Genomic DNA, 43,923 nt, shown 5'->3' with positions numbered 1-43,923 from the left:
CTCCGATTACGTACTTGAACTGCGAAACGAAGTTGAGCACGTCAATCGTGTAGAAACCAGCGTCGAGAGTTATCAACCTTACCTTGAACCCCATCGCGACGACTTGCTCCACGAGGGCCTTCACGATCTCATCCTTGGTCATCCCCTTGACTTGTGTGATGAAAGCTAGTAGGAGCACTTTCCCGTCAAACTTAGTCGTCGCAGTTGCGTAGTTCCAAGAGCTCCCCTCCTCCGAACTCCCGAGCCCCTCCACCGTTTTCCCGTACCACGTCTTGGTGGTCCAGTCTATTGAGAGGTCTATCTCCCTTACTCCCTTCAGCGTCTCCAAGGATATTTTCCTCACTTGTTCCAACAGCTTTTCCACCACTTCCACCCCTTGCTCCTCCACGTAATTCCTCACGGTCTGTGGGGACACGCCATACGTCCTCGACTTACTTTCCACCGAATCGTTCCACAGACAGGCTGAGATGAGGGTTCTCGCCACCTCTTCCCCTCTCTTTCCCTTGAAGTTCAGCATGGAAAGTAATTTATATCCTATTTGTTGTAAGTTGTTTTGGTGAGGGAGATGGTGTGTTATCATCTCGCTTACTCACGTGGTAATACCACATCTCCCTCACCTTAAACCTTTCTTCAACTGAATTCTTAATACTCTTATAAATCCTGTTATCTGCCATGAATCGATATTATTCTGTCAGAATTATTTTTCATAATACGATTTTGGGTCTACCGCACGGAGGGGACTTCCGCCCCCTTAACCCCCAGAAAGTTAAAGTTGTCCACGAGAGTATATCTTATGAATCCATCGCTCTCTAGAGTTGAGGTACTCTACATATCCTCAGGACTACTCTTCCTCACTATCCTAGGTGTATACCTGGCCCTGAGGGGTTACACTGTTGGGACACTTCTAGTTCTCATCTCAGCGGTCTGGGCAATATCCATTTACTTCTTTATGGTGAAAGTATGGAGAGATGAGGAGGAGTGAGCTACACATTCCTCGATGAACGCCATCACGTAGGCCATCTCCTCAGCTCTGGACTCAGGGGTTGAAGCGTTGTGGCCGGATCTCAGGTTCACCAAGAGCATGACGTCATTACCCAAGGACCTAGACTTGGCGGTGTACTTCAGGGCGTGCATGGGATGAACTCTGTCGTCGTTCAGTCCAGTGTAAACGAAGGTCGGAGGCAATCCTTCCTTTAGGTTATGGTAAGGGCTGTAGGAGAGCAGAAAGTCCCTATCATCCCCCTCTGGGTTGCCGTACTCGAACGTCCAATACATCCCGGCAAGAAACTTGTGAAACTTCAACATGTCGAGGACTGGGTAACCTATGATACCGCAGTCCACAAGGTCAGGATACATGTTCATGGTTGCACCCACGAGGAGACCTCCATTACTGCCTCCCATCGCTACGGTCCTACCCCCCAGGGACTTCACGAGGCTAAGGAACGTGGAGAAGTCCCTAAAGACGTTCAACTTGTTCCTGAGCATCCCCTGCCTGTGCCACTCCTCCCCGTTCTCTGAGCCTCCCCTCAGGTTAGTCACCAGGACTGAGTAACCCCTCTTGACCAACTCTTGGAAGATGGCGGAGGAGAAGGGAAGGACGGGTACGGAGAAGCCCCCGTATCCATACACGATGACCCCTTTGGGCTTCCCCCTGGTGAGGAGGAACCCGTGGAGTAGTACGTCTCCCTTAACGTATACGTCCTTTACCTCCATCTCCTCACGCCTTCCCACCCTCAACGGGTAGGGTTTACCGTCCCTTATCCTGAGCAGGGAGTGGGAGGTGGTGAAGGAAGTCTCCAAAGCATACACGTCCTCTCCCATAAGGTCGAAGGAGTACACGTGCTCCCCTCTGTACTCCCAAAGGGGTTCCCCTGAGGGGGTGAAAGCCGATAGAGAGCTCCTGTAATCCTTGATTACGTTAAGTACCACAAATTTCTCGTTTACCTTCATGTCCTCCACTGGGTGGTTCGAGGAGAACAACCTCTTACCATCCATCATCACATCGTTTCCCTTCAGGTAGTAGACTCTACCTCGCACTATGTGGACTGAAGATATCTTCCCTGAGTCTTCTTCCCTCAACTCAGGCCACTCGCCAACGTAGAGCGTAGCTTCACTCCACCCTCTCCCTTTGAGCAGAGCAGTAGTCTTTTCCTCTGCAGTTACACTCAACCACTCGCCCCTTCCTGGATAAAAGGGAAACATCTCATCGCCACAGAAAATCCTCTCCACTGGGGGCTCCACCCCGTCTGGGGACTTCTCCCTCCTGTACTCCTTGACATAACAGAGTTTGCCCTCTTGGTAGAAGAACTGGTTCACCAGTCCCTCTATCTTACCCACGACTTCTCCGTTGGGGTCGATCAAGAGGGAGTAACCCTCATCTGAACCTCTTATCCCCACGCCGATCCTCACCAATTGGCTGTTCCAGACCCTTTCCAGGGAATGGATGACGTGATCCCTGGACTCCATCTTAATCCTCCTTCCAGAGATCTCCAGGCTGGTCTCATCCCCGTAATATAGGATGGCCTGAGTGTTACCTAGAACAAGTAGTTGAATGGGTCTCTCCTCCCTCAACTTCTCCACGAGAGACGGGAAGACCTCCTTGGCCTTCTGTCCCAATCTTTTCTCCACTTGAGCGTTAGAGGACTCGATGAACCTCTTGGTCCTATCGTCCTCCAGATCCTCCAGGTACTCAAAGGGGTCCATGGCTATCTTACTGAACTCCCAGTTAAAACGTTCTTCACTGCAGTTGACTCCCGTCTTACTAGCGTTGTCAGGACTAATTAACAACCTCCGTTAGCGGTTAAGGGGTTTTCCCTTAGGCGCCTTCCTGCAATCAATGGAACATCTGATGACTACTCTGTCTTAACCTAGCCTTTTGAGCCTCAAATTTCAGTTCAAAATATGAACATAAAACAGTTTTTAATAACCTGGTGACTATCCTTCAATCATGATCTCCAATCCTTTCGAGAACACCTACTTTCTCTACTTGGTCTTCCTGGCCCTCATCTTAACCCTGAGCTCTTACAGGAGCCTTCACGGGAGGAAGTACAGACCGTTTAGGGTTTTCTTCAGACCGGCGATTTATCTCTTGCTGGGATTAGGTCTGTTGTCTCAGGACTTCACGGACCCCCTGTTTATCACCTCTCTCCTTGGCCTCCTTGCTGGAGCCCTAATGGGAGTCAAGCTGGGATCAGGAGTATCGTTTTACTATTCTGGAGGAGATCTCTACTACAAGAGATCTGTATGGGTTTACCTGCTTTGGTTGGCCTCCTTCTTACTGAGGGCATACCTCGAGGTGGGTTCCCCTACGTCATTCACTGTGCTCACGCTCCTCGACGCACTTCTGATGTTCTCAAGTGGCCTCCTTTTGGGCGAGTCGTATCACTTGGTCACCAAGGCCAGAGTAATCAGGAGGGACGGAGTTCTGTGACCGTCTCCACTCTCTCCTCCCTCGCTTCCTTTCCCCTCACAGCTGAGAGTATTAATGCGATGAAGAGTATCGCAAAGGAGACCAATAGGGCTGACCTTATTCCTTCAAGGAAACTCGTTGCAACCCCTCCCAACAGATCAGTGGTTCCCAAGAATACCTCAAATGCAACGTACCTAGGTACGCTGAGAGACGCTACAGTTATGGTTATCACGTAACTGGTGAGCGTCCCCAGGTTGGCCAGGGTCCTCAGGAGTCCGCTTGCACCACCGTAGAATCCCCTCCTGGCGTTCGCCATGACTGCACTGTTGTTGGCAGGATAAAACAGGGCGGACCCCAGTCCCCCCACTACTGAGGCCAGAATAACGGTCGTGAGTGGGGTGTTCACGGACAGGCCTATATAGATGACGACCGCACTCATCATCATGGCCACACCTATGGTTGCAGGTATCCTGGCTCCCATCCTGTCAGAGAGTCTCCCCGCAAATGGGGCCAGGGAGCTGGCTATCACGTATCCTGGAACCAAGAGTAATGAAGCGTTGAGTGGAGAGAGTCCCCTTATCCCCTGGAGATACATGATAACTATGAAAACCACAGATAGGTAACCAGTACTCTGAAAGAAAGATGCCAAAACTGAGAACGCGAGCACCCTGTTCTTGAAGGCCTTCAAATCTATGATGGGGTTCTCAGTCCTCCTCTCGAGAGCCAACATGACCACTATGAACGCTACCCCCATGGAAATTAGTGACCCATTCAGCAGGTTTATCCCCCTACCGGCTACATCTGACGCTCCGTAAGTCAAGGTTGAGAGACCCAAAAGGAGGAGCGTCATACCAACTACGTCGAGCTTCTGGCTACCCCTAGTCATGACGTCCTTGACGTATTTCAAGCCCAGAAATATGGCCACGGCCCCTATGGGTACGTTTATATAAAAGATGAACCTCCACCCAGCCAGAGTCGTGAGTATGCCTCCCACAACTATTCCTAGCGTAGCCCCAACGTTCCATCCTATTGCAGTGTAGCCATACGCTTTTCCCCTCTCCCTCGGTGGGAACACGTCTGCTATTATGGCCCCTGAGTTTGCCTGCAACATGGACGCTCCAAAGGCTTGAATCCCCCTGAAGAGGATGAGGTACGTAATTGATGGGGAGAGCCCACAAAGGGCTGATCCTAAGGTGAACACAAGAAAGCCCAAGTTATAGGTTCTCGACCTTCCGAACATGTCACCCAATCTCCCCAACTGGGTCGTCATGACTGCGGTCACAAGAAGGTAGATCAGTATTGTCCATATGGCTGAGGAGAGGTTAGCCCTCAGGTCTGTGGTGATGGTTGGCAGAGCCAACAAGACCACGGTGGAGTCCACAGCGGCCATGAGGGTTCCAAGGACCATCACAAAGAGGATTACCGACCTTCTCATACTATTCCTTGATCCTACCTCAGTTAAAATGATTTGTTATCATAATGTTAAACGCCTAACTAACTAGATAGCTCAGATTTCGCCTTGGACGTGAGGTTGAGGGAAAGTCCCATAAATACTCTCACTGGATCCCCTTCGCGGTCTCAGGGAGTTTTGACACGGCGACCCCCACGAGGATAGAGGACGCAAGGAGTGCCACGGCCAAGTCCCTCTGGAGACCCAAGGGGAGGAGGAGCACGATCGCTACACCGAAACCTCCTCCTATGAGCCTTCCGAGAAAGAACACCAAGTTAGTTGCCGTAGCCCTCACCTCCCCAGGGAAGATCTCACCCATCCATACTCCAAAGTAGGCGAAGAAGGCAGAGCCAAACATCAGGGCTATTACGGAGAATTCCACGATGGAGGGAACCTCCAGGAACATCAGGGAGGAGAATATCAAGGATATGACAAGGAACACATATGTAGTTCTTTTCCTCCCTAACCTGTCGGACAACCTGCCCGCTATGGTGAACCCCACGAGGCCAACTAGGAGAGCGACGACGATGGTCTGGAACGCAGGTAGTTCAAGAGAGGTGAGCAGAGTGAAGCTAAGGGAAACCAAGGGGACTACGAAGAGAAAGGAACCAACAGCGAATATTGAGCCGAAGATGAGGGTTTTGAGAGTAGACCCTCCAAATGCCCTCATGCTTAGTTCTCCAGATCCTCTGAACCTGGACTCAGGGATGAAGACCCAAAGGGGGAGAGACAGTAAGACCACAAGGGAGACCGTTAGGAAGTAGGTGAATGGGTTCCTCAGAAGGTAGGACATTAATAGGCCTAAGAGCCCACCGAGAAAGTAGAGGCCCTGCATCAAACTCCCCACCAAGCCCCTCATCCTACTCGGTGAAAGTTCAGCAGCATAGGCGTAACTCAGGCCGTTCTCTCCGTTGACGCCAAAGCCTATTGTGAACCACAGAAGGTAAAGTTCAGGCAAATTCCGGACCTCAAGGTTAAGGAATAGCGGAATCAAAAAGAGGAGGATCGAGATCAGGAGCGAAAATCTCCTACTCCACACGTCAGCTAAGATTGAGAGCACAACTCCACCAATGACACCACCGACCCAGCTCAGGGGTACAGCAAAATAGGCCCCACTTCCCAACTGTCTAGCTAACTCTGGGAGGATGAAACTTATGGAATACACAGCTAACGCGGCTAGGAGAAAGACCGCCAGGAGCGAGAAAATAGCCCTTAGCATCCGACTCAATCAAAATTATCGAATAAAACTTTGACTCCTTTACCTCCCATATCAGGTAGGGTTCGCCCTGATAGCTCCCGTTTCGAATTATTGAATTTCTTTCCAAATAAAAAGAAGTAAATTCAATTTTATAGCTCTAAACCTATCCTTTATCTAACTAACCTTTTAATACACGAAAGAAGATTATTTGTATGTTCTCTTCTGATCCAACAGCTCTCCTTAGAAAGGAGAGCTTAGACAAGGACGAGATGATCAGAGCCCTAAGGGGGGCTCTGATGGCCGAATTGGACGCAATAAATTATTACCTTCAGCAGGGTAAGTTGTTCTCTGACGAGAAGTTAAAGAAAGTCCACGATGATATCGCCAGAGAAGAGATAACACATTTCGGCGAGTTCCTAAGATTGCTCTACCTTTTGAACAAGGAGGAATTTAATTACATAGTGAAGGGATGGAACGAGGCCTCTAAGCTCATAGGCGACCAGGAGACTTTTCCCATTCCACTGGAAGTTAAAGAACGGAGTGAACCCAAGAGTGAAGGGGGTAACCCAGGGAGAAATGGAGAAGTGAGTGACCAGGTAATGAGATATCTCAATGAAGGCCTTTCATCAAGGAGAATTAGGGAGATCGGAAACGTAGTCAATTACCCGAAGAACTCTGTCACCGTATATGACCTCATTGAAGAAAAAGAAGGAATAACGCAAGGGGAGAACTCAACATTATATCCTCTCCCGAGGTTAACGGAGACGGTTAAGGTGAGGTTTGACGCTGATCCCGTGAGTGCATCAAACGCATTAGTTAGTGCAGGAGCACGTTACGCTAGGAAAGAGGACTCTTTGCTCTTGACGGAACACCCTTTGTCCCCCACTAAAAGGTCCACTAAACAGAGGGTGACTGACTGGACAGTGCCAGGCAACATAGCCTTAGATATCGTTAAGGCGATTGAGACTCTCTACTCCTCTGGTTACTCAAAGGGAATTTATGCAGTTGTTCCTCCGGGAACCTATTCGATGCTTCACAGGGTTGTGGACAAGACGGGTACCTTGGAGATAGAGTTAATCAAATCTACAGTCAACCTGGTGATATCTGAGCAGGTAAAAGACCATATCCTAGTCACCGCCAAGCCAGGATTCTTCATCTTGGAGTCTACTCCAGTCACGGTGGACTACTTAGGAAGGGAGGGTACAAACGAGGTTTACATGATTTGGGGAAGATTGGCACCTTATGTCCTAGACAGTCGAGCTGTAGTACTGATTGGCCCAGGGGACTAACGGTGGACTGGCCTTGACCTTAGAGTTCGTGTTCAAGGACGTAGTCAGGATATATGACACTGACGCCCAAGGAATAGCACATTATGCGTCCTATTATAGGTTCTTCACCAATACCATTGAGAGATTCATGAAGGATAAGGTCGGAATACCCTACCCTAACGTTAACGATGAGCTGTGGTTCGTAATAGTTGAGACACACGCTGAGTATAAGAGACCCCTGAGAGTAGGAGACGTGATCACCGTAACCATATCTCCTCAGAGGTTGTCAGAGAAGGTCATTAGGTTTCAATTTCAGATATTGAAAGAGGGGGAAGTGACCACTACAGGATACGTAGATCAAGTGGCGATAAATCCCAAGATATGGAAAGCAGTGAATATACCTGAGGAGATCCTAAAGAGGATTCTGAACCTTTGAACGCCAGCGTGGAGAAGAGCCGTTGCCAAAAGTTTCGGATAAACTGTAAAGTTTATATTACATCATATGTATTGTAATTTAGATAAGACCGGCACCGGATGTGGTGCGGTATACCGAAGAGGTGGCCGGCGATCACACTGGATGTGCAGGTTTCCCCATCAGGTGACTATGATGGGTGGGGTTATCCCGCTAATGGGGCGGAGGAGGATGATCGGAGCAATGCTTCGCGACTCCGGTGGAGCCCAAGAGGCTGAGGGTTGATATCAATATGAAATCCTATGAGGCCCAAACCCCTTCCCTTGATTCCCTATTAAGGTGTACTATCTTCATGCAGCGATTATTGGAGTTCCCTTAAACTTAAGTATCGCCCTATACTCAAGGTGAAATCTAACGATTGCCGTTTTATAATCAAGTGTTCCATATACTCCAGTGAAGAAGGAGAACTTCACCTTCATACAAGGCCTTCTCATAATCTTGCCTATCACCTTTGTAATTAGGGCCTCAAGTAACGTATTGTCAACTTCCCTACCATTGTTGGCCAAATACCAAATGTTATTTCCCGAATCACTGGTCGGATTACTATCTGGATTGCTGTCCTTTTCTACCTTCTTAGGAAGTGGCCTACTGAACACCAGGCTCACTTCAAAGGAAAGGAGACGTGCATTCATGGTGTCCAACCTACTCTATCTGGTCTGTTTCCCGCTACTCTACATTTCCTCTCCGAGCTCCATCTGGTTTCTATCAGTTCTCTCCGGTGCATCCTTAGGAATGATAATGCCTAACCTCATCACTTCCGCGGGCCTTCTGGAGGATAGGAAGGCCAGGGAAAGGTTGCTCTCACTCTATGCCCTAGCCCTGAGCTTAAGCTTGGTGTTCGGACCCCTATTGGAGTCCTGGCTTCTCGACTTCGTGTCCCTACGAGAGGTGTTTCTATGGTTCTCCATCTTTCCATGTGTAGGCCTCATTGTCTCTCCATTCGTCAAGTTTCCAGAGGATGAGGGAGTGAGAGGTGGATTGAACAAAGAGATATTGAGAAATCCAGGTTTCATAGCATCGTTGTTAAACATAGCCACATATGACGTGGTCTTTGCGTTCCTCCTGGCCTTTGGAGGAATCTTCGCGAGGGAAACTTTCCACGTCAGTGTGGCCGATATAGAGGCTCTCTTTTCTCTCTTCTTCTTCTCTTCGTTACTAGCCAGGGCCCTCATGTCTGTAAGACCAGTAACTAGACTCTGGCCCACTGTCCTAACCTCAGTAGTACTCACCTGTTTAGGTCTCTCTCTAATGCTATTTTCCAATAATCTCCTTGAGTACGCATTGGGACTCCTCATACTTGGAGTTCCCCACGGCACCACGTTACCCATCTCCACTATAGCCATAGTTAGGGGTGTACCGGTAAAGTATCGCAATAGTGCCAACAGCCTCTTCTACGCTTTTGTGATGTTAAACGGAACAGCTACCCCTATCGTGGCAGGCTACCTTGCCGGAATAGTAGGGCTAAGAGCTGAAATAGGACTGATGATACCCTTGACAATATTGCTGGGCGTTCTTGTGCAACGATACGTGAAGTATGTCAACGAACCAAAGTGACTCCGTTCTTGCTCTAGGGATAAGGAGAAGTGATAAGGATGAGTCCAATACCTTGTAGTAGTTATTAGATTTCCCTTGATAACAGGACGTCAATTAAGGAAAGGTCAGAAAACAACTAACCTTGTTTCACGTTTTGAACGTGTGTCGTCAGTACATTGGTCATAGAAGAGGATGAATTGACTCGTCATACAATACGTGCCCAGAGGTCTGTGCTCATATGAGGATTTTAAGTGAGCTACCACGCCCTTGTATACACGGTTCTCAGTTCAGCACACCAGCTGACATTAATGATTACACGCAATCTCGAGGATCCAGAATCTCAACCCATAACACTAGGGAGGAAAAGAAATCAAGATCTCTGGAGGAGAATCGGGAAGACTCTGTTCCTTAGGTACTCCAACACGTTCCTCTCATGTTCAGACATGACTTCCCTGGCCCTACTTGAGTCCCTAGCTTTCACCGCGTTGAATATCTCCTTATGCTCCCTCAGCTCGTCCAGCCTTCTATCAAAGCTGGTGAACAAAGTGACCCTCACTATCCTCAACTTGAGCCTCACCTCCCTGAGGTAGGATTGAAGGAAGGGGTTTCCGCTCGCCCTAGCTAGGATGTCGTGGAAATATCCGTTGAGCTCTGCTAATTTGGCAGGATCTGGGTTCTCCTTAAACGTCTCTCCCTCAACGTCTCTCAGTACCCTCTCCATCTCTTGGATGTCCTGCTCAGTGGCTCTCTCCGCGGCTAATCCGCTGGCCGTTATCTCAAGTGGAATCCTGACCTCATATAGGAACTCGACCTCCTTGGCCGTGACATAAATAACGGTGTATGACCTATTCACTTTCTTTATTACGCCCTCAGACTCCAAAACCCTTAGAGCCTCCCTGACGGGAGTCCTACTCATGTTGAGTTCTTTGCACAACTTGTCCTCGGTTAGTAACTGACCCTGTCTGTACTCTCCGGCCACTATCTTCTTTAAGATCTCGTCATATGCCATCTTGCTAAGATTGCTTGCCATGGATACAATATGGGATTCAGTTTTATTAAATTATCCGTTTTCTTTGAATTTTCCTTCCAAATCGCTAAATTTTAATATTCTGAGTGATGGGGTTAGAGGGTAATTCTTAATCATTTCCTCCTTGATCGTCATACCTATTCCCTTCCCGTCAGGAACTGTTGCCTTCCCACCCCTGACCAAGGGTGCGTCATGGAAGAGATCTGCTGGATATTCTCCCAGCGTATACTCAACTACCTGTACCTCAGGCCTGGCAGAAGCTATATGGAGAGTATGTACGGAGGCCAAGGGGGAGGAGTCTGGTCTATCGTGAGGTGCAACCCTCACGTTATACGATGAAGCTAGATCGATCACCTTCATCATTTTGCTTACTCCTCCTATCTTGGCCACATCTGGTTGGAGATACGATACTCCGGCTTCCAGAAGGTTCCTGAAGCCGTGGAGTGTGTATTCGTTTTCCCCAGCAGCTACGGGCACAGGGGAAATCCGACAGAGTTTCTCAAGGGAATAGTAGTCGTTGGGAGGCCATATAGGCTCCTCCACCCACTCTATCTCGTACCTATTGACCTTTTCAACGAAGACCCTGGCCTCCTTGAGGTCGAAGGGAGCGTTGAGGTCCAAGGCTAGCTTAACCTCGTTTCCAATCCTCTCCCTTATCTCCTTCACTGCCTCCAATACGTTACCTGGTGGTTGATGAAGTTTGACCACACTGAATCCTTTCTCCAACGCCTTCTTGGTGGCCTCAATTACGTCCTGAACTCTGGAGTACCTTGGCAAACTGGCGTAGACCGGGATTTGGTCCCTGATCTTGCCTCCCAAAAGATTTGCCACGGATGTCCCAAGTTCCTTTGCCCTCAAGTCCCAGAGGGCCATCTCAACAGAACTTATGGCACCGGTCACTACCCCACAAGTTCCTGCAGTGAACATGAGTTTCTCTAATATATTCTCAACATCCCAGGGAGACTCTAAGTTAAACTTGGAGATGACGGGGGAGATCAGCTCCTCTATCACAGAGGAGTACGCCCCTATTATCCCACTTCCCGCCACCAGGGTCTCTCCCCACCCAACTACGTCACCCTTGGAAACCTTAACATAGAGGTGAACTGCCCAGGAATCTGTCCACTCGGATTCCGGATAGATCAAAAAAGGTATGGAAAGCTTGAAAACCTCTACCTTCACAGAGTCCTCACCCTGAGATATCAGGCACTTATGTACAGCTTTATGGGCGAGAACTCGTCGTGTTGGAGTACCTCAGCCGCCGTGAGCCTGCCATTCAGTACCCTCAACATGTAATTGAATACCCTTTCCCCAGCTTCCTCCAAGGAGATCTTCAAGTCCAAGAGATCTGAGACGTCTACGTCAATGTGCTCACTCATGAACTTTGCGGTCTTAGGATTCCCAGTTATCTTAATGACCGGGATGATGGGATGGCCCACTATGTTTCCTTGCCCAGTAGTGAACAGGTGTACCACTGAACCCTTTGCGGCGAACAGGGTTACTGCCTCTGCAGCAGCGGAGGAGGTATTTACGAAACATAGGGTACCTCCCTTCTCCCTCCTGAGGGGATCTAGGTAATCTAAGACGCAGTTAACCTTCCTGTGTCCAAGCTTCTGGATGTTTCCAAGAGCCTTCTCCTCAATGGTTGAGAGACCTCCCTTGATGTTACCCTGAGTGGGCTGAGACCCAAGTAGGTCCACCCCTTCACGCTCTATAACGTCAACGTACTCCTTGTATATCTTTAGGAACTTCTCCCTAAGCTCCGGGGTGACCATCTTCTCCGCAACTATGTCCTCCGCCCCTGTTAGCTCTGAGGTCTCACCGAACATCGCCACAGCTCCCAAGTCCACCATCTTATCCACCACTACACCAACAGAGGGGTTTGAGGCCAGACCAGACGTGGTATCAGATTCCCCACACTTCACGCTCATGACTATGGAAGATATATCAACTTCGGTTCTCTGCTTCTCACTTGCCTCTTGAACCATCTCCTTGGCCTTCCTGGACGCCCTCTCTATTGTCTTGAGGTCTCCATAACCCTCTATGGGGAAGACCTCTACAGGCTTTCCTGTCCTAGCTATGCCGTCGGCAACCTTATTGGCCCAATTGTCCTCTATGCCTATTACTACTACCCCGGCTACGTTCGGGTTTGCTCCCGTACCCGAGAGAATGTGAAACAGAAGGTCCAAATCCCTTCCGAATTGTAGTCTACCGTATGGGTGGGGTATCGCGGTTGTTCCCCTAACCAGCTTTGCAACTCCCACAGCTGCTGAGTTTGATAGATCGTCTATGGGCAAGACCAGAACGTGGTTCCTTACCCCCACAGACCCATTCTCTCTTACGTAACCCTTTATTGTCATCATCTCCTTCCCCACCTCAATGACCTTAGGTTGTGGACATGTACGTGCTGGCCTTTCATCACGTCTTTGGTAGCAATTCCTATGACCCTACCGTACTTCAGTACCTTCTCCCCAGCCTTTATGTCCCTCAAGGCTATTTTATGCCCTAGGGGAATATCGTCTAGGCTCTTCAGCATTACGTGGGAAGCAGGTTTCTCTAGATAGGCACATAACACTTCCTCCCCTTTTTGGACGTCTGTAGTTACCACACAGACGTCATCTGACTCTGAGTGAATAAGACCTCTCGGCATAAGTTAGAATTGTCTATGCTATTAATATACTTTGTGTATATACCATAATGTATACAGTTCAAATGATCACCCTCCTGAGAAATAGGGGTTTTTGTTCCTCAAGTCCATGAGGGTCTTCCACAGAGTCTCGTCTATATCTATCCCTTCACGGAGTCTCTTCTCTCTGGTTAATAGTGAATGCTCCCCTGGCAGTGGTGCGTCCAAGATCCCCCTCATTGAACTCAGGGCCCCAATATTGCTCTCAAGGAACTGAGGGTTTATGACGATTAATACTTCCCCTTTATTGGGAGGATTTTCTGTGTTAAGTACTCCCTTTACCTCAGGACCGACTGCAGAGCCCGTTATGAATGAGACTAGGAGCTCTATGCCTAGCATTAGGAAAAACCCCTTAGTGCCTCCCATTGGTAGGAGTCCACCTCTAAGGGCTTTTCCTGGATCGGTCGTCGGATTCCCTTCCTCGTCCACAGCTAGGCCAGGCTGTATAGGCTCGCCTCTCCTGAGGGATTCTATTATCTTTCCCCTTGAGGTAGCTGATAAGGCCATGTCCAATACGAAAGGTGGTTCATGGGGAATAGATATGGAGATGGGTGTGGTAGAGAGTACCCTTAACCTTTTTCCAGGGAAGACCACTGAGGGTTCAGCGTTTCCTATCATTAGAGTCACATATCCCTTTCTTGCCAACCGCTCTGTGTAGTATCCCAGAAACCCTATGTGAGAGGCATTTCTAACTGCTATTATTGAAATCGGCTCCTGAAAACTCCTCTGAATTAAAGACGCCCAAAGGGTTATGCCCACGCTGTGCATTGCATCAATGAGCAATGAGGAGGGTGTCTCCTTGACTACCTTGAATTCTAGTTTCCTCCTGATGGTTCCCAGCTCTAATCCCTTCACCAACGGAACGACCCTTTGAACTCCATGCGACGAATGGCCCCTCAGTTCAGCCTCCACAAAATGTTCAGCGACAATCTGAGGTTCCTCTAATCCCCTTTGAAGCAATATGTCCACGATGAGGCCTCTCAACTCTTCTGCACTTACCTTCATGTGCTACCTAGACGTTGCATTCCCCAGAGAGGTATATATTTTATCTCTACTGAGCGTGACTCTAGATTTTACCTTAAATTAAAATTACCTTTCTACATAGCCCACCCATCCACGACCTTTCCCACCTCAACATGAACTTATCCAAACCCTCACGTGACTTCCCATTCTTGATAAGGGTCTTGTATACTCTATTCCCCATAACCTTTTCCTATAGATGGTGGAGAGTCACAGATTTCTCTAGTCCTGAGGGTAAGTTATCGTCCGTTAATCTACACGAGCTGATGATGGGCTAAAGTGTACTCCATAAATCCCGTCTAACTGAGGTATCTTAGAGAACAGCTGCTTACAATTGTACAAAGTTCTCTGGTTTAACAAAACCCCAAAGATCTTCTCCATTTTGATTGCCAACTATCTTCCAGGGAAAACAACATGACCCTTAAATACTGTTATTTAACTCTAGAGATCAATCTGATACCTTCCCACTTTTATGATGATGTATTTAAATTTTCACTCAATTTCGTATACCTCATTAACTGTACTATATAACAAAAAATTATATACCACATTATAACAAAGTAGAATGAGATTCAAATGGCAGATAAGTCCCTTACTTGGGATAAGGTTAAGGAGAGACTATTCAGTAATTTAGATCTCTCCAAAGAGAAATGGTTCCACTATAAGATGTTGCTGTTGGTGGGAGGAGGGGTTTTTGTAGACGCCTATAACACGGTTGTCCTAACTCCTGGACTTAACCAGTTGAAGGCGGTGTTCCACTTGACCGCCCTACTAGTCACCGCCATAGGTGTAGCTGTGGTGATAGGAACCGGAATCGGCGCACTAATATCAGGATACCTCGTTGACAAGATAGGAAGGAAAACCATGTTTGTCATAGATCTGGTCTTCTTCGTCATTATAGCTGGGCTGTCAGCCATATCAATTAACGGATACATGCTCTTCCTGTTGAGACTTCTGGTGGGAATAGGGGTGGGCCTAGACTATCCCATTGCCAGCTCATACCTGGCGGAGTTCGTTCCCGTGAAGTCCAGGGGGAAGTTCATGGCCTACGATATCCTCTTCTATCCTCTGGGGGCGCTCGCGGCAATACTGATCGGTTATTGGTTACTTGGTGTCGGGGGTCTCAATGCGTGGCGTTACATGGTAGCCTCGGCAATAATTCCAGCAGTAATCATAGCAGTGGCGAGGTTGGGTAGTCCAGAGTCTCCCAGGTGGCTTCTTGAGAGGAACAGAACCGATGAGGCCATAACAGTAGTTGAAAACATAATCGAGAGACCGCTGACAGACGAGGAAAAGACCTTAATAAAGACGACGAAACCAGAGACGAACAGGAACACCTATTATAAGGAATTGTTGACTAAGTTTTCCAAGAACGCCGCGTTTATAGCTATATACTATACAGGTTATCAGATAGCTTTCGTCGCAGCGGGAGTCTTGAGCTCGCTCTTTGCCACATCCCTCAGTTTACCTGTGGAGACCGCCTCCGCTTTGTTCTGGATAGAGAATATAATAGCAATATTGATCATAGCATTCACCATAGATAGGTTCGGAAGGAAGCCTCTGGCCAACGTGGGATGGATAGGTAGTATCTTGGCGTTTCTGGCTTTGATATTTGTACCTAGCACAATAGGCAAGCTCACTCTCCTTGTGATATACTCGCTCCTTGCCCTCTTCCTGAACTTCCAAGGAGGACTACACCTTGACCTCTCTGCAGAGCTGGCCCCTACCAGGATTAGAGGAACTATGGAGGGTTGGAAACAGGGAGTTTCAAGGATCATAGCTGCTACTTTCTCAACAGTAGTATTTCCACTGATGAGCTTCCACGAGTCACTTTATGTGATGATGGCTGCCGCTGTAGTGGCTCTCATTGCAACTATAGTGATGCTCCCAGAGACGAAAGGTAAATCTCTGGAGCAATTGTGGAAATAATTTTAGTACTCTACTTTTTTTAATTCTCTTATGTTTGAAATTTGTATCACGATCAGAGAGAGGAAATTTTGAAACATTCGACACAACCTTAACTTATTTTATCTGAAAATTCTTCTGAGTCAGGTCCTGATAATGGAGCCGCGCTTTCACATGGGTCATTATTTCACATCAATCCTCGTCCTAATATCCTTTGTCCACTCCCTATGCCTAGGTTAGACGTGGCCTTCACTGAACCAAAGACGATAAAAAGGGTCTTTCATTCTCTATATCTTCAATACACCAATATTAGTCGACTCACATAATATCTTGTTAAAAATCAGTAGTTAGAAATTATCAATCTTTATTATGGATTCCAGGAAACCGTGTTTACCCGTGGCGTAACTTACCTTCTTTAACCACTTCTAATTCCGCCACTGGCACCCCTCCTAAGGGATCATACACGGTCACCCTTAAGTCCTTGGGGCTAGTCGAGGGAAACTTCAATACCCATCCAACTTCTCCCATCCTCGTGAGCAGTGCCCGTCATCAGTTGGGAGATCATTAAGAGAGAATTCTTGGGTAATACTACATGAACATGACCGACGTCAAAACGATATTTATAAAATTGAAAATAACGAGTAGTCACGTGAAAGAGTTAAGTCTCTCCCTACACTTTCATTCTACTCACTTTGTGTTCAATCGTAATCGAGTGTGAGGACTTAAGCCCTCAACCACCTACAAATTGCGGTACGCGGATCCTGGGAATCCTTGGAGCTCAACAGCACGAAGTTCACATCTTTGGATCACTTACCTTTGAGCAGAGCTTACACGGTGTGAGAGCTCATGTTTTATATAAAAATTATAATGAACAAACATAAAAATATTTTCAACGCAAAATCAGCCCATCTCGTTAAATGGAGTACACTAACAACTTAGTCTCAGTCATCTCTGTCATGGTGTCCACTATGCTCTCCCTTCCTATACCACTCTTCTTCACTCCACCGAAGGGTAAGTTGTCCCACCTCAACCTAGTAGTATCGTTTATGACTACTGTGCCTACTTTCAACTTTGTGGCGATCTCATAGGCTCTCGAGAAGTTGGAAGTGAAGACCGATGCGTCTAACCCGTACTCAGTGGAGTTAGCCACCTTGATAGCCTCATCGTCGCTGTCCACAGGTATTACGGGTAGGATGGGACCGAACGTTTCCTCCCACAATGCCCTGAGCTTCAGTTTAGGCGGGGCCTTGAACACGGTTGGTGGGAAATAGTTTCCATGCTTAGGGACGTCAATCTGGAACACTATCTCACCTCCTCCCTTTACCGCATCTTCCAAAAATTCCCTCATCCTGTCCCTAGCCTGCTCAGAAATTAGTGGGGCGACATCCACGGACTCGTCCAAGGGATCTCCAGCCTTCAACTTCTTGAGTTCCTCCTTCAACATCTTCAGGAACTGATCCTCAACCTCCCTTCTAACAATTACCCTCTTGGTGGCATTACAGAACTGACCAGCAAAGTCGAACCTTCCAATGACTGCCGACTTAACGGCTCTCTTCAGATCAGCGTCTTCGAGGACTATCATGGCGTCACTTCCCCCCAACTCCATAATCACCCTCTTCCCCTGCTTAACAGCTCTACTGGCCAACTCTAGACCTACAGAGGCAGAGCCTGTGAAAGTTATCAAGCTGACCTTCTCGTTGTTCACGAACTCGTCGCCTATCATGGTCGAGTCTCCGGTTATCACGTTGAGGACACCCCTTGGAAAAACCCTCAGGACTAGAGTTGCTAATCTCATCTGCGTGAGAGGCGTCAAAGAAGACGGCTTGAACACCACCGTATTCCCCACCGCTAGTGCTGGGGCCACCTTGTGTGCGAAACTAGCAGCAGGGAAATTGAAAGGGGTTATGGCCGCGACCACACCCAGCGGTTCCCTCCTCACTAGGGCGAACCTCCTCTCATTCCCAGGTGGGAACTCATAGGCATCCAAGGGTACGTACTTTCCCTCCATCACCCTCCTGACCTCAGCGGCTGCCAGCTCAAAGATCTGGGCAGTCCTTTCGATCTCTCCCCTAGAGCTCTTGATCGGCCTTCCGGTCTCTCTCGTCATGAGCACAGCGAGATCGTTGAGGCTCTCCCTTATGAGCGAAGCTATCTGAAGCAAGGCCTTACTCCTCTTGGCTACCGCCATGGCAAGTAGTTTCTCCTGTGAGTTATAGGCCACATCGATGGCTTCTCTGACCTGATCCCGATCTAGTGAGGGAACAGTATCCACTACTTCCCCACTCGCGGGGTTCCTTACCTCAATGAGCTTCTGAGAGGATACCTCCCTCTCCCCTATTATAGCTTGCATGTATACAGTCTTGTATCTATACTTATAAACTTATTCTCATTTTATATTTAGAATATAAACGGAACGGATTTGCGCTCTCTGTAGCTTAAGCGTTTTGGAGGAAATAGGACTTCCCGCGCGACCTTCATCGATTAATAGTTTAACTAAGCGGAGCCGGCAGACTATTTTCACTATAATTAATGATACTGTGTACTAATCAATAATTTTATGATGTATATTTACTACAATTTAATATCGTATACCTCAGAACTACCGCAAAATTAAATAAGAACTTTATCTAGTATTTAAAATGACAGAATATGTCCTCTCTAACTCAGGATCACGTTTTGAGGGAAGGACGGAAACCCGTAGTGGGAGTAATAGGACTTGGAAAGATGGGTGGAGGGATCGCCACGAATCTCCTCAAAAGGGGGTTCACGATTCATGTCTATGATGTCAGAAACGAGGCCGTTAAGAGGGTGCAAGAGAAAGGAGCCATCCCCTCAAACAACCCGAAGGAGGTCGCTGAGAGCACCGAAGTAGTGATCACTAGCTTACCTGATGGCAAGACGGTAAGATCGGTCTACCTAGGAGATATGGGAATAATGGAAGGTATCAGAAGAGGTTCCTACGTAATTGATACAAGCACAATAGACGTGAGAACAGAGGAGGATATTGAGAAGGAATGTGAAAGAAGGGGATGCAAAATGCTTGTGGTTACCTTAGGAAAGGGGCCAGCCCAAGCTGAGGTCGGTGAATCACCGCTCTTCGTTGGAGGAAAGAAAGAGATTTTCGAGGAACTCAAACAGTTCTTGGAGAATTTAGGGAAAAGCATACACTACATGGGAGAGATAAGGAATGCTGTCCTGTTCAAGTTACTGAGCAACGTTATAGGACTGGGAAACCTGGCTCTACTGTTAGAGGCCTTCAGTGTGGCTAAGGCCAATGGAATAGACCCAAACGTGTTCTACAAGGCCCTCAAGGACACGGGAGGATGGTCATATCAGGCTGAATTGAGACTCCCTTGGGTTTTGAACGGAGATTTCTCCCCTAGGTTCTCCCTGAGTTTCACTAGGAAAGATATCCATCTAGCTGTAGAGTATGCGGAGGAACAGAGGGTTCCTACGCCCATAGCTTCTGTCATATTACATGTATACACTATTGCTGAAAGAGAAGGATTGGGAGAACTGGACGCCAATGCGATATACAAGCTATACGAAAAATGGATTGAGGTGAAGAAAGATTGACAAAAATTATTAACAGTAGAAGAGAATTATTCGAACTTATAAATAGGGGGGATATAAAGGTCAAACTAGGTATAGGAACGATCCTTCTGGCTTTAGGTGGAACGTTCATAGACGCTTACGACTTCGGAAGTATTGGAATAGGTGTATTACAACTAACTCAGGTATTTCATCTAACTGCTTTCTTAGTAGGCACCATGACTGCTGCCATGGCCTTCGGTGCCCTGGTGGGAGCGCTATACGGTGGGAGGCTAATAGATAGGATTGGTAGATATGAAATGTTCCTTATAGATCTCATCTTATTCGTGATAGGGGCTATAGGTGCGGCTCTTTCCGTAAACTTTCCAATGCTGCTCTTCTTCCGTTTTCTAATAGGAGTAGGAGTTGGAATAGATTTCCCTGCTGCACTATCGCTGATAGCCGAATATTCCTCGCTCAAGTCCAAGGGAAGAAACGTTAACCTTTGGCAGGCCATGTGGTATATAGCTACAGTGATAATCTATACCGTAGCATTCCTGATGTATTTGGATTATAGTTACTTTGGACTGAATATATGGAGGTGGGTCATTGGTTTGGGGGCCATTCCAGCAGTCATAATTATCACACTAAGATATAAGTATATGAAAGAGAGCCCATTATGGATATTCGCCAGAGGTTCGCCAAAGGATATCGAGGAATTCCTGAGGACTAACGGATATGACGACATAAAGGTTAAGCAAACACTTGAAAATGTGACTAGTTTCGGAGATTTTAGGAAACTATTCAAAAAGGGGTATAGAAAGAGGACCCTACTCTCTACTACCATATCAGTTGAAGAGAGTCTCCAGTACTTCGCAGTGGGTTTCTATTTGCCCGTCATTCTCAGTGCAATATTCTCTGGGAACACTCTTCTAGCCGTCTTAGGGACAGCTCTGGTTAACGTCGCAGGAATAGCGGGAGGGACGTGGCAGGCACTCTTCACTCACAAGATCGGTGTAAGAAGACTCACGATAATCGGTTTAATACCCTGTTTCATACTCCTCGTGGCCCTAGGATTATTAGGAAAATATCTGCCAATAGCTGTGACTGCCGTGCTTTTGGGGCTTTTCATTTTCTTTCACTCTTCAGGCCCAGGCTCTCAGGGGATGACCATGGCAACACTCTCTTTCCCTCCTAACATTAGGGGAGTTGGCACCGGTTTCACCCAAGGAATGCTGAGAGTCGGAAGCATATTGGGTTTCTACTTACTCCCACTGCTTAAGTCCTACGTGGGTCTCTATAATGCTCTCCTTTATCTCTCCATAGCACCATTGATCTCATTGATAGTAGTGCTTCTGGTAAAATGGGATCCAGTGTTTGCGGGTGGAAGTGTGGATCTGGAGGCCTTCGACGTGTCTTTGGGTATGATCTCCGATACTCCTAAAACCTAAGTTTTTTAATTTCAACTCCCATTATCTCCTTAGTATTTGAATTTAATATAGAATTTCCTAATACCAGTGAGTCTATCGAATTTTCTTAGTTAATCTGATATTTACTTAGTACTTAATAAGAATTGACTAATATCGACCTGAGGTGATACTTGTAACAGAGATTGATGTGATGTCTTGAAAGTGTTTCTAGTTTCTCTAATTGCTGTGAACTATTAGCGATAAGTCCAATGGTTTGTATTATAGTCTCTTTTAGATTACAAAGTATTTATCTTACACCAGTTATTAGATTTTGCCTTGATTACAGGGCGATATTTAAGGGAAAGTCCCATAACTGCTGTATCTTACTTGATAAGAGATTTCTTTCTACTTGATCCTCGCTGACTCGCTAAATACCAACTGGGAGCACGATGCTACAAGTACAATAGGTGGGCTCTATACTATGTTGTATACAATTTCGTATCTAGGGTTCTTATTGTTTGTTTCACATAATAAGGGTTTATTAGTCCCTCAACTAAGTTCTTCATGTGAATCCTGATAGCTTAACGGAAAGAATTGTCACTGAACTTGATGAAATCCAACACTCTAGGGAATCTAGGACAGATTTCCTGAACTTGCCAATAAACCCTATCCTAGTTTTCTATCCGAAAGATAAGAGTGATGTAATCAAGATCGTAACGGTTGCGAAAAAATATAAAGTCCCCGTAGTCGTATGGGGGAGTGGGACGAGCCTTGCAGGACATCTATCCTGTGAAGGCTGTATACTTCTAGACATGAAGTATATGAACAGGATCCTAGAGATAAACGATGTAGAATGGTATGTTAGGGTTCAACCTGGAGTGATACTGGGAGAGCTAAACGGCGAGCTAAGGAAAAGGGGTTTTTTCATTCCCCCTGAACCTGCCAGCTCATTCTTGTGCACTGTCGGGGGAGTAATCAGTAATGCCTCAGGGGGGATGAGAAGCGTGAGATACGGAACGTTTAAGGAGTGGGTTCTACGCTTAGAGGTGGTCTTACCTAACGGTGAGTTGGTGACCGTTGGGGAACCATTCGTTAAGAACAGGGCAGGCTACGATCTACTTCATCTGTTCGTAGGCAGTGAGGGGACACTGGGTATTATAACTGAGGCTTGGTTAAGGATAACCCCTTTACCTCCAGAGAAACCATTCACGGTATTGATTTACCTTGAACGATTTGAGGAAGGAGTAGAGGTAATTAAACGGCTCAGGAGACAGGGTACAATCCTGGACGTTGCCGAATACATGGATGAAACCGTTGTGAGGGCCATCAATAAACACTTCAACACTAACCTTAACTCCTCCAGTGGTGGGGTCCTGATAATCTCAACTCCGCCTGTCTATGAGAGAAGAGTGACGGACGTTCTGGATTCGCTTAACTTAAGGTTTGAAAGAGTAGATGAGGAAGAAATACTGTCAATTCGAGCCTTATCTGGAGTGGCGCTCAAGGCGGAATGGAGGGATAGAGTATCAGAGGATGTGGTGGTTCCCCTTGGATATCTCGACGTGGCGTACCGTGAGATCAAGAAACTGGAGAACGAGTACGGGGTGAGAATAGCCCTTCTAGCCCACCTTGGGGATGGAAATCTGCATCCGAACATATTGGTAGAAAGCAGGGACGATGAGCGACTGCAGGTACTGTACGATAGGATAGGGAGATTAGCCGTGGATTTGGGAGGTTCCGTGTCTGGGGAACACGGGATAGGTTTCATGAAGGCCGAGTTGTTGGCCTATCAGATCAACAGCCACAACGGTTTAGAAGTATTGAGAATAATGAGCGACATAAAGAGGTTGATAGATCCTCAGAACCAACTTAATCCGAATAAGTTTGTACAGCTTGCCTGGAATTTGTGGGAGGGACGGAGTGGCCATGGACGAGGCTGGATCAAGACTGAGGGATGACCGTTCACCGTGGTCTACCAATACTGACAATTTTCTAGTAAACTATTTAAGTATGATTGTATACATTATTAAATGATGAGTGGTATACAATGTTAAGGGGTCATCCCACGGACAAGGATGACCTGAGAAAGGGACGACGGAATCCGTTCGAGCTGATAGACGATGCGAGGCTGAACAAGAAGATATATCTCATACTTCTTGTGGCAGGGATAGGTGCCTTCGCGGACTATTACAACACAGCGGGCATACTGACCCCTTCCAGCTTAAGCTACTTAAAGTTCTTCAAGGCCAGTACTGTCCTTTACGGACACTTCGTCTTCTTCCTGAATATTGGAATACTAATTGGTGCGCTAACTTGGGGTCCACTCGTTGACCTATTCGGAAGAGCGAGAATATTCTTCATAGACTTGATCTGTATGCTACTTTTCGCCACACTATCCATCTTCAGCACCAACTTCACTGAGTTCCAGGTTTTCAGAATCCTGACTGGTTTCGCAATAGGTGGGGATTACGGTGCAGCCCTTCCGTTCTTATCGGAGTTTGCTCCCAAGGCTATTAGAGGAAGAGTACTGGCGCTATTCTGGGTAATGGCACAGACTGGGCTTGTAACGGGCACGTTGGTTAGTTACTTCTTCCTAGCCTCTACCAACATCTCCCCAGAGGTGTGGAAAATAATTTTTGTTACGGGATTGATCCCAATACTGATTGGCGCCGTCCTTCGATACAGTGTACCAGAATCTGCGAGATGGCTTTTTTACAAGGGAAAGACGGATAAGGCCCTAGAGGCAGTCCAGAGGGTTACAGGGACGAGTGTAAATGAGGGCATAACTGCGGCAGCCGAAGTACGTGATTTTAAAAGGAACCTTCCCATATATTTGCTGCTGCTAATTCCATGTTTTATAGGGATCTATGCCACTGCGATGCCCGCTGGCCTGGCTACCTACTTCTTTCCATACATAACCCAAAGTCTCGGCCTATCTAAACTGACATCCGTGCTATTCCAAGTACCTGAGGTGTGGATGGCTGAGATTGTGTTTACCCTAATCTTGGCCCTCATAACGGACAGGATAGGGAGGCTCAAGAGCCTGATCGCGGGGGGAACAGTTTTAGTAATATCTACGCTAGCCATCGTTCTTTTCACCCACAACGTTGGGGCCCTCCTACCCATCATATTCATCTCCAACGGCTCCAGTGTCTTCACACAAACCATAATAATCAACTGGGGGGCGGAGCTGTTCCCCATCAACATGAGAGGGATAGCCTCTGGGGTCAATATAGCTGCGTTCAGACTCTCTTTGGCGTCTACTGGCTTCCTTGAGCCTATCCTAATTGGTATAGGCGGGGTTGTCGCCCTCTACACTTTCTTAGGGCTTCTCTCACTGGTAGGTCTACTGGTAGTTTTAGCCGTGATAGGGAAGAGGGGCTCCGTGGAGGGAAAATCCCTAGAGGAGGTATCGGAGACCTTCGGTAAGAATAAGTAAGCTATTTCCCTTTTTATTTCAGTATTTAATATCGTATACAGAAAAGTATATATATCTTGCATCCCACTTTAGTCTGATGGGGTTTACTTCTGAATTTTACGAGAAAGTGAGAGAGGTCTCAGAGGCCCTCTACTATAGGGCCCTCACCGTGATCCCTAAGGACGTTGTTGAAAAGATAAGGCTATCCTACGATACCGAGGATAGCCCGCTAGGTAAGGAGGTGATGGATACCATAATAAAGAATATCGAAGTGGCGAGAAAGCGCAGCCTCCTAGTGTGCCAAGATACTGGGACGCCTGTTTACCTGGTTGAGCTGGGGGACGTAGAGATCTCACTGCCTAAACTGATAAGGGCCATAAAGGAGGGGGTTAGGGATGCCACAGTTAAGAACCACTTGAGACCCAACATGGTTCATCCCATTACTAGAGTGAACACTGGAGATAACACTGGGAGGAGTTCACCCATAGTACACGTCGAGCTGAATGAGGGACTGAAAGGGGTCATGAAAATCGTGGCGTTACCCAAGGGGTCAGGATCTGAGAACATGAGTGCGTTGGCCATGCTGAGACCGGCGGACGGATTGAAGGGTGTCAAGAGGTTCGTATTAGAGACTGTGGCCAACGCTGGAGGAAAGGGTTGTCCTCCCTACATAGTAGGGGTGGGAATAGGGGGAGACTTCGAACAGGTAACTTACCTGGCCAAGAAGGGAGCGTTGAGACCTCTCGGTTCCAGAAGCGAGGACGAAATTGGAAGGAAAATGGAAGATGAACTATTCCTTCTAATAAACAAGTTGGGTGTAGGCCCAATGGGTGTAGGTGGAAAGATTACAGCCCTGGGAGTAAACGTAGAGATAGCAGAAACACACATAAGTAGCCTCCCTGTGGCCGTGAACATACAGTGCTGGAGAGGAGAGAGAGCTGAGGCCATAATAGGTGAGGACCTCAGCATAAAATATCTGGGGGGATAGGATTGAAAGAGTTGAAAACTCCACTGGATGAGGGATCCATTGAGGGACTCAAGCTAGGCGATACCGTTTACCTCACAGGATACATATACATAATGAGGGACGCGACACTCCGTAGGATCTTCGAGGAGAAAGTCAAACCACCTGAGGATCTCACCGGACAAGTGATCTTGTTCGGGGCTCCAAGTTTCATTAAGGAAGGTGAAAGGTACAGTATACTCTCAGTGGGGGTCACTACTTCACAGAGGATGGAGAAATATATCCCATCCCTTCTCTCCCTCGGTGTGAGGGGATTGATCGGGAAGGGAGAGCTGAGCGAAATCGTGACACCGGAGTTCAGGAATCGTAAAGCGCTCTACTTCCTGTTTGTGGGGGGCGCTGCGGCCCTGGTCACCTCAGCCATAGAGAGGGTGGAGAGAGTATGGTGGGAGGATTTGTACGGGGAGGCTCTCTTTAAAGTCAAAGTCAACGCTCTGGGACCTGCCTTTGTGGCAATAGACACGTTAGGGAACAATTTACTCCTGAACACGAAGAGGCAAGTCTCTGACAACCTCAAGAATCTACTCCAGGAGATTTGAGATGGAGCCGGAGGTAATAAAGACAGACTTGGTGGTACTTGGGAGCGGGCTGGCAGGACTTAGGGCAGCCATAGAGTTCGACAAGTTGGCCCGTGGTAAGTACGAAGTTTCAGTACTCTCCAAGGTACAGGTGATGAGATCTCACTCTGTGGCCCCAGAGGGAGGAGCGGCAGCCGTGATGCAGAGAGGCGACTCCTTTGAGCAACACGCTTACGACACTGTGAAGGGATCTGATTTCCTAGCTGACCAAGACGCTGTAGAGTCGTTCGTCCGTGACGCACCGAGCGAAATACTACAACTTGAGCACTGGGGAATGCCGTGGGCCAGAGACAAGGAGGGAAACCTACTGGCTAGGGCATTTGGAGCTCACGAAGTTCCTAGGACGTTCTTCGCTTACGATAGGACTGGGTTCTTCTTGATGAAGACTCTCTACGATAGGGCACTGAAGGGCAATAACGTAAAGTTCTACCACGAGTACTTCGCCACGGCAATAATTTCAACGGAAGGAAAGTTTAGGGGTCTTCTGGCCATAGATAGGGCTACGGGTTCCTTCTACCTGTTTAAGGCGAAGGCTCTGATAATCGCCACTGGGGGAATAGGGAGGATATACAAGTACGTAACTTACTCGCACACGGTCACTGGAGACGGTCTCGCCATGGCATACAGGGCTGGGATACCCCTCAAGGATATGGAATTCATTCAGTGGTTGCCCACCACCCTGGTGCCCTATGGAATACCCGCTACAGAGGCATTGAGAGGTCACGGCGCGATCTTACTAAACAATGAAGGGGAGAGGTTCATGAGGAAGTACGCCCCGAATAAGATGGAATTGGCAGCTAGGGACATCGTAACTAGGGCAATTTTGACTGAGATAAAGGAAGGTAAGGGACTAGAAGGACCTAGAGGAATGAAGGCGGTACTTCTTGATACTAGACCAGTAGGGGAGGAGAGGTTAAAGACAATTTACAAGACCTTCAGGGAGAATTCGATTCAGTTCTTGGGAAAGGATCCTCTCGACGAACCGATTCCTGTGTTGCCAGCAGCCCACTACTCCATGGGTGGGATCCATGTTTTAGGAACAGATCTCTCTACCCCACTCAAGGGGGTCTTCGCGGCAGGAGAGGTCGCTAACGTGAGTCTGCATGGAGCCAACAGGTTAGGCTCCAATTCCCTTCCCGCATGTTTAGTCATGGGTAAGTGGGCTGGAAGAAGCGCCTTCACCTACCTGGAGTCCGAAACGGAGCCCACTACGGATAGACTGAACGAGGTGGTCGAGAAAGAGGTAGAGAGGTCCTTCTCTCTCATCAGGAGGGAGAAGGGATCCCACACCCCCTATGAGATAAGGAACTCATTGCAGAACATTATGGAAGTTGGGGTCGGAGTGTTCCGGAGTGAAGAAGGACTTACCTCAGCCTTAAAGTCCATTAGGGGACTCAAGACGTCGCTAAGTGACCTTTACGTTAGGGATAGGGCGTTCGAGTACAACCTAGAGTGGATCCATGCCCACGAGGTCATGAACTTAATTGAGATGGCGGAGGTCATAGCCACGTCGGCTTTGGAGAGGAGGGAGTCGAGGGGCGCACACTTTCGTGTAGACTTCCCGGCTAGGGACGACCAGAACTTCCTCAAACACACCCTAGCTAAGTTCTCACTGGAAGGACCTGTAATAGATTACCACCCAGTGACCATAACCAAGTGGAAGCCCACGGCTAGGGTGTACTGAATGGGAACATCAGAATGGTTTAAGGTGAGAGGGTGGAACATAGAGAGGCTACTCTTCGCCCTCCATAGGATAACGGGCTGGGGGCTAACTGCCTTCATCGTCCTTCACGTTCTCTTCGTACATCAAGTAACCTACGGAGAAAGAGCTTGGAATTCTCTCCTATCGTTGGACTCCACATTTCTAGGTAGGGTGGTCCTTCTCCTCGTCGTGGTTGCCCTGATCTTCCATGGACTCAATGGGGTCAGAATAATGTTGATCGAGTTTGGTTACCTCCTCACCGAACCTAAGGAACAGGAGTACCCATATCAAGTTTGGCTCAAGAACAGAAGACATAGGGGTTACGTGCTCTTCATGGGGATCTTGGGGATATTCCTTACCATAGTAGCGGGGGTGATACTCCTATGAGGGAGTCGACCCTGAGGGAGCTGACCTACCTCTCTGGATTAGCAATACTATTGCTCGTGATAATACACCTTGTCAAACTGTCTGTGGGGGGCTTCACTGTTAACACGTCGTTCAGCCAAGTGGCGTTATCACTGAAGGATCCTGCCTATTCCGTTACACTGATCCTCTTGCTCGCGTTCATTCTAACTCACTCCAGCCTCGGAATTAGAAGGACCCTCTTGGACAGCGGAAAGTCAAATCTGACCGTGAAAGCTGCGCTGGGAATTCTAGGGGTGGTATTTCTGATTATCCTCGTCTTGGGGATACTCACTGTGTGGTGATAAACGTGGGGAAGTTAGTCGTCAAGGTATTGGAAGGAAAGGAGAAGAGAGAGAAGCAGTACGAAGTGATGAGGGAGGAGCTGGACCCATACACTACGGTCCTCGAGCTACTCCTTAAGATAAGGGAAGAACAGGATCCCTCTCTAGTGCTTAGATATTCTTGTAGGATGGCGCTCTGCGGATCCTGTGGGATGATAATTAACGGAAGGCCAAGGTTAGCCTGTCTCACCAAGATGAAGGACTTAGACGAACCCATAAGGATCGAGCCTTTGAAGAACGTGGGAACTATCAGGGGACTCGTCCCAGACCTCTCATCGTTCTTCTCCAAGTATAGAAAGGTCAGGCCTTTCCTCGTGGCTAAAGATGAGGAGGAACAAGAGAGTCCCAAATCTCCCTACAGACAAACTGACGAGGAGGTCAAGAGATACCTTCAGTTCAATTACTGCATCCAGTGTGGCCTGTGCTACTCTGCCTGTCCTGTGGTGTCCTCAAACCCCAACTTCCTGGGCCCTGCTGCAATAAACGTAGCTTATAGGTACACTGCTGACTCGAGGGACTCGGATAAGCTTCGAGTACTACTTCTGGACACTCCCAACGGAGTATGGTCATGTAGGGTTGCAGGCTCCTGTTCAGTGGTCTGTCCCAAGGGAGTTGATCCATCTCTCTCCATTCAACTGGCTAAGTCCCTCATCCTTAGGAGAAAGATCTAAGGAATATAATTGTGTTTATATCTTATTTAGTAAGATATAGATTTTTGTTGTAAAATTTGTTCATATATAGAAAAGTTTATATCCCCACAGATAAAGTTTAATCGAGAGGCATGAAAGTAGCCGAGGTTGTGTTCAAGGAGCTATCTAACTTCACGAGAACAATATTCGGCAATCCGGGAACTACAGAACTGTCCTTGCTCAAATATCTTCCAGGACACATGAATTACGTTCTCTCCCTTCACGACGGTCACGCACTAGGGATGGCTAGCGGTTACCATCTTTACACTGGAAGGGTAGGAGTAACTAACACACACGCGGCGCCTGGACTAACCAACTCACTGGGATACGTGTACTCGGCCAGGTTAGACAGAATACCTTTACTCATTCTAGTGGGACAACAAAACTCGAGGAAACTGATCGATGAGCCCATACTCTCCACCGATTTGAGGGAGATCCCATATGCGAAGGGGGTGATAGACGTTAGATACGGGGAAGAAGTCCCAAAGGCTATACTTAGGGGAGTGAAGACGGCTGTATCTTCCCCTCCAGGTCCAGTAATAGTGGGAATACCATATGACATAGTTGATGAGGAGATAGACACCCAAGTGGAGGAGATTCACCCCATGATCGCTCAAGTGAACTACCAGCGTCAATGCGATCCAAGCATCATCTCTCTTCTGGCCGAGGAGCTCAATAGAGCACGGAGGATCGCCATAGTGGCTGGATATGAGGTAGACATAACAGATGCCCACGAGGAGCTGAAGGAGTTGTCTAGTAAGTTAAAGGCCCCCGTATTTGCCGAACCTCATTTCTCTAGGTCTCCCAGTGCCGAATTCGTCAAAATCTTACCCAGAAACGCCAGCGGGATAAACTCAGCGTTAAGCGAATATGATGTTGTACTACTGGTTGGAGGAATGCTCCACAATGTCCTTTACATGGACGAAGAGCTCAGGACCAGAAATGTGATACAGATAACGTCTGATTCGGAGGAGGCAACCAAGAGAGCCTGGAGATCCATACTTTGTGATCCCAAGAGCTTCCTCAAGGAGATCCTCCCTAAGGTGACGGAGAGAGAAGGTTCAAACGTGTTGGATCTCAAGGTGAAGGAGGGGAGAGTGGGTGAAATAATGAAGGCCTTGTCCTCTAGGCTCAACGGTTACGCCGTGTTTGAGGAGACTCCTTCCCATAAGGAACCGGTCAAGATGATCCTCGGTCGGAGAAGGAGATTGTACTTTTCCAACAGGTCTGGCTTCCTGGGATGGGCCATTCCCGCGTCCATAGGTTACGTCATGGCTGGAGGTAATGCTGTGACTCTCGTGGGGGATGGCAGTTTTCACTTCGCTCCTCAGGCCCTCTGGACGGCTACAAATTATGATATAGACCTGAGAGTATTGATATTAAATAATGAGGGATACGAGTCCTTGAGATCCAGGGCAGACTACTCCGCCCCGTTTTTCTCGCCTAAGGTTTCTCCACTGAGGGTTGCTGAAGCCTACGGGTTTGAAACCCTAGAGACTGAGAGCATTAATGACGGATTGGATTGGTTGATGGAAAAGGGTGTACGCAGGAGAGTTCTGGAAGTGAAGGTATAGGAAGAAAAAGATTTTTACTCCAATGGCAAACTCTTTTTAATGAACTCGTCTAGGTCTATATTGTTTCTTTTCCTCAAGATCCTCGAGACCTCATAGATTACGAGTCCCACTAAAATCGTCATGACAACTTGAAATGAGGGCTGAAGCACTAGGGACACATGAGGGACTACCACGACCGAGGGAATGACAATCAACGTAACTAATATTCCGGTGATGCCAGCTATTATCATGCCGGGCGTTCCGACCTTCTTCTCCCATTCTTCCTTTTTCTCTCCCTTAGTAGCAGCCATTAGGACTCCAGCTCCTAACGCTAACATTTCCAAGAGGACGGAGAGTGACCTTATGTCCACCACCGAGACCCCTACCACAGATGTATAGACCAAGTACACCGAAGCAAATATGGCACAGATGAGAAGGCTGAAGTCGGGAGCCTTGAACTTGTTGGTGTGAGTGAAGTGGGCAGGTAGTATCAGGTCCTCTCCCCACGCGAACAACGTTCTGCTGGAAGTTAGGAGTTGGGGTAACATGGTCTTCGCTATTATGACGGTCACTATTATGGAAAATATTGCGCCCAGCAAGCGCGGTTCTGCTATACTCAAGATACCAGGTAACGTCGCATAATATGCCTTCTTAGACTGGATGAGGGCGTAGACTTGCTCCCCCGTTACGGTGTGAAATATGGCAAGGGCGACCAGCGTGAAGAGTACTATGGCGATGATCCATGCATAGACTATCCCTCTAGGCATGTCCTTTTGGGGATTCTTGGCCTCTCCTCCCAACATCGGTGCAGCACTTATTCCTGCATAAGCGAAAACGAAGAGGGTGACAGTCCCAAAGAAAGCTGAATAGGTGACTGACGGTAAAGTGTAGTGAGGAATAGGTCCCTTAAATATTTGGGACGAAAGAACATTTACGTATTCGGTATTGGGGGTACTGAAACCCACGTACATTGAGGTTGCCGCAGCGAACAATATGAGTCCGAACAAGATCACTACAACGGTTCCATAGGATTTAACTCCAGAGTAATGTATTAGGAAGAACGTCCAAATCAGGATCAAACCTACCGTCAGATGCCCGTAAAATGTCGCAAACCATGCACCAGCAGTGATACCTAGGGATACCAAAGTCGAAGCGAGTGTTGATCCCACTGTATAGCTTATGAACCCTATAGCTGAAATTATACCTATCCAGTAAAGGAAGTGTACAAGGAAGCCTACCCGAGGGGACGTAGTCCTGGATATCCATACGTATTGTCCTCCACTCCTGCTCGCAATTCCCCCAAACCTCTGGTACATGAACACCTTGGGGAGCAGTAGTAGACCCGTCACAAACATAATTAGGGGGACCAAGTTTCCGATAGATGGATATGAGCCTATACTCTGTGTGGCCACTGCGTTTATTCCGGCACCGTACTCCTGACTCACTGCCGAAGCCATGATGACTATGGGACCGACTACTTTGGCCAGTTTGTAGGGTTTATCTGTCATTATTGTTTAATCTTATTTATACCTTATAAAACTTGCTTTAGTATTCCATTAGGTATATCTCGGTAAATAGTTTATATCATGAATAATTATATTATAGAATTTATATGATCAATTCCCCGGGCTCTCCAGGAATGATCGGCTACAGGCTTCCAGAGTAGAGAACTTCCTTCAACCGGGAATCCCATTTGTCCTTCGAGGAAAAGTGTAGTCGCCTGCCCCGAGGCACCGCTCTGCATAGAGAGGGGGAGCTTTAGCACTACCGGTCGAACCCTGGCGCGGACGTGACCATGTATGATGGGACGAAGGCATAGCCTCACGAAACCTCGCTTCAACCGAGACATCTCGGTGATCCCGCTCTACTCTGCGACTGTTGTCGGAGTACCCTTAGGAAAATGACATTCGAACTAGGGTGTTTATCCATCTCACAGCGAATGGGGTTTGGGCTTCATTGAATTTTCATGAATTTGTATCCAATCCTCAGCCCTTGGGCTTCACGAGAGTCACGGGGCATTGCCCCACTCATCCTCCTCCGCCCCCTTAGCGGGGTAACCTAAACCCACCTACTCCCAGTGGGAGTGAGAAAGAGGTGGGGAAACCCGCACATCTTGAGGTATATGTTGAGGGATGCGTTGAGTTGCCTATCCAGAGTGAACCCACACCTCTCACACCTGAAAGTCCTGCCGACCTTTCGGGAAACCCATCCACATCTGGGGCAGGACTTAGATGTAAGGTGTGGGTTCACCTCCTTAACGAAAGAACCGTATAAGGGAGCCTTGTACTTAAGCACACGGTGAATTGTCCTCCATACAGTCCTTGAAATCTTCTTAGACAGCTTGTCATCAGCGTCTCGGAACAAGGACTGCTTATTCAACTTTTCAACAGCAAACATAGTGAGAGGATACATCTCCAGCAACTTATTCACGAACTTGTGGATATAATCCGACACACGGTTCCTCTCTCTATGGGAATATTTCCTTAACAACTCCTTCCCCTTCCTACCGTGCTTTGAAGTAAAAGACTGTATTCTACCCCTCTTCAACTCCATGCCGAATTTTAGACTATACAACTCCTTCAAGGAAAATGTAACAAACTTATCACCATCATAAGCGTCTAATGTGTACAAGTTGCTATCAATTGCTAGGAAATCTAGGGGAGTAAACCAAGGTAATCTGTAACGAAATGGCAAATACACCTTATCCTCCTTAATTATGGGCTCACCCAATTCAAGTCCTTCAACCCTTCTAGAGAACCAAGTGTGAGACCAAGAGAAGGTCAAATATTCATAAGGTCTTACTGTAATCCTAACGTCTTCGCCATCAACCTTCCTCAGAGTAGACTTTATCCTAACGTAAACCTTCCTCAGTGTTGGTTTCCTCAATGATGCTTGCCCCTTCTCGGCCCTCCTCTTCCAACTCCTCAACACTGAGTAAGCGTCATTTATTGCTTTGTCCACGTAGTGGGAAGCTAAAACGTTAATCTTCTCAAGCTCGTCTCTCAATACCTTGTACACTTCCTTTTTCTTAGGCAAGGTTATTTTGACTTTCTTACCTTTCTTCGTTTCTTTTTTCTCTATCTTAGTCCTCTCCCATAACCAGTCTAAAGCTTTCTGTAGTAGGTGTTTATAGTTCTCTAGTAATATCTTGCTCTCCTCCTTCTTATCATTCTTCAAGGAGTAAGTTAGGTAGACGTATTCCTCCTCTGGCTGAAACGATTTAAGCCTTAATTTCTTCGACACATTTCTTCACCTTTTCGTATTTATGACTTCTCATTCCGTAGAGTTTTCCGCTAAAGGAGACTAGTAGGGATTAAGTCTTCTATCAGTTCTTGTTCTGGGGTTTTGCCCTCCTTGTTTAGCACCACTATCTCACAGTTGTGTGATTTGCACACTTCTTCAATTATCTCGAAGCCGAACCTTACTAGTCTGTCTGGGTAGGCTACAACTACTTTTGATACTTCGTTGTTTAGTATCATCCTTAACAACTTGAGGAATCCTTTTCTCTTCATGTTCAATGAAGATCCCACGTCTGTTATCACTTGGTCGTATTCTTTAACGTTCTCCTCTAGGTACTTCACTTGGTTTACTAAATCGTCTTTTTGTGTATTTGATGATACTCTTGCGTAAAGTATCACTTTCCTCTTCCTAACAATACCTATTAACTTTTCTACGTCCTCTTCTCTGAACCTCCACTTCCCGCTTTGTAATATTACTGGTTTTATGTATCCTTTCTTAACATAGCTCTGTAGTGTGCGATATGATATTCCTAAGCGTTGGCACACTTCCTTAGGTTTCAGCCTTGTAATTAAACTCACATACAAAGTATAAAAACTTCACGGTTTATCGGAAACTGCTGACTACGGCGAAGTTTTCGCCCCCTTCAGGTAGTGCGAGATTCCTTCATAAAATTCTGTATCAAGGAGCTGAAATTTACAAAGTGTCTGAACAAACTGTTGCTCATCAGCAGTTATGGGATTTCTCGTTAGGTGTAGCCTTGAAGTCAAGGCAAAATCTAATAACTGCTGTGCTCATGTTTTTTATGGAGGGACGAAGTTATTCCCATGCATTTCGTGAACAGATTAACGGGATTAACTTATGAGGTGAGGGAACCTACGGAGCAGGACGCCCCTACGGTTCACGCTACCTTGAGGGAACTTTTAGACGACGAAGATTCCTTCGTTTTAGTGAACTACCTAGGGGAAGTGAGGGATGTCCAAGAAATAGGTAAGATACTGAAGGATTCGAATTCGTCTCAACGTCTATGGTACCTTACGTTCATTAACAATGAACTAGTGGGAGGTGCTAGCCTCTTCGTGGCTCCATTTTTCCCCTTCAAGGTTCAAACCCATGAGGGAAGGTTAGCCTATTGGGTGAGACGAAAATTCAGAGGTATGGGTCTAACCTACGTTATGCTCTACGTCCTCCTCTCCAATTCAGGAGTGACCTACGTCTCGGCGTTCGTCGATCGACTTAACATTAAGTCAATGAAGATTCTGGAAGCTTTGGGACTAGAGAGGTTAGCTCTCCTTGAGGAAGCTATCTATAATGTTAAGGAATGTAAGCTTCACGATGTCTACCTCTATAGGGGGAAGAGGGAAGTCGCACTGATGAGGTTGAGAGAGAAGCTGGAGGAAAGAGGGTTTAGCTATTAAACTTGAAATAATACCTTTTTAACAGATAAGGCCGTGAGTTCGAAAGATTCTTTATGGTTCTAATTAGTTTCAATTTTAAGTATTGAAGAGTCTTAGCTTAGGCTAGCCCTGCCCACTAGGGTTGGATGGAAGAGCCGTTTCCTGTACTCCTAGTCCTGAAGTAGGACTAGGCAGATGGGCTTCACGCCGTTCTCCTCGCATTTCTTCAAGAAGTATTTTTCATTGAAGTCCTCCCTCCCCAATGAGTAGACTACCACGTCCTTGGCCTTAATGAGATCCTTAATACCTCTCTTGATGGAGGCTACCACGTAAAGGACCGCCAGGTCCTCAGGGGATAGGATGGGGACTTCCCCCACTCCCTCTATCCTGACCGTTCTCCTCCTATGCACAACTTCCTCATCGAACTTAAAGGAGGGAGGTTTGACAACGTCTATCCTCATGCCCTTAATCACCAGCCTGTACTGCCAATGCCCTACGTCCTTTGGAAAGATTTCATATCTACCTGAGACGAATTCAATGAACTCCGCCAACTTCTCAACGTCATCCAAGTTCACGATGAAGTCGATGTCCAGTGTTGTTTCGGGATTGGCGTAAAAGTTCCTCGCGAACCTCCCTATCAAGGCAAGCTCGGGATAAAATCTCCTTATCTCCCTAACTGCTGTCCTGAACGCGTTCTTGAACTTTCGCTCCACTTCCAAAGATCTACACCTAAGCTCAGGGAGAGCATAACATATTCGACCTTGGTCAGGTTCGTTTCCTTATCAAGGAAATAATCCACGTAGTCCCTTACCTCATCTTTTCCCACCCTATACTCCCTAGCTAACTTGAACAGCTCCTCCCACCTCTTCATTTCCTCCCGTCTCCCTAAATAGAACCTCCTAGGCCTCCTGGACTGCTTGTCCCACATGGTCACGTACATGTGGTTACCTTTGACCTGTAGCTTCACAGACATATACTATGAAATAATAGTATATAAGAATGATCCAAGTCCTCAGCAACTCCATTAATTGCCTTGAAAAATATCCTGTAGGAGTTTGGGACTTAGCCCAACCTCCCGCGGTCGAGCTGAATCTAATAACTATCGCAAACTCCGAAATCATTTACTAATCTTAGGACTGAGGGTCCCTCAAACATCACTAATGGTTAAATCCGTTTGTCCCTACACTTTCATTTCATTTTGTCTTCAATCACGATCGAGTGTAGGGACTTAGCCCTCAACCACCTACTTACGGTAGGTGGGTCATGGGACTCCTTTGAGCCTAAGGGCACGGGGCTCACATCTCCAGCCCTTTTCCTCAAATTATAGAGGGCAACTACGTCCCTATGCCACCTCTCTTTCCCCCTCTCACAAACACCAACCCTTGGGGCATCGCCCCCATCGGGTTGGTAAATGATCTTCGTCCCGTGGACTGGGCAAATAGTAGAAGTATAAGATAAGATGGGTAAACCCTTGCGTAAATTACTGCTCTTGTTTCTTCTTTCCTTTCCAAATATTTCTTAATCTCGCCATAAGGTATCCTATACTTCCCACCCTCAGTTGTCACCACCCTTATCTTTCCCTCCCTGATCCACCGTAGGAGTGTTGAGTATGAAATGCTGAGCAGTTGGCAAGCCTCCCTGGCCTCAGTAGTCTTTCCACAAAATTAGTTGATAATAAATGAATATAAAAAGATTTCTATCAACGTGAAAAAGGATTCAGTACCTTTCATGGCTCATGGAATACAAGGTCGGAAAGATGAGGGTATCCCTCATCAAGGGAGACATAACTGAGGCCGAGGCAGACGCCATAGTGAACGCGGCCAATTCCATCCTGGAACACGGGGGAGGAGTGGCTGAAGTCATAGTGAGAAAGGGTGGGTGGGAGATCCAAGAGGAGAGCAGAGAATACGTGAGAAGATTTGGCCCTGTACCTGCTGGGGAGGTCACTGTGACTAAGGCTGGGAGGCTCAAGGTGAAGTATATTATTCACACCGTGGGACCCAGATACGGAATGGGGGGACAAACTCAAGTCCGCCGTGAGGAGATCAATAGAGAAAGCAACGGAGTTGAGAGTGAGGAGGTTGGCCATACCTGCCATCTCAACGGGAATTTACGGATATCCGTACGAGACGTGCGCTGAGGTCATGACTGAGGTTGTAAAGGAAATGAGGGACATCGACATGGAACTCTTAGTGTGCCTCTTCTCTCAAGAGGCTTACAACATCTTTAGCAAAATTTTCTCAAAGGACTAACAAAATTAGTTAATTAAAAAATCACTTCACTCCTTCTCTTCCTCTTTACTTTCCTCCTTGGCTGGGGTTACCTTACTTTCTCCACCTGCCATGGCTTCAGCGTAAGCCACCTCACCGTGAATCGCGTAATCTCCCTGCGCCAAGACTTCCGGTGGGGCCCTGAGCGGTATGAAGAGGCCTATTGCCTTCAACAGTCCGTAAGTCACCGCGAAGTCGTAGACGAAGACCACTAGAGCACCTAACGCCTGTATTCCTATCTGTGCCACGTTTCCGTAGAGAGCACCAACCAATACGGGATCCACGTACTTAGTTACGTTGGGGTCAGCGAACACGCCTGTCAGTATTCCTCCCACTATCCCAGCTATACCGTGGGTGGAGAACACGCCTAGGCTATCGTCGACTCTCAGTTTGGGTTCCAACTTGTACAGGGCTAGCCAAGGTATGGAACCAGTAGCTATACCTATCAGGATGGAGTAGAATCCGTTGACGTACCCTGCAGCTGGAGTGATGGCTACTAGTCCAGTTATAGCTCCAGAGGTAGCTCCCACTAGGGAGGGCTTGCCGAAGAACTTCATGTCCATGAGCATCCAAGTTATCGCACTCATGGCAGTGGCTATATTGGTGTTGAGGACCGCTATGGCCGCATCTATGGTGGAACCACCTGGATCTCCTCCATTGAAGCCGTCCCACCCTAACCAGATTAAACCTGCTCCAGCGAGGATTAAGGGTAAACTATGAGCTTCCAACTTCCTCTCCGAGGCCATCCTTGGTCCCACTGCCAGGGCAGCGGCCAACGCACCTACACCAGCATCGACGTGTATAACGTATCCTCCAGAGAAGTCCACAGCTCCCAATTGGTTGAGCCAGCCTCCAGCAAATAACCAGTAGGCCACTGGGGAGTAGACTAAGAGGGACCAGAGGGGAACGAATACCATCCAGGCCTTGAAGTTCATCCTCTCCAGCACTCCACCTGCCAAGAGGACTGGAGTTATAGCTGCAAAGACGAACTGGAAAAATATGTAGGTGGACGTGGGAATGTTCAGTGGAGTATTTCCAGGACCGTAGACGGTCTGAGATGCTTCGTAAATTCCCTGCCACGCTGGAGTTGGAGACCCTAAAATTCCGTAACCGTTAATCTCAAAGAGGGGTTTCCCAAAGCCGAAGTTGTAACCAGCTATCATCCAGATTATCAAGACCGCTGCAAAGGCGTAGAACACCATCATAGCACTGTTTATAGAATACTTCTTCTTGGACAGACCTGCGTAGTATAATGCAACTCCAGGGACGCTCTGTAGTCCCACGAAGGTGGCAGCCGTGAGCATCCACGCGTTACTTCCAGTATCTAACCAAGAGGGTACGGCAGCAGCAGGATAGTCAGACGTGTGATTCTCTAATGCTAAAATACTCTGATTTAACTGTTGAATGGAGCTGTTAGTGGCCCCCAAGGAAGAAACCACTAATATCACGGGAATTATCAACAGCAATCCCGCGAATATTCTTTTTATCATTCTTTCTCAAGTGCCTTCTCTATAAATACTTTAAAAACAATTCCGTTAATGGTAATAGAAAGTTATCAAAAATAAGATTTAGTTTTAGAACATCGTTCAGAGATAACGCGAAGAGTTGTCGGATGCACCTCATCATTTTCTAAATAATAACTGAAAACCAATTCAGATAGGTTTAAGTATATGCAGTTTTAACATTACTTTATGTTTCCTCAGACTTTAGAGGGACCACCGCCCCTGACAAATGAGGGGATTTCCCGTTGAAGGAAGTGCGACCTCTCGGTTTACAGGTGTACAACTGGTTGAGGATGTAAGACCTAAAGGGGCAAGAGGTGGATCTACTACAACCACGGTTATGAAATTCTCTCCTAACCCAAGGCAGACTATAGTTACCTAGAGGGGAACCCCATAAGTGACAACATGATGGAAGCGTCAAGGATGATCAAGGGGGTTATAGGTTCGCGCTCCAGGTGATCTTTGACGACAAGGAAAAGAGGTAGTCCAGAACTGTTGCGGAAGGCCCCATTAACAACAGGAGAATGAACAATCCCAATGAGACGACCACTGAATCCAATAGGGCTATAAAGAAGCGTACCATTCCGTAAACTTCTCGTCTCATCCTTTGGGCTTCCTCTAGGACCTCATGTAACTGAGTGACCCTCCTGATGGCTATCTCCTCAGCGCCCAAAGGTAACCGACCCCCGTGACCTGTACCTCGACGCTCCCGTTCACTATCAAGTAGAAACTCACTTGTCTTTCTACAAACAGCAGTTATGGGATTTCTCGTTGCGTAGCCTTGAAGTCGAGGCGAAATCTAATAACTGCTGTAAGGAAGACTGACTGGGAGTGAACGTCAGTTATATTCTCGGACGACGAAGATCAAGTATGAAAGTTGAGGTATTCCTAAAGTCTGACGCGATCTTAGGGGAAGGTCCCCTGTGGGATTGGAGGGACAACACCCTATATTGGGTAGATATATTAAAGGGAGAACTACACACGGTCAAAGGTTCCAGCCACGTGACTTATCCCTCCCCTAAGATGATCTCTGCCCTGGGATTAAGAGAGGACGGAGGACTGGTGGTCTCCGCCTATCACGATTTATACGTCTGGAAGAACGGAAGGTTCTCCCCCCTATCCGCCCTTGATACGTCGGAGGAGGTGAGGTTTAACGATGGTAAGTGTTCCCCCTGGGGAGACTTTTGGGTGGGTACCATGGACTTGAGGGAGACCAGGGAGATAGGGTCTATGTACAGGTTCAGGGAAGGGAGGTTCTCCTTGCTTCACGATGGTCTCATAATATCCAACGGGCTCGACTGGCTGGGGGATACGTTCTTCCTGGTCGACAGCCCCAAGAAGAGCATCTTCGCCTTCAAATGGAATGGGGAACGTCTGGAGCCTCAGGGGGTTGCGGTGAAAACGTCCTATCTCCCAGGAGTTCCCGATGGTATGACTCTAGACTCTACCGGACTAATGTGGGTTGCACACTACGGTGGAGGAGTGATAAGTGTCTGGGAACCCTTTGCCGAGAAGCCTGTTCAGGTGATTCGGTTACCTGTCAAAATCGTAACTTCACTGACCTTCGGTGGGATTGACCTTAGGGAAGTCTTCGTGACCACTTCGAGAAGGGAAGGTGAGGAGTTAGGGGGGTCCGTGTTGAGGTTTGAAGCTGAGAACAAGGGGAGACCGGCTCTGGTCTGCAACAAACTATGAATTGTGCTGACCTCTCCTTGGCATATGAGTGTAATTCGTACCCGCGACTATAATTCAGCAGTGATGGGAATCTTAGGGAGGTAATACGAGAAAGTCGGTATTAGCGAGAAGTTTTCATTTTTCAGTGCCTTCCGGCTGAAAAGATGCGGAACGAGGAGAGGTCGATCAGGGAAGCTGATATGAGGCTGGTCAGGGAGATCAACAGGTTGGATGTAGTCAGGAGGAACGGGAGGAGCAGGAAGTTCTTGTTGTCTATCGTCCTCATGATCTTACGGGCGGGAGGGCCAGCGTGAGGAACGCGGCCGAGACGTTCGGGTTGGAACGTGAATTGATGGGGCGTTGGGAGAACTGGACGACGCGTGGAGGGGCTGGAGGTCCTGTCAGACTGGTGAAGGGTCAGATCGTCATCGTGGACGACACCGTGGACCACGACGCTCCGGGTAGACGTGAGCCCCCGGGAACTACTGGACCTACTGCCACACCCACGGGAGGTTCGAGAGGGCCAAGCTCCTCACGGTCGCCATAGTGGACCTCTCCACGGGCAGGACGTTCACGGTTTCCCCTACGCCGTGAGGAAGATGTTGGATTTGTGAGGGTCACCGAGTTCAAGACCAAGATCGACTTGGCCAGATGTTGGACGTGCTCAAGGAGCCCTTCCGGTAGCCAGGGTCGTCTTCGACCCCAGTACTGTCCGAGAAGCCCGTGACGGACAACGTAGTGTCTGAGCTCAAGTCCAACCGAACTCAGGGTCGGCCAGGACACCCTCGAGGAAGACCTCCCAGTGGGATACCCTGGAGTCTACTTCGCCGACCTGACCCTGGGAGGCTGAGTTGTCATGGTGAAGTCGCTCGCAGGAACACGACTCGGGACACACGTCAGGTACCTCTACACGACCGACCTCTCGCTCACCGGGGAGGAGGCCTGTCGGGTGGGAGATCGAGTACCTCCAAGGGACGTCAAGGCCCTGGGACTCCTCGTTCTGGAGGGGGGAGAAGCTTAAGGGCTACCTCACGATCTTCACCATCAATAACGTCGTCAGGGAGCTGGTAGGGGAGCTGAACCTGAGGAGCGTGGAGGTGTTCCTCAGGTTCTCGAGCGCCCTTTAGGCTGACCGCCCAGGTTGATGAAAATCTTTAAGTTACGTTAAAGTCCCATAACTGCTGTCGTTTATTTTATCATGTTCCTGTTCATGGTAGGGACACCAGTTGAGGACCTCTGGGAGACCCCTCAGAGCTCATCCTGCCTTAAGGTCTGAGAGAATGTTACTTCTCCATAATCCGCTTTACATCTTCGTCCTTGATCTTCATGAAGTTTTTTATTACGAAGTAGCTGGGAAGAGACATCATGATTCCAAATATCCCTACACCCATGATGACATCTACAAGGCTGAAGAAATTGGTAAGGTAACCATAAACGAAGGCCATGACTGGAGAGGAACCCGTGAAAAAGAGCTGCATGATAGAATTGACTCTACCCATAACTTGATTAGGAACGATCCTAGTGAGTAGGGTATCCAGGGGGATATTAATCAACGATACGCTAATGCCCAACAAGAAAGATATAATGGACTCCAGGGACGGAGATCTATCGAGGGCTATGGCCACGAACGAAAGACCAAACCCTAGTGAAATCAACGAGAGAAATAGCGGACGAGCGATCTTCTTTGCCACCAAACCTCCCACTACTCCACCCACGATCGCACCCAGAGAAAAAGAGAGGAGAAAGAGGGTATAATATAGTGCCGAGGCTTTGAGTATTAAATGGAATAGACCAGAGGCATAAACATCAAGTACAACAAACGTTCCGTTGATCGTCATAGCAAGGATCAAAAGGGGAATTAAGAGCTTTATTACCTTTAGAGCGTGAGTGTAGGAGTAACCAGAACCCGAGTTTTCTTCCATCTTAGAGGGGAAGGAAAACACTACAGGAATTACTGAAAGTAAGAGAACTAAGGGAGGGAATGAGGCAGGACTTATATATGCCGTTACTCCTCCAGCCAGAATACCTACCAGATCACTGATTGCTCTCCCTATGCTTCCCATGGACATAGCCTTAGACAGATCCTCTGATACCACTAACTCCTTAATACTTGCATAAAATGCATCCCCCATTGTCATAAATAACATAAAAGAAATTAGCGCTACTCCGTATACAACGTAAAGGGCATCGCTCATCATTAGTATTGAATATACAAAAAATGATAGGATTGATGTAAGAAATATCAGTTTAGATCTGTTTAGTCGATCTAGATAGTACCCGAACGGAACGGCTATAACCACATATCCGAGGAGTGAGAACGCTGGAACCAAGCTGGCTAAAAAGACGGAATCATACTTAACTACGATTTCCCACATGAAGTAAACTGTGAACATGACGTTAGTGACTCTGAGGAAATTCCTTGCGATCCAAAATCTCATGAACGTCCTGCTTAACATAGGTCACACCGCGCGAGGTCAATAGGTAGGCCAATCACTTCTTCCAACGAAGTTTTCCGTCTCCTATCTCGAAATCCCACCTGACTGTCAGGGGCATGGCGGGTTGTGCCTAAAACCACATTCAAGATAAAAGGGGAAAAGATGTCCACTCCAATTGAACAGAACATGTCAGAAAAGGGTTTGGAACTTCTGAATAATTAAAACTAACAGTAAGTTCAGAATTTGAACCTTGAATACAAAGGTCATCATGTTCATTGGTCATTGTAATGGCCTTTCTAGTCATCTGAAGTCTCAAAGCACTGAATATTTATTATACCACTTGGTTTTTAAGGACAAGGTTCATATCTATGTGAGTAATACCAACATACGCCAGAGTGCAAGATGTACGGAATAAAATAATCAAGGATTGGGGAAAAAGCGATCTTCTAGCATAACCTGCACTGTCCGAGCGACAGGGAGGAAGTCATTTGAACTCCCCTTCTGGGACCTGGGAGAGCACCGAGGTGTAGATCAGGGCGATGTCGAAGACAAGGCCGTGTCCCTGTCCACAGCTGGGCTGAATCCTTTTTCACGTTGATAGAAATCTTTTTATATTCATTTATTATCAACTAATTTTGTGGAGAGACTACTGAGACCTAAGGAGGCTTGCCAACTGCTCAGCATTTCATACTCAACCTTGTTAAGGTGGATCAGGGAGGGGAAGATAAGGGTGGTGAGAACTGAGGGTGGGAAGTATAGGATACCTTACAGCGAGATTAAGAAGTACTTGCAG

38 protein-coding genes and 8 pseudogenes are annotated in these 43,923 nt (G+C 47.5%); 25 read left to right on the top strand and 21 right to left on the bottom strand.

Going from position 1 to position 43,923, the window contains the following annotated elements:
* A partial coding sequence (locus METMK1DRAFT_RS00520) for a DUF4322 domain-containing protein (protein ID WP_009069486.1) occupies positions 1-580 on the bottom strand: 580 nt, incomplete at its 3' end.
* Between the two features lie 192 nt (positions 581-772).
* On the opposite strand from METMK1DRAFT_RS00520, the gene METMK1DRAFT_RS00515 reads away from it, so the two are divergent.
* Positions 773-982 (top strand): hypothetical protein, encoded by a 210-nt coding sequence (locus METMK1DRAFT_RS00515; protein ID WP_245544500.1) that lies wholly within the window; start codon positions 773-775, stop codon positions 980-982.
* Here the strand turns inward: METMK1DRAFT_RS00515 and METMK1DRAFT_RS00510 are convergent.
* Positions 940-2,703: a prolyl oligopeptidase family serine peptidase gene (locus tag METMK1DRAFT_RS00510; RefSeq protein ID WP_009069477.1), complete on the bottom strand. Its 1,764-nt coding sequence runs from the start codon at positions 2,701-2,703 to the stop codon at positions 940-942. The genes METMK1DRAFT_RS00515 and METMK1DRAFT_RS00510 overlap by 43 nt on opposite strands.
* 244 nt (positions 2,704-2,947) lie before the next feature.
* Between METMK1DRAFT_RS00510 and METMK1DRAFT_RS00505 the strand changes: the two genes are divergently transcribed.
* On the top strand, positions 2,948-3,430 hold the full coding sequence (locus METMK1DRAFT_RS00505) for a CcdC protein domain-containing protein (RefSeq protein WP_009069476.1): 483 nt from the start codon (positions 2,948-2,950) through the stop codon (positions 3,428-3,430).
* On the opposite strand, the gene METMK1DRAFT_RS00500 is transcribed toward METMK1DRAFT_RS00505, so the two are convergent.
* Positions 3,408-4,844: an MFS transporter gene (locus tag METMK1DRAFT_RS00500; RefSeq protein ID WP_009069475.1), complete on the bottom strand. Its 1,437-nt coding sequence runs from the start codon at positions 4,842-4,844 to the stop codon at positions 3,408-3,410. The genes METMK1DRAFT_RS00505 and METMK1DRAFT_RS00500 overlap by 23 nt on opposite strands.
* 121 nt (positions 4,845-4,965) lie before the next feature.
* On the bottom strand, positions 4,966-6,078 hold the full coding sequence (locus METMK1DRAFT_RS00495; RefSeq protein WP_009069474.1) for an MFS transporter: 1,113 nt from the start codon (positions 6,076-6,078) through the stop codon (positions 4,966-4,968).
* Between the two features lie 191 nt (positions 6,079-6,269).
* On the opposite strand from METMK1DRAFT_RS00495, the gene METMK1DRAFT_RS00490 reads away from it, so the two are divergent.
* The 3 genes from METMK1DRAFT_RS00490 to METMK1DRAFT_RS00480 all read left to right on the top strand — a co-directional run bounded on the left by METMK1DRAFT_RS00490 (position 6,270) and on the right by METMK1DRAFT_RS00480 (position 9,351).
* Positions 6,270-7,346: an encapsulin gene (locus tag METMK1DRAFT_RS00490; protein WP_009069473.1), complete on the top strand. Its 1,077-nt coding sequence runs from the start codon at positions 6,270-6,272 to the stop codon at positions 7,344-7,346.
* Positions 7,330-7,761: an acyl-CoA thioesterase gene (locus tag METMK1DRAFT_RS00485; protein WP_009069472.1), complete on the top strand. Its 432-nt coding sequence runs from the start codon at positions 7,330-7,332 to the stop codon at positions 7,759-7,761. Before METMK1DRAFT_RS00490 ends, METMK1DRAFT_RS00485 begins: the two co-directional genes overlap by 17 nt.
* Positions 7,762-8,190: 429 nt before the next feature.
* The gene (locus METMK1DRAFT_RS00480) at positions 8,191-9,351 is read left to right on the top strand and encodes an MFS transporter (protein ID WP_009069471.1); all 1,161 of its coding nucleotides are present in this window, start codon (positions 8,191-8,193) and stop codon (positions 9,349-9,351) included.
* A gap of 349 nt (positions 9,352-9,700) precedes the next feature.
* On the opposite strand, the gene METMK1DRAFT_RS00475 is transcribed toward METMK1DRAFT_RS00480, so the two are convergent.
* The 5 genes from METMK1DRAFT_RS00475 to METMK1DRAFT_RS00455 form a co-directional block, all read right to left on the bottom strand.
* Entirely contained in the window at positions 9,701-10,360 is a 660-nt protein-coding gene (locus tag METMK1DRAFT_RS00475) for a GntR family transcriptional regulator (protein ID WP_009069469.1), read from the bottom strand.
* Positions 10,361-10,390: 30 nt separating this feature from the next.
* Entirely contained in the window at positions 10,391-11,536 is a 1,146-nt protein-coding gene (locus tag METMK1DRAFT_RS00470; RefSeq protein WP_009069467.1) for a mandelate racemase/muconate lactonizing enzyme family protein, read from the bottom strand.
* A 20-nt stretch (positions 11,537-11,556) separates the two neighbouring features.
* Positions 11,557-12,717: a UxaA family hydrolase gene (locus METMK1DRAFT_RS00465; protein ID WP_009069466.1), complete on the bottom strand. Its 1,161-nt coding sequence runs from the start codon at positions 12,715-12,717 to the stop codon at positions 11,557-11,559.
* Positions 12,714-13,004: a UxaA family hydrolase gene (locus METMK1DRAFT_RS00460; protein ID WP_009069464.1), complete on the bottom strand. Its 291-nt coding sequence runs from the start codon at positions 13,002-13,004 to the stop codon at positions 12,714-12,716. The genes METMK1DRAFT_RS00465 and METMK1DRAFT_RS00460 overlap by 4 nt, the downstream gene beginning before the upstream one ends.
* 66 nt (positions 13,005-13,070) lie before the next feature.
* Positions 13,071-14,045 carry an Ldh family oxidoreductase gene (locus METMK1DRAFT_RS00455; protein WP_009069463.1) on the bottom strand — a complete coding sequence of 325 codons (975 nt, stop codon included), beginning with the start codon at positions 14,043-14,045 and terminating at the stop codon, positions 13,071-13,073.
* Positions 14,046-14,636: 591 nt separating this feature from the next.
* On the opposite strand from METMK1DRAFT_RS00455, the gene METMK1DRAFT_RS00450 reads away from it, so the two are divergent.
* On the top strand, positions 14,637-15,989 hold the full coding sequence (locus METMK1DRAFT_RS00450; protein WP_009069461.1) for an MFS transporter: 1,353 nt from the start codon (positions 14,637-14,639) through the stop codon (positions 15,987-15,989).
* A 366-nt stretch (positions 15,990-16,355) separates the two neighbouring features.
* Here METMK1DRAFT_RS00450 and METMK1DRAFT_RS16960 read toward each other — a convergent pair.
* Together METMK1DRAFT_RS16960 and METMK1DRAFT_RS00445 are read right to left on the bottom strand one after the other, a co-directional pair.
* Positions 16,356-16,552: pseudogene (locus METMK1DRAFT_RS16960) on the bottom strand (hypothetical protein).
* 326 nt (positions 16,553-16,878) lie between these two features.
* On the bottom strand, positions 16,879-18,315 hold the full coding sequence (locus METMK1DRAFT_RS00445) for an aldehyde dehydrogenase family protein (RefSeq protein WP_009069457.1): 1,437 nt from the start codon (positions 18,313-18,315) through the stop codon (positions 16,879-16,881).
* Between the two features lie 299 nt (positions 18,316-18,614).
* Here METMK1DRAFT_RS00445 and METMK1DRAFT_RS00440 point away from each other — a divergent pair, with 299 nt between their 5' ends.
* From METMK1DRAFT_RS00440 to METMK1DRAFT_RS00390, 11 genes are all read left to right on the top strand, one after another.
* On the top strand, positions 18,615-19,541 hold the full coding sequence (locus METMK1DRAFT_RS00440) for an NAD(P)-dependent oxidoreductase (protein WP_009069455.1): 927 nt from the start codon (positions 18,615-18,617) through the stop codon (positions 19,539-19,541).
* A complete protein-coding gene (locus METMK1DRAFT_RS00435) occupies positions 19,538-20,947 on the top strand; it encodes an MFS transporter (RefSeq protein WP_009069453.1) in 1,410 nt (469 codons plus the stop codon). Before METMK1DRAFT_RS00440 ends, METMK1DRAFT_RS00435 begins: the two co-directional genes overlap by 4 nt.
* A gap of 524 nt (positions 20,948-21,471) precedes the next feature.
* On the top strand, positions 21,472-22,863 hold the full coding sequence (locus METMK1DRAFT_RS00430; protein ID WP_009069451.1) for an FAD-binding oxidoreductase: 1,392 nt from the start codon (positions 21,472-21,474) through the stop codon (positions 22,861-22,863).
* A gap of 89 nt (positions 22,864-22,952) precedes the next feature.
* Entirely contained in the window at positions 22,953-24,344 is a 1,392-nt protein-coding gene (locus tag METMK1DRAFT_RS00425; RefSeq protein ID WP_009069449.1) for an MFS transporter, read from the top strand.
* Between the two features lie 76 nt (positions 24,345-24,420).
* On the top strand, positions 24,421-25,311 hold the full coding sequence (locus METMK1DRAFT_RS00420) for a fumarate hydratase (RefSeq protein ID WP_009069447.1): 891 nt from the start codon (positions 24,421-24,423) through the stop codon (positions 25,309-25,311).
* Positions 25,312-25,313: 2 nt separating this feature from the next.
* Positions 25,314-25,886: a FumA C-terminus/TtdB family hydratase beta subunit gene (locus METMK1DRAFT_RS00415; RefSeq protein WP_009069445.1), complete on the top strand. Its 573-nt coding sequence runs from the start codon at positions 25,314-25,316 to the stop codon at positions 25,884-25,886.
* A 1-nt stretch (position 25,887) separates the two neighbouring features.
* On the top strand, positions 25,888-27,609 hold the full coding sequence (locus METMK1DRAFT_RS00410) for an FAD-binding protein (protein ID WP_009069443.1): 1,722 nt from the start codon (positions 25,888-25,890) through the stop codon (positions 27,607-27,609).
* Positions 27,610-28,014, top strand: coding sequence for a succinate dehydrogenase, cytochrome b556 subunit (gene sdhC / locus METMK1DRAFT_RS00405; RefSeq protein WP_009069441.1), 405 nt, complete (start codon positions 27,610-27,612; stop codon positions 28,012-28,014). It begins immediately after the preceding gene.
* On the top strand, positions 28,011-28,334 hold the full coding sequence (locus METMK1DRAFT_RS00400; RefSeq protein WP_009069439.1) for a succinate dehydrogenase/fumarate reductase transmembrane subunit: 324 nt from the start codon (positions 28,011-28,013) through the stop codon (positions 28,332-28,334). Before sdhC ends, METMK1DRAFT_RS00400 begins: the two co-directional genes overlap by 4 nt.
* Positions 28,335-28,339: 5 nt before the next feature.
* Positions 28,340-29,044, top strand: a complete 705-nt coding sequence (locus tag METMK1DRAFT_RS00395) for a succinate dehydrogenase/fumarate reductase iron-sulfur subunit (RefSeq protein WP_009069436.1) — start codon at positions 28,340-28,342, stop codon at positions 29,042-29,044.
* A gap of 110 nt (positions 29,045-29,154) precedes the next feature.
* Positions 29,155-30,636: a thiamine pyrophosphate-binding protein gene (locus METMK1DRAFT_RS00390; RefSeq protein WP_009069434.1), complete on the top strand. Its 1,482-nt coding sequence runs from the start codon at positions 29,155-29,157 to the stop codon at positions 30,634-30,636.
* Between the two features lie 14 nt (positions 30,637-30,650).
* Here METMK1DRAFT_RS00390 and METMK1DRAFT_RS00385 read toward each other — a convergent pair whose 3' ends face one another.
* The 3 genes and pseudogenes from METMK1DRAFT_RS00385 to METMK1DRAFT_RS00375 form a co-directional block, all read right to left on the bottom strand.
* Positions 30,651-32,123, bottom strand: a complete 1,473-nt coding sequence (locus METMK1DRAFT_RS00385) for an APC family permease (protein ID WP_009069432.1) — start codon at positions 32,121-32,123, stop codon at positions 30,651-30,653.
* A 445-nt stretch (positions 32,124-32,568) separates the two neighbouring features.
* Positions 32,569-33,858 (bottom strand): annotated as a pseudogene (locus tag METMK1DRAFT_RS00380) (RNA-guided endonuclease InsQ/TnpB family protein).
* Positions 33,836-34,415, bottom strand: a pseudogene (locus METMK1DRAFT_RS00375) (IS607 family transposase). Before METMK1DRAFT_RS00375 ends, METMK1DRAFT_RS00380 begins: the two co-directional pseudogenes overlap by 23 nt.
* Before the next feature lie 303 nt (positions 34,416-34,718).
* Between METMK1DRAFT_RS00375 and METMK1DRAFT_RS00370 the strand changes: the two are divergent.
* A complete protein-coding gene (locus METMK1DRAFT_RS00370; protein WP_216586082.1) occupies positions 34,719-35,270 on the top strand; it encodes a GNAT family N-acetyltransferase in 552 nt (183 codons plus the stop codon).
* Between the two features lie 149 nt (positions 35,271-35,419).
* On the opposite strand, the gene METMK1DRAFT_RS00365 is transcribed toward METMK1DRAFT_RS00370, so the two are convergent.
* The 4 genes and pseudogenes from METMK1DRAFT_RS00365 to METMK1DRAFT_RS15835 all read right to left on the bottom strand — a co-directional run.
* Positions 35,420-35,968, bottom strand: a complete 549-nt coding sequence (locus METMK1DRAFT_RS00365) for a nucleotidyltransferase family protein (RefSeq protein ID WP_009069422.1) — start codon at positions 35,966-35,968, stop codon at positions 35,420-35,422.
* A complete protein-coding gene (locus METMK1DRAFT_RS00360) occupies positions 35,914-36,222 on the bottom strand; it encodes a hypothetical protein (RefSeq protein WP_009069419.1) in 309 nt (102 codons plus the stop codon). Before METMK1DRAFT_RS00360 ends, METMK1DRAFT_RS00365 begins: the two co-directional genes overlap by 55 nt.
* 215 nt (positions 36,223-36,437) lie before the next feature.
* Positions 36,438-36,704, bottom strand: a pseudogene (locus tag METMK1DRAFT_RS15840) (transposase family protein); the annotation flags it as partial.
* Positions 36,705-36,715: 11 nt separating this feature from the next.
* Positions 36,716-36,909: pseudogene (locus tag METMK1DRAFT_RS15835) on the bottom strand (excisionase family DNA-binding protein); the annotation flags it as partial.
* A gap of 75 nt (positions 36,910-36,984) precedes the next feature.
* Here METMK1DRAFT_RS15835 and METMK1DRAFT_RS00355 point away from each other — a divergent pair.
* A pseudogene (locus tag METMK1DRAFT_RS00355) lies at positions 36,985-37,501 on the top strand (macro domain-containing protein).
* Between the two features lie 26 nt (positions 37,502-37,527).
* Here the strand turns inward: METMK1DRAFT_RS00355 and METMK1DRAFT_RS00350 are convergent.
* Both METMK1DRAFT_RS00350 and METMK1DRAFT_RS00345 read right to left on the bottom strand, forming a co-directional pair.
* Positions 37,528-39,009 (bottom strand): ammonium transporter, encoded by a 1,482-nt coding sequence (locus METMK1DRAFT_RS00350; RefSeq protein WP_009069411.1) that lies wholly within the window; start codon positions 39,007-39,009, stop codon positions 37,528-37,530.
* A gap of 448 nt (positions 39,010-39,457) precedes the next feature.
* Entirely contained in the window at positions 39,458-39,694 is a 237-nt protein-coding gene (locus tag METMK1DRAFT_RS00345) for a hypothetical protein (RefSeq protein WP_009069409.1), read from the bottom strand.
* A 197-nt stretch (positions 39,695-39,891) separates the two neighbouring features.
* Here METMK1DRAFT_RS00345 and METMK1DRAFT_RS00340 point away from each other — a divergent pair, with 197 nt between their 5' ends.
* From METMK1DRAFT_RS00340 to METMK1DRAFT_RS18590, 5 genes and pseudogenes are all read left to right on the top strand, one after another.
* Positions 39,892-40,716, top strand: coding sequence for an SMP-30/gluconolactonase/LRE family protein (locus METMK1DRAFT_RS00340; RefSeq protein ID WP_009069407.1), 825 nt, complete (start codon positions 39,892-39,894; stop codon positions 40,714-40,716).
* Between the two features lie 143 nt (positions 40,717-40,859).
* Positions 40,860-41,009 (top strand): hypothetical protein, encoded by a 150-nt coding sequence (locus tag METMK1DRAFT_RS18605; protein ID WP_009069405.1) that lies wholly within the window; start codon positions 40,860-40,862, stop codon positions 41,007-41,009.
* The gene (locus tag METMK1DRAFT_RS18600; RefSeq protein ID WP_082229980.1) at positions 41,006-41,242 is read left to right on the top strand and encodes a hypothetical protein; all 237 of its coding nucleotides are present in this window, start codon (positions 41,006-41,008) and stop codon (positions 41,240-41,242) included. The genes METMK1DRAFT_RS18605 and METMK1DRAFT_RS18600 overlap by 4 nt, the downstream gene beginning before the upstream one ends.
* Positions 41,221-41,289 (top strand): annotated as a pseudogene (locus METMK1DRAFT_RS18595) (hypothetical protein); the annotation flags it as partial. The gene METMK1DRAFT_RS18600 and the pseudogene METMK1DRAFT_RS18595, both read left to right, overlap by 22 nt.
* A gap of 262 nt (positions 41,290-41,551) precedes the next feature.
* Positions 41,552-41,716, top strand: coding sequence for a hypothetical protein (locus tag METMK1DRAFT_RS18590; RefSeq protein ID WP_245544499.1), 165 nt, complete (start codon positions 41,552-41,554; stop codon positions 41,714-41,716).
* A 262-nt stretch (positions 41,717-41,978) separates the two neighbouring features.
* On the opposite strand, the gene METMK1DRAFT_RS00335 is transcribed toward METMK1DRAFT_RS18590, so the two are convergent.
* Positions 41,979-43,151: an MFS transporter gene (locus tag METMK1DRAFT_RS00335; RefSeq protein ID WP_009069404.1), complete on the bottom strand. Its 1,173-nt coding sequence runs from the start codon at positions 43,149-43,151 to the stop codon at positions 41,979-41,981.
* A gap of 616 nt (positions 43,152-43,767) precedes the next feature.
* Here METMK1DRAFT_RS00335 and METMK1DRAFT_RS15825 point away from each other — a divergent pair.
* Positions 43,768-43,923: pseudogene (locus METMK1DRAFT_RS15825) on the top strand (excisionase family DNA-binding protein); the annotation flags it as partial.

The sequence above is a fragment of the Metallosphaera yellowstonensis MK1 genome (assembly GCF_000243315.1).
In the GTDB taxonomy this organism is placed as follows: domain Archaea; phylum Thermoproteota; class Thermoprotei_A; order Sulfolobales; family Sulfolobaceae; genus Metallosphaera; species Metallosphaera yellowstonensis.
This window is presented reverse-complemented; position numbering and strand designations above follow the sequence as displayed.

What these genes read in the sequence shown, in the direction of transcription:
- METMK1DRAFT_RS00510 (WP_009069477.1), bottom strand. Translation starts at nt 2,703, where the DNA reads ATGGACCCCTTTGAGTACCTGGAGGATCTGGAGGACGATAGGACCAAG.
- METMK1DRAFT_RS00505 (WP_009069476.1), top strand. Translation starts at nt 2,948, where the DNA reads ATGATCTCCAATCCTTTCGAGAACACCTACTTTCTCTACTTGGTCTTC.
- METMK1DRAFT_RS00500 (WP_009069475.1), bottom strand. Translation starts at nt 4,844, where the DNA reads ATGAGAAGGTCGGTAATCCTCTTTGTGATGGTCCTTGGAACCCTCATG.
- METMK1DRAFT_RS00495 (WP_009069474.1), bottom strand. Translation starts at nt 6,078, where the DNA reads ATGCTAAGGGCTATTTTCTCGCTCCTGGCGGTCTTTCTCCTAGCCGCG.
- METMK1DRAFT_RS00490 (WP_009069473.1), top strand. Translation starts at nt 6,270, where the DNA reads ATGTTCTCTTCTGATCCAACAGCTCTCCTTAGAAAGGAGAGCTTAGAC.
- METMK1DRAFT_RS00475 (WP_009069469.1), bottom strand. Translation starts at nt 10,360, where the DNA reads ATGGCAAGCAATCTTAGCAAGATGGCATATGACGAGATCTTAAAGAAG.
- METMK1DRAFT_RS00465 (WP_009069466.1), bottom strand. Translation starts at nt 12,717, where the DNA reads ATGATGACAATAAAGGGTTACGTAAGAGAGAATGGGTCTGTGGGGGTA.
- METMK1DRAFT_RS00460 (WP_009069464.1), bottom strand. Translation starts at nt 13,004, where the DNA reads ATGCCGAGAGGTCTTATTCACTCAGAGTCAGATGACGTCTGTGTGGTA.
- METMK1DRAFT_RS00455 (WP_009069463.1), bottom strand. Translation starts at nt 14,045, where the DNA reads ATGAAGGTAAGTGCAGAAGAGTTGAGAGGCCTCATCGTGGACATATTG.
- METMK1DRAFT_RS00450 (WP_009069461.1), top strand. Translation starts at nt 14,637, where the DNA reads ATGGCAGATAAGTCCCTTACTTGGGATAAGGTTAAGGAGAGACTATTC.
- METMK1DRAFT_RS00445 (WP_009069457.1), bottom strand. Translation starts at nt 18,315, where the DNA reads ATGCAAGCTATAATAGGGGAGAGGGAGGTATCCTCTCAGAAGCTCATT.
- METMK1DRAFT_RS00440 (WP_009069455.1), top strand. Translation starts at nt 18,615, where the DNA reads ATGTCCTCTCTAACTCAGGATCACGTTTTGAGGGAAGGACGGAAACCC.
- METMK1DRAFT_RS00425 (WP_009069449.1), top strand. Translation starts at nt 22,953, where the DNA reads ATGTTAAGGGGTCATCCCACGGACAAGGATGACCTGAGAAAGGGACGA.
- METMK1DRAFT_RS00420 (WP_009069447.1), top strand. Translation starts at nt 24,421, where the DNA reads ATGGGGTTTACTTCTGAATTTTACGAGAAAGTGAGAGAGGTCTCAGAG.
- METMK1DRAFT_RS00410 (WP_009069443.1), top strand. Translation starts at nt 25,888, where the DNA reads ATGGAGCCGGAGGTAATAAAGACAGACTTGGTGGTACTTGGGAGCGGG.
- sdhC (WP_009069441.1), top strand. Translation starts at nt 27,610, where the DNA reads ATGGGAACATCAGAATGGTTTAAGGTGAGAGGGTGGAACATAGAGAGG.
- METMK1DRAFT_RS00400 (WP_009069439.1), top strand. Translation starts at nt 28,011, where the DNA reads ATGAGGGAGTCGACCCTGAGGGAGCTGACCTACCTCTCTGGATTAGCA.
- METMK1DRAFT_RS00390 (WP_009069434.1), top strand. Translation starts at nt 29,155, where the DNA reads ATGAAAGTAGCCGAGGTTGTGTTCAAGGAGCTATCTAACTTCACGAGA.
- METMK1DRAFT_RS00385 (WP_009069432.1), bottom strand. Translation starts at nt 32,123, where the DNA reads ATGACAGATAAACCCTACAAACTGGCCAAAGTAGTCGGTCCCATAGTC.
- METMK1DRAFT_RS00360 (WP_009069419.1), bottom strand. Translation starts at nt 36,222, where the DNA reads ATGTCTGTGAAGCTACAGGTCAAAGGTAACCACATGTACGTGACCATG.
- METMK1DRAFT_RS00350 (WP_009069411.1), bottom strand. Translation starts at nt 39,009, where the DNA reads ATGATAAAAAGAATATTCGCGGGATTGCTGTTGATAATTCCCGTGATA.
- METMK1DRAFT_RS00340 (WP_009069407.1), top strand. Translation starts at nt 39,892, where the DNA reads ATGAAAGTTGAGGTATTCCTAAAGTCTGACGCGATCTTAGGGGAAGGT.
- METMK1DRAFT_RS18605 (WP_009069405.1), top strand. Translation starts at nt 40,860, where the DNA reads ATGCGGAACGAGGAGAGGTCGATCAGGGAAGCTGATATGAGGCTGGTC.
- METMK1DRAFT_RS18590 (WP_245544499.1), top strand. Translation starts at nt 41,552, where the DNA reads ATGGTGAAGTCGCTCGCAGGAACACGACTCGGGACACACGTCAGGTAC.
- METMK1DRAFT_RS00335 (WP_009069404.1), bottom strand. Translation starts at nt 43,151, where the DNA reads ATGTTAAGCAGGACGTTCATGAGATTTTGGATCGCAAGGAATTTCCTC.